The 50,553-nt window shown below is 63.4% G+C and carries 41 protein-coding genes and 2 pseudogenes (1 of these 43 cut by a window edge); 30 read left to right on the top strand and 13 right to left on the bottom strand.

The features are described 5' to 3' along the window. The first annotated feature begins 530 nt into the window (after positions 1 to 530). Positions 531 to 1,361, top strand: a complete 831-nt coding sequence (locus A5699_RS20295; RefSeq protein ID WP_067772918.1) for a cutinase family protein — start codon at positions 531 to 533, stop codon at positions 1,359 to 1,361. Here the strand turns inward: A5699_RS20295 and A5699_RS20290 are convergent, their stop codons facing one another. Then, the gene (locus tag A5699_RS20290) at positions 1,362 to 1,808 is read right to left on the bottom strand and encodes a hypothetical protein (protein ID WP_067772915.1); all 447 of its coding nucleotides are present in this window, start codon (positions 1,806 to 1,808) and stop codon (positions 1,362 to 1,364) included. It abuts the gene before it with no gap. Between the two features lie 118 nt (positions 1,809 to 1,926). On the opposite strand from A5699_RS20290, the gene A5699_RS20285 reads away from it, so the two are divergent. Beyond that, complete coding sequence (locus tag A5699_RS20285) at positions 1,927 to 3,105, top strand: hypothetical protein (RefSeq protein ID WP_369806735.1); 1,179 nt, start codon at positions 1,927 to 1,929, stop codon at positions 3,103 to 3,105. Here A5699_RS20285 and A5699_RS20280 read toward each other — a convergent pair. Next, complete coding sequence (locus A5699_RS20280) at positions 3,089 to 5,041, bottom strand: DEAD/DEAH box helicase (protein ID WP_067772909.1); 1,953 nt, start codon at positions 5,039 to 5,041, stop codon at positions 3,089 to 3,091. The two genes, A5699_RS20285 and A5699_RS20280, sit on opposite strands and share 17 nt — an antisense overlap. A 148-nt stretch (positions 5,042 to 5,189) precedes the next feature. On the opposite strand from A5699_RS20280, the gene A5699_RS20275 reads away from it, so the two are divergent. Next, on the top strand, positions 5,190 to 5,432 hold the full coding sequence (locus A5699_RS20275; RefSeq protein WP_157561364.1) for a hypothetical protein: 243 nt from the start codon (positions 5,190 to 5,192) through the stop codon (positions 5,430 to 5,432). 86 nt (positions 5,433 to 5,518) lie between these two features. After that, positions 5,519 to 7,198, top strand: a complete 1,680-nt coding sequence (locus tag A5699_RS20270; protein WP_157561366.1) for a molybdopterin-dependent oxidoreductase — start codon at positions 5,519 to 5,521, stop codon at positions 7,196 to 7,198. A gap of 37 nt (positions 7,199 to 7,235) precedes the next feature. On the opposite strand, the gene A5699_RS20265 is transcribed toward A5699_RS20270, so the two are convergent. After that, positions 7,236 to 8,243 (bottom strand): hypothetical protein, encoded by a 1,008-nt coding sequence (locus A5699_RS20265; RefSeq protein WP_067772903.1) that lies wholly within the window; start codon positions 8,241 to 8,243, stop codon positions 7,236 to 7,238. A gap of 17 nt (positions 8,244 to 8,260) precedes the next feature. Here A5699_RS20265 and A5699_RS29315 point away from each other — a divergent pair, with 17 nt between their 5' ends. The 12 genes from A5699_RS29315 (at position 8,261) to A5699_RS20215 (ending at position 23,729) form a co-directional block, all read left to right on the top strand. Next, positions 8,261 to 8,458 carry a hypothetical protein gene (locus A5699_RS29315; RefSeq protein ID WP_157561363.1) on the top strand — a complete coding sequence of 66 codons (198 nt, stop codon included), beginning with the start codon at positions 8,261 to 8,263 and terminating at the stop codon, positions 8,456 to 8,458. 332 nt (positions 8,459 to 8,790) lie between these two features. Continuing rightward, positions 8,791 to 9,450: a nucleotide exchange factor GrpE gene (grpE, locus tag A5699_RS20255; protein WP_197508343.1), complete on the top strand. Its 660-nt coding sequence runs from the start codon at positions 8,791 to 8,793 to the stop codon at positions 9,448 to 9,450. Positions 9,451 to 9,466: 16 nt separating this feature from the next. Then, positions 9,467 to 11,077: an Hsp70 family protein gene (locus A5699_RS20250; RefSeq protein ID WP_067772897.1), complete on the top strand. Its 1,611-nt coding sequence runs from the start codon at positions 9,467 to 9,469 to the stop codon at positions 11,075 to 11,077. Next, positions 11,074 to 13,779: a fibronectin type III domain-containing protein gene (locus tag A5699_RS20245; protein ID WP_067772893.1), complete on the top strand. Its 2,706-nt coding sequence runs from the start codon at positions 11,074 to 11,076 to the stop codon at positions 13,777 to 13,779. The genes A5699_RS20250 and A5699_RS20245 overlap by 4 nt, the downstream gene beginning before the upstream one ends. Positions 13,780 to 14,064: 285 nt before the next feature. Next, positions 14,065 to 14,991 (top strand): hypothetical protein, encoded by a 927-nt coding sequence (locus A5699_RS20240; protein WP_197508342.1) that lies wholly within the window; start codon positions 14,065 to 14,067, stop codon positions 14,989 to 14,991. A 1-nt stretch (position 14,992) separates the two neighbouring features. Then, positions 14,993 to 17,401: a hypothetical protein gene (locus A5699_RS20235; RefSeq protein ID WP_067772887.1), complete on the top strand. Its 2,409-nt coding sequence runs from the start codon at positions 14,993 to 14,995 to the stop codon at positions 17,399 to 17,401. A gap of 3 nt (positions 17,402 to 17,404) precedes the next feature. Further along, entirely contained in the window at positions 17,405 to 19,120 is a 1,716-nt protein-coding gene (locus tag A5699_RS20230; protein WP_067772885.1) for a hypothetical protein, read from the top strand. A 9-nt stretch (positions 19,121 to 19,129) separates the two neighbouring features. Next, on the top strand, positions 19,130 to 19,336 hold the full coding sequence (locus A5699_RS29310) for a hypothetical protein (protein WP_157561362.1): 207 nt from the start codon (positions 19,130 to 19,132) through the stop codon (positions 19,334 to 19,336). Positions 19,337 to 19,356: 20 nt separating this feature from the next. Then, positions 19,357 to 20,898 carry an Hsp70 family protein gene (locus A5699_RS20225; protein WP_067772882.1) on the top strand — a complete coding sequence of 514 codons (1,542 nt, stop codon included), beginning with the start codon at positions 19,357 to 19,359 and terminating at the stop codon, positions 20,896 to 20,898. A gap of 15 nt (positions 20,899 to 20,913) precedes the next feature. Next, positions 20,914 to 21,534, top strand: coding sequence for a vWA domain-containing protein (locus A5699_RS20220; protein ID WP_067772879.1), 621 nt, complete (start codon positions 20,914 to 20,916; stop codon positions 21,532 to 21,534). A gap of 376 nt (positions 21,535 to 21,910) precedes the next feature. Next, positions 21,911 to 22,795 carry a hypothetical protein gene (locus tag A5699_RS29305; RefSeq protein WP_157561361.1) on the top strand — a complete coding sequence of 295 codons (885 nt, stop codon included), beginning with the start codon at positions 21,911 to 21,913 and terminating at the stop codon, positions 22,793 to 22,795. 181 nt (positions 22,796 to 22,976) lie between these two features. Beyond that, positions 22,977 to 23,729: a hypothetical protein gene (locus A5699_RS20215; protein ID WP_067772876.1), complete on the top strand. Its 753-nt coding sequence runs from the start codon at positions 22,977 to 22,979 to the stop codon at positions 23,727 to 23,729. A 323-nt stretch (positions 23,730 to 24,052) separates the two neighbouring features. Here A5699_RS20215 and A5699_RS20210 read toward each other — a convergent pair whose 3' ends face one another. Together A5699_RS20210 and A5699_RS29670 are read right to left on the bottom strand one after the other, a co-directional pair. Then, a complete protein-coding gene (locus tag A5699_RS20210; RefSeq protein WP_157561360.1) occupies positions 24,053 to 24,304 on the bottom strand; it encodes a hypothetical protein in 252 nt (83 codons plus the stop codon). Between the two features lie 498 nt (positions 24,305 to 24,802). Continuing rightward, a complete protein-coding gene (locus tag A5699_RS29670; protein WP_231965777.1) occupies positions 24,803 to 25,129 on the bottom strand; it encodes a LuxR C-terminal-related transcriptional regulator in 327 nt (108 codons plus the stop codon). Positions 25,130 to 25,323: 194 nt separating this feature from the next. Here A5699_RS29670 and A5699_RS20200 point away from each other — a divergent pair, with 194 nt between their 5' ends. From A5699_RS20200 to A5699_RS20185, 4 genes are all read left to right on the top strand, one after another. Next, positions 25,324 to 26,814 carry a hypothetical protein gene (locus tag A5699_RS20200; protein ID WP_067772870.1) on the top strand — a complete coding sequence of 497 codons (1,491 nt, stop codon included), beginning with the start codon at positions 25,324 to 25,326 and terminating at the stop codon, positions 26,812 to 26,814. Next, positions 26,811 to 27,743 (top strand): hypothetical protein, encoded by a 933-nt coding sequence (locus tag A5699_RS20195; RefSeq protein WP_067772867.1) that lies wholly within the window; start codon positions 26,811 to 26,813, stop codon positions 27,741 to 27,743. The genes A5699_RS20200 and A5699_RS20195 overlap by 4 nt, the downstream gene beginning before the upstream one ends. A gap of 61 nt (positions 27,744 to 27,804) precedes the next feature. Further along, complete coding sequence (locus tag A5699_RS20190) at positions 27,805 to 28,629, top strand: alpha/beta fold hydrolase (RefSeq protein ID WP_157561358.1); 825 nt, start codon at positions 27,805 to 27,807, stop codon at positions 28,627 to 28,629. 91 nt (positions 28,630 to 28,720) lie between these two features. Then, positions 28,721 to 29,200 (top strand): hypothetical protein, encoded by a 480-nt coding sequence (locus A5699_RS20185; RefSeq protein ID WP_157561357.1) that lies wholly within the window; start codon positions 28,721 to 28,723, stop codon positions 29,198 to 29,200. Between the two features lie 369 nt (positions 29,201 to 29,569). Here the strand turns inward: A5699_RS20185 and A5699_RS20180 are convergent. Beyond that, a pseudogene (locus A5699_RS20180) lies at positions 29,570 to 29,791 on the bottom strand (LuxR C-terminal-related transcriptional regulator); the annotation flags it as partial. A 196-nt stretch (positions 29,792 to 29,987) separates the two neighbouring features. On the opposite strand from A5699_RS20180, the gene A5699_RS20175 reads away from it, so the two are divergent. Further along, a complete protein-coding gene (locus tag A5699_RS20175; protein ID WP_231965776.1) occupies positions 29,988 to 30,794 on the top strand; it encodes a response regulator in 807 nt (268 codons plus the stop codon). On the opposite strand, the gene A5699_RS20170 is transcribed toward A5699_RS20175, so the two are convergent. Further along, the gene (locus A5699_RS20170) at positions 30,745 to 33,120 is read right to left on the bottom strand and encodes a lysylphosphatidylglycerol synthase transmembrane domain-containing protein (RefSeq protein ID WP_067772856.1); all 2,376 of its coding nucleotides are present in this window, start codon (positions 33,118 to 33,120) and stop codon (positions 30,745 to 30,747) included. The two genes, A5699_RS20175 and A5699_RS20170, sit on opposite strands and share 50 nt — an antisense overlap. Positions 33,121 to 33,349: 229 nt before the next feature. On the opposite strand from A5699_RS20170, the gene A5699_RS20165 reads away from it, so the two are divergent. Both A5699_RS20165 and A5699_RS20160 read left to right on the top strand, forming a co-directional pair. After that, positions 33,350 to 35,152 (top strand): bifunctional serine/threonine-protein kinase/transporter substrate-binding domain-containing protein, encoded by a 1,803-nt coding sequence (locus tag A5699_RS20165; RefSeq protein WP_067772939.1) that lies wholly within the window; start codon positions 33,350 to 33,352, stop codon positions 35,150 to 35,152. A gap of 108 nt (positions 35,153 to 35,260) precedes the next feature. After that, on the top strand, positions 35,261 to 36,607 hold the full coding sequence (locus A5699_RS20160) for a cytochrome P450 (protein WP_067772853.1): 1,347 nt from the start codon (positions 35,261 to 35,263) through the stop codon (positions 36,605 to 36,607). 118 nt (positions 36,608 to 36,725) lie between these two features. Here A5699_RS20160 and A5699_RS20155 read toward each other — a convergent pair whose 3' ends face one another. Then, positions 36,726 to 37,895 (bottom strand): FAD-binding domain, encoded by a 1,170-nt coding sequence (locus A5699_RS20155; RefSeq protein ID WP_067772850.1) that lies wholly within the window; start codon positions 37,893 to 37,895, stop codon positions 36,726 to 36,728. 54 nt (positions 37,896 to 37,949) lie between these two features. On the opposite strand from A5699_RS20155, the gene A5699_RS20150 reads away from it, so the two are divergent. Next, positions 37,950 to 38,981: a patatin-like phospholipase family protein gene (locus tag A5699_RS20150; protein WP_067772847.1), complete on the top strand. Its 1,032-nt coding sequence runs from the start codon at positions 37,950 to 37,952 to the stop codon at positions 38,979 to 38,981. A gap of 4 nt (positions 38,982 to 38,985) precedes the next feature. On the opposite strand, the gene A5699_RS20145 is transcribed toward A5699_RS20150, so the two are convergent. Beyond that, on the bottom strand, positions 38,986 to 39,819 hold the full coding sequence (locus A5699_RS20145; RefSeq protein WP_067772844.1) for an NYN domain-containing protein: 834 nt from the start codon (positions 39,817 to 39,819) through the stop codon (positions 38,986 to 38,988). A 102-nt stretch (positions 39,820 to 39,921) separates the two neighbouring features. Between A5699_RS20145 and A5699_RS20140 the strand changes: the two genes are divergently transcribed. Further along, positions 39,922 to 41,169 carry a KasA/KasB family beta-ketoacyl-ACP synthase gene (locus A5699_RS20140; protein WP_067772843.1) on the top strand — a complete coding sequence of 416 codons (1,248 nt, stop codon included), beginning with the start codon at positions 39,922 to 39,924 and terminating at the stop codon, positions 41,167 to 41,169. On the opposite strand, the gene A5699_RS20135 is transcribed toward A5699_RS20140, so the two are convergent. From A5699_RS20135 to A5699_RS20120, 4 genes are all read right to left on the bottom strand, one after another. Beyond that, positions 41,166 to 42,053, bottom strand: coding sequence for a cyclopropane mycolic acid synthase family methyltransferase (locus A5699_RS20135; RefSeq protein ID WP_082957796.1), 888 nt, complete (start codon positions 42,051 to 42,053; stop codon positions 41,166 to 41,168). The genes A5699_RS20140 and A5699_RS20135 overlap by 4 nt on opposite strands. A gap of 22 nt (positions 42,054 to 42,075) precedes the next feature. Further along, positions 42,076 to 42,954, bottom strand: coding sequence for a cyclopropane mycolic acid synthase family methyltransferase (locus A5699_RS20130; protein WP_142253908.1), 879 nt, complete (start codon positions 42,952 to 42,954; stop codon positions 42,076 to 42,078). Between the two features lie 209 nt (positions 42,955 to 43,163). Beyond that, positions 43,164 to 44,153 (bottom strand): ATP-binding cassette domain-containing protein, encoded by a 990-nt coding sequence (locus A5699_RS20125; protein ID WP_067772838.1) that lies wholly within the window; start codon positions 44,151 to 44,153, stop codon positions 43,164 to 43,166. Between the two features lies 1 nt (position 44,154). Continuing rightward, positions 44,155 to 45,204 (bottom strand): ABC transporter permease, encoded by a 1,050-nt coding sequence (locus A5699_RS20120; RefSeq protein ID WP_067772835.1) that lies wholly within the window; start codon positions 45,202 to 45,204, stop codon positions 44,155 to 44,157. Between the two features lie 370 nt (positions 45,205 to 45,574). Between A5699_RS20120 and A5699_RS20115 the strand changes: the two genes are divergently transcribed. From A5699_RS20115 to A5699_RS20095, 5 genes and pseudogenes are all read left to right on the top strand, one after another. Then, positions 45,575 to 45,904 carry a helix-turn-helix domain-containing protein gene (locus tag A5699_RS20115; RefSeq protein ID WP_197508340.1) on the top strand — a complete coding sequence of 110 codons (330 nt, stop codon included), beginning with the start codon at positions 45,575 to 45,577 and terminating at the stop codon, positions 45,902 to 45,904. After that, positions 45,901 to 46,156, top strand: a pseudogene (locus A5699_RS20110) (HipA N-terminal domain-containing protein); the annotation flags it as partial. The gene A5699_RS20115 and the pseudogene A5699_RS20110, both read left to right, overlap by 4 nt. Before the next feature lie 15 nt (positions 46,157 to 46,171). Beyond that, positions 46,172 to 46,642 (top strand): HipA domain-containing protein, encoded by a 471-nt coding sequence (locus tag A5699_RS28700; protein ID WP_369806736.1) that lies wholly within the window; start codon positions 46,172 to 46,174, stop codon positions 46,640 to 46,642. Positions 46,643 to 46,912: 270 nt separating this feature from the next. Further along, positions 46,913 to 48,331: an SDR family oxidoreductase gene (locus A5699_RS20100; RefSeq protein ID WP_067772823.1), complete on the top strand. Its 1,419-nt coding sequence runs from the start codon at positions 46,913 to 46,915 to the stop codon at positions 48,329 to 48,331. A gap of 228 nt (positions 48,332 to 48,559) precedes the next feature. Beyond that, on the top strand, positions 48,560 to 50,553 hold the 5' portion of the coding sequence (locus tag A5699_RS20095) for a DEAD/DEAH box helicase (RefSeq protein WP_067772820.1). It continues 1,015 nt past the right edge of the window; 1,994 of the gene's 3,009 nt are visible here — the first part of the coding sequence; the start codon lies at positions 48,560 to 48,562; the stop codon falls past the right edge of the window.

Genomic DNA, 50,553 nt, shown 5'->3' with positions numbered 1-50,553 from the left:
GACCTGCGCCGTCTCGCGCGTCTGGAACGGGGTGCGAGCTGCCCGCCTAGGAGCGACTTTTCAGCGACAATCGCCACATGGGCACCATGGACACCGGTGGTCACTTGGACGTTGACTACTTGCGTCACTTGAGAGCTCAAATGCCTCATTCGTCACGAAATTTGGGTTGTCCACCTATCAGCGACGGAGTCGCTCGCAGCTGGACAACGGACAGATGATGCTGGTGGGGCCAATGGTATCCGAGTGTCAAAAATGTCGAGCGACACTGCGTTCAGTGAGGCCGATGTTGCCAACGTGGCGATTGTCGCTGAAAAGTCGCTCCTAGGCGGGCAGCTCGCACCCCGTTCCAGACGCGCGAGACGGCGCAGGTCAGCCGATTCACCGCACCGCCCGGCGGCGCCACACATTCTGAGAATTCTCTCTCGTTTGTGAGGGAACTCTATGTCTACGTATTTCAGCGGGCGCCCAATGCGGCACCATGTCAGCATCAATTGGTGGTGAAATTCGGAAGTGCCGGTTTAGTAGCCGTCATGGCGGGGGCGGCTTCCGTGCTGAGCAATGTGACGATGCCGTCCGCCGACGCGGCACCGTGTCCGGATGCCGAGGTGGTCTTCGCCCGCGGCACCATGGAGCAACCTGGGGTGGGCACCACGGGTGAGGCGTTCATCGATTCGTTGCGGGCCAACGTCGCTCCGAAGTCCGTGGCGGTGTACGCGGTCGATTACCCGGCCACCACCGACTTCCCGACGGCCGTCCAGGGCATCGCCGACGCACGCGCGCGCATAATGTCCACGGCCGCGGCCTGTCCCGACACCAAGATGGTGCTGGGCGGGTTCTCCCAAGGCGCGGCGGTGATGGGCTTCGTCACCGCAGCCGTTGTGCCCGACGGGGTTTCACCGGCTGACGTGCCGGCGCCGATGCCGGCGGAGATCGCTGATCACGTGTCCGCGGTGACGTTGTTCGGTAAACCGTCGCCGCGGTTCATGAAGGTACTCAACAACCCGTCGATCGTCGTCGGGCCGTATTACGCAGCCAAGGCCATCGACTTGTGCGTCGACAACGATCTGGTGTGCGACCCGCAAGGCAGAAGCTTCGCCATCCACACGCAGTACACCGAAGAGGGGTTGGTGGATCAGGGGGCGGTGTTCGCGGCGAGCAAGCTGCGTGACGACTGGGCCCAAGAGGCGGCGGAGCCGGCTCCTCCGGCCACGTTGGTGGGTACGGGCCCGTCACAGCATGGACCGTCTCTGCAACCTGCTCAGCACATGGGGCCCGAACCGCAGACGCGGCCCGGCCCGGTGCCGCGTCCGGCATCGCCTGCGCCGACGAGCACTGCGGCGCCGGTCGCCCCGCTGGCTTGATCAGCTCACGTCGACGCCCAGGAGTGTGAGGCCTTCCTTGATCCGCAGATGCGCCTCGTCCATGGTGTCGCCCAGCTTGGTCAACCGGCTGGAACTGTTGGCCGGCGTCAACGCCACGCACTGGTCGGCCATGCTGCGGTAGCCGTCGAAGCCTTCCCGCAACGCCGTGTTGACCTTGACGTCAGGGCCGGGAAGCACCCGGTTCTTGGCCGAGTCGATGTAGTCGCGCATGTCGCTGCAGGCGTTGTGCAGGTCGGTGTAGTTGGTCATGTGATCGGGCGTCACCATCGCGTTGGCGATCGGCCCCAGCTGGGTGCCCAGCCCGGCCACCGCGTCCACCACCGCCTGGCGCCATTCGTCGGTCACCGGAGCCGCGGTGGGCGTACCTGCCACGGCGCACCCGGTGAGCAGGGCGGCGGCAGCCGAGACGACGACGAGGTACCTCATATACAGCGAGCTTATGGGGTGCCGTCGTTCCGGCGCGCGTCACGGCTGCTCGAAGAGTTTGCGCAGTGATCGCCGCAGCCAGGTGTAAGTGCGGTCACACCGGTAACCTGAGTTGCGAGTGACTAGAGCAGATCGGGGGATCGACATGGATCTCGTGCTCGGCCTCGCGATGACCTCGAGGGCCGTTCGGTGGGTGCTCGTCGAAGGTACGACGGGCGAGGGACGTCCCCTCGACCGTGGCGCCATCTCGTTCGACGACGTCGCCACCTACGACCCGGACGGACTGTTGCGCGGGTTGGTCGACGACACCGAACTCGACGGGATGCACCGCATCCACGCGATTGGCGTGACGTGGACCAACGATGCGGCGCCGCTGGCCAGTCACATCATGCAATCACTGGACAGCCGGGGCTACGGCAACGTCTTCGCCGTCTCCGAGATCGAGGCGGCCGGCATGCTGGCCAGCGGTATCGCCGAGATCACCGAACATGACGACATCGCGGTGTGCATCGTTGAACCCGATGCCGCGGTGGTGGCGATCGTGACCCCTGATGACGTGAGCGCCGACCGCATCGACCGGTCGGACACCTTCGTCGCCGACATCGCCGGGCTCCTGTCGCTCACCGGCCGGCCGATCAGCGGAATGTTCATCCTGGGCTCCGATGCACGTGAGCCGATCGTCGCCGAGCTGGCCGAGTCCATTCCGACCGCGGTGATCACCTCTGCCGAATCCGATCTGGCGTTTGCCCGGGGCGCGGGGCTGGCCGCGGCGCTCGCGGTGAACACCCCGGCCATCACCCCGGTCAAGGCGGTGCACGTGACCAAGGTCGGCGCATTGGCCTCGGTCGTCGGGGGTGCATTGGTGACGCTCGTCGTCGCGACGTCGGCGGCCATCGGGTTGCACCTGCACCCCGGCGCCGTGCAGGAGACCGCGCACGCCGCCTCCGTCGGCGAGTCGGCGCCCGAAGCCGTCCCGGCGCCCAAACCCACGCACAAACCGGTGGAGAAGGCCGCCACCAAACCGGCGCCCGAGGCTCCGCCGAAACCACCGGCCGCCCCGCCGTCGGTCGAGGCCGTCGACGCCCCGCAATACGTGCCTCCCGCTCCGGCCCCCGCCGCTCCGGCGCCCGAGCCGGCGCCGGCGTACGTCCCGCCCGCTCCGGAGCCGGTCTACTCTCCGCCGCCGGCCCCGGTGTACAGCCCGCCGCCGTACGTGCCGCCGCCGGTGACCTATCCGAAGCCGCGGCTGCGGGACCGGATCATCGAGCGCATCCCGATCATCAACCGCTTCCACTGAACCGGGCGCTGAGCCCGGCACGCTCCAGCCGCGCCTGCTCGGCCCGGACCACCTCGTCCTGATGCGGGGGTGCCTGGTCGAGATCATGCGCCAGCCGGCGGATCGGCTCGTCGACGGTGCCCTTGGCCAGCAGCCGATAGACCCGCACGGTGGGCAGTTCGCTGAGCCGCTGGGTGCGTCCGATCACCTGGCGCTCGGTGCGGGGCTGCCACTGCGGTTCGGCGATGACGAACACCGCCGGGGCGGTGAGGTGACGCAGGTTCAGCGCGCCGGCGCCGATGTGGGCCAGCAGGGTGGCCGGGCCACGATCGGTCGCGAACGCGTCGAGCACGGCCTGCTGATCGGGTACTGACGCGTCGAGCGGGCCGAAGATGTTGCCTGGCAAGGCTTTACGAATGACATCGAGCACCCCGGGATAATGTGAGAACACCACCACCCGGGCGCCGTTGATGTGGGCCTCGCTGGTGAGTTCCAAGAGCCGGTCGAGTTTCGCGCCCGGAGTCGGTGCACCCGAGGGCCAGGCGGCCTGCCGGATCGCGCTGAAGTTGCCGCTGGCGACGGCTTGGCGGTAGCGGTCGCGGTCGGTGCGGCTCGGGCGCACCCACTCCTCGGTCGCGATGCGCACCGGCAGTTCGTCGACGACGTCGCGGTAGTCGCGCCGCAGGTACACCCGGTCGACCGTGCGGCGGAATGCGACCGACCCGCGCTCGCCTGCGTTGGGCGGGACTTTCCCCGCCACGTCGGGCTGCAGGAAGTCGGCCAGGTGGCGGAAGCCGCCGATGCGCTGGTGCATCGGCACCCCGGACAGAAACAACACCCGGTTGTCGGAGGTCAGCACGTTGCGCACGGCGCGGGCCCGGTCGGATTTCGGGTCACGCAGCAGGTGCGCCTCGTCGACGATCACCAGGCCGGGGCGTTCGGGCAGCTTGATGCGCGCCAGCGTGTCGAAGGAGACGACCGCCACCCCGCCTGTGGACTTCCACTGCTCAAGGCGGTCCTCGCGGGCGCTGCCGCCCCGGATCTCGATCGCCCGCAGCCCGGTGTGCTTGGCTGTCTCTGCAGCCCAATGGATTCCGGTGTCGCGCTGGCAGATCACCAGGGTGTGGCGGGTCTGTCCGACCGCAGCCAGGTGTGCCGCGACCGCCAGTGCCTGCACGGTTTTGCCCAGACCCAGGTCGTCACACATCAGCACGCGCTCGCGCGCCAACGCATAACGGACGCCGAACTCCTGGTACCCACGCAGCGCGGTACGCAGCAGCGACCGGTTCAGCACAGTCTGCTCGACCTGGGCCGCCACCTCCGCGCCGACGAAACCCTGGGCGGCGTCGACATCGGTTGTGCCCGAGGCGAACTCGCTGAGTAGTCGGTCTATCGGGCGCGGGTCGGTGCGGTAGCTCTCCCACGGGTCGCCCGCGTGATGGTAGGCGTCGTCGATCCGGTTGATCAGGCCGGTCACCGCTTCGCGCAGTTGATCGGAGGCGGTGTGGTCGCGCAGCCGCGGCATCAACCGGCGCAATTGTTTGACCGGTGCATCGGCGTGCGCCAGGGTCAGCAGTGAGGTCAGCAGCGTGGTGTCGTGTTCGCGGCGCAGCCGGGGCCGGGTGGTGGTGCGGATGTGGTCGGCCATGGCCTGGGCTGCGGCCTGCAAGGCTTGCGCAGCCTCGATGTCGACGCCGGGCACCTGGATCAACAGGCGGGCCGGCACCGCGTGGACATCGGCGACGGTGCGGTACTCGGAGTTGGCCAGGCCGCCGAGGCGGGCGCCGCGCGCAAGGTACGGGCGTAGGTGGTCCAGCGCAGTGGCCTGCAGAGTCTGGGCCACCACCTCGTCGGTGGTGGTGCGGATCCGGTCGGCGATTTCGGCGCGGAGTTTGCCGACGCCGGCGAGCGCGGCGTCGGCATGGCGGATCAGCTCGGTGGCATCTGCGCTGTCCATGACAAATCATCATGGCACTGTCCGCCGTTGGCGGGACGCAGAGATTCTCCGGCAGCTGTGCAAGCTTTCAGGAACCACACAGCGAATGCCCAGTGCAACGGCCTACCGTGAAATCAGACGTACAGAAATGTACGGAAGGTGGCAGATCATGCGAATCTCTCCTGCCGCCGCGCTGGCCGTGGCCGGCGCCGCGGCGTCGATCATCGTGGCGCCTCTGATGGGCGCCGCACCGGCTGCGGCCGCGAATCAGCAGATCAAGCCGATCCCGCAGACGTGTGTGACGACACGGGTCAGCACTCAGTGCCGGTCACCGGGCAACGTCCAGATCAACGACGCGCCGCCGTTCGTCGATAACTTCCCGATGTATGGGTACTTCCCGTGGATCTTGTGACACGTTCGAGGGAGGCGCTGTTGGATCCGACCCGGCCCGAGGGTGCCCTGCGCGACCATATCGACGAACGACAGTTCGCCGGTGGCATGCTTCCCGTGCCGGCGCGGTTCCCGTCGCTCCGGGTGGGCCGGCACTGGGTCAACGCCATGTGGCTGGTGGCCTTCGCGGCCGTCGCCTTGGTCGTCGTGATCGCGGTGGCCCAAGAGTTGCGCGAGTACGGCTGGATGCAGGATTTCATCGCGCGCTATCCGGGAACGTCGCAGACCTATGCACCCGCGGTGACATCGGGTTTCCCGGCCTGGCTGCGCTGGCAGCACTTGTTCAACATCGTCTTCATGATGTTCATCCTGCGATCGGGGCTGCAGATCCTGGCCGACCATCCGCGGCTGTACGTCAACTCTGGGTGCCGGCCCGGCACGGAGTGGCTGCGGCTGCGTGATGCGGTACCTGCCGATCGCCTGGACAAGACCGACCCGCCACAGGTGTGGACCTCCAAGGACGATTCGGTGGCGCTGCCGAAGTGGTTGGGAATCCCGGGGATACGCCATTCCATCGGCCTGGCCCGCTGGTGGCACTTCAGTTTCGATCTGCTGTGGCTGATCAACGGCGCGGTGTTCTACGTGCTGCTGTTCAGCACCGGGCAGTGGCATCGGATCGTGCCGGTGTCATGGGATGTCTTTCCGAACGCGTTGTCCACCGCGGTGCAGTACGCCTCGCTGGATTTCCCGACCAACCACGGGTTCACCTCGTACAACGGGCTGCAGATGCTGGCCTACTTCATCACGGTGTTCGTCGCGGCACCGCTGGCGTTCGTCACGGGTCTGCTGCAGGCCCCGGCGGTGGCCGCGCGGTTCGGCACCGGCCGAGGACCGTTGAACCGCCAGGTGGCCCGGACCGTGCACTTCACGGTGTGGCTGTGGATGGTGCTCTTCATCGTGGCCCACGTGACCATGGTGCTCACCACCGGTGCGGTGGAGAACCTCAACCACATCACGCTGGGCACCGACACCGAGTCGTATTGGGCGCTGGCCATATTCGGGGGGGCGGCCGTGGTGCTGATCGGATTGTGGCTCGCGGCAACACCTGTGACGCTTCGCTACCCGCGGCTGGTGCAGAACGTCGGGCGGTTCATCGTCGGATGGGCCAAGGCCTGGATGGAACGCGCCCATCCGCGGGCGACCTACCGGGACAAGGACATCAGCCCGTACCTGTGGGCCAATGGCCGGTTGCCTGACTCGGCCGAATATCGCCGGCTGAAGCACGGGGGGTGGACGGATTACCGGCTGCGGATCGGCGGACTGGTGGGCAATCCGGTCGAGCTGTCCTATGACGAGTTGTTGGCGTTGCCCAAACACGAGCAGATCACCCAGCACTACTGCATCCAGGGCTGGTCGGGGGTGGCAAAGTGGGGTGGGGTGCGGATGGCCGACATCCTGAAGATGGTGCGGCCGTTGCCGGAGGCGCGATGGGTGGTGTTCTACTCGTTCGCCGACGGTGCTGAGCCGGGCCACGGACGCTACTACGACTGCCACCGCATCGAGCACATGCGTGAACCACTGGCACTGCTGGCCTACGAGATGAACGGGGCGCCGCTCAGCGAGACCCACGGTGCCCCGGTGCGGCTCCGCAACGAACTGGAACTCGGCTTCAAACAGGTCAAATGGGTCGAGGCCGTCGAATTCGTCGCCGATTTCCGTGAAGTCGGTTGGGGCCGTGGTGGATACAACCAAGACCACGAATATTTCGGGAACCGGATGCCGATCTAGATTGCCGTCGGTTCAACAAATCGGGGCGGTGCGGCATTCATGCCTCACGCCTCAACGACAGCCAATCTTGTACGTCGATCCCAAAAAGATGTGCCTGACACAGTTCCGCGTCACCCTCTTGAGCGATCTCAGGATCGACCCATTCCAGGTATCGTCGGCCCGTGCTGGGGTCGGTCATGGTGATGCAGTAGTCGACACGATGCGGGCCGAATTGGTCGTCGACCCGATATAGCTGAGTGCCTTTGATGCCCGTGTCGATATGAACCGCGTCGAGCAGAGCCAGTATCTCGTCGGGTGGCGCGGCGGCTATGGCCATCAGTTGTTGATCAGGGTCGCTCAGTGCGAGGGCTTCTTCAGCGGTGACGGTGCGGTTGACGAGCCGATGATGAAGTTCGGCGTCGACCCAGACACCATCAAGGAAGTAGGAACCCGAACCATCTGGCCAGATCACGGCCGGACCATCGAGGCTGTGTAGACGGTCCAACGGAATCGTCATCGCTGGCCGAGGTAGGAGAATGAGTCCACCGTCGTCGACGAACGAATACCAGCCCAAACCGTTTTCGAAGGCGATGAGCATCTGGTCCCAGACCCACAGCAATTCCGGGCTCATATCCGCGGCGCGTGCACCGATGCCAGCCGCCACGTCGATGTAGGCAGACAACAGATCCTTGAAGAGATGCCGGTGGTCCCCTCCGCCGGAGGTGGTTGCCAGAGCGTTACATAGCGGTTTGTCGACGACTATGTCGATCTGGTCGGCGAGTACGCGCCGCGCTGATGCTTCCAACCCGTCGCGTTCAGCGAGGTATCTGCCTCGTGTGTGGTCGATGAATTGGCGGTTCAGATTCGTGCCCCTGGGCCGGCGCAAGGCATGTGCGTCGTCCGGCGACTCCGCGACGACAATCCAATCCGGTTCCGGCGCACCCATACCCACGAGGTACCGCCTGACCGCGGAAGTCACGATCTGCTCATTCCACCGGGGGTATGCCGCATCGATTGAGTCGAGGAGCTTCGATGCCCAGCGTGCGGCGGCCGCCGGGGCATCCATCAGTCGGCCAGGAAGTCGTGACTATCCCGAATTGGGTGGTATCGGCGCTTCCGCATCACGCGGTACGTTCCGGGGGACACGGGCAGGGTGCAGTGCTGATCCGCGTGGGCCTGATGTATCAGGCGTGCTGTGTCGTGCAACTCGATGAGCGTCTCGGCGCCGGTGACGATGACGTCGAATTCGTGATCCGATTCGAGCACGTGGTGATGTCCTGACTCCGAGTGCCCGACGATATGACTACGTACCGTTGATCGGTCACCAAACAGCACGCCGGATGTCGGGACCAGAAGCACTTCACCTTGACGGACCAATTCGCTCATCACTAAACACTGTGCTCGGCCTCCCCCGGCGCGGTATCGGTCACGTGGCCGACGTTCGGCTTCGTTTCGTCGAGTCGGTGGGCTCTGCCATCTGAAGGGAGGCAACGGTCGTCCGAACGGTGGACAGACAAGCGACGTTTCACCAATCTAAGGTTTGCTGGGCAGTTGCTCATTCGGTGCAGTTGTCGTGTCCCACCGGTCCGCACGCGAGGAGTCACTGCTCGGCGATGAGTACCAATGATGAGTCCCCCGCCGCTTGGGGGAAGCCGGCAAACGGGACGGCGTTTGGAACCGATATCGCCGAGGACGATCCGGCCCCAGACGCAGTGCCAGGGCCTCTGCTGGACGTCCTCGCTGCACAGGGAGCTGACGTTGGCGAAGCTTCAGCCCGGGCTGCCTCGGAGGAGTTGTCAGCAATGGCAGGCGCCCTTGAGCGGTTTCATGAGCGGGCAGAGCAGTATGAATCCATAATTCGCCGAATGCAGGCCCGCATTGAAGAACTGCAGGCAGACCAGGTTCGCGAGCTCTTGAAGCCGGTGATTCTCAAGCTAGCGTCACTTCACACAGAGGCAGCCGCTGCGGAGGAAAGGGCATCAGCGCGTGCCGACGACTCGGCGCGAAAAGATTTCGACTACTTCGTTTCGGAGATCGAGGAGACCCTGGGCCTACTTGACGTTGAGTCGATCGGGGTTTCGGCCGTAGATGAGTTCGACGCGAGCAGGCATGCCGCCCGCCGACGTGTCGAAACCGACGACCCGTCGCTTGACCTCAGGATCGCGAAGGTTATACGACAAGGCTTCACTTTCGTTGGTGCACAACGTGTATTCGTGCCAGCCATGGTGAACGTGTATCGCTACGTTCCGCCGGCATCGGCCGAAACCGAATAAGAGGAGTGAGCTGCTAGTGTCCGGTGACGTTTTCGGGATTGACTTGGGGACCACCTACTCCGCCGTGGCGGTGATCAATGACCTCGATCAGGCCGAGATCATCAAGAATCAGAATGGTGAAGACACCACTCCGTCTGTGGTGTACTTCGATTCTGGCATCGCTATCGTGGGGTCCGAGGCCAAGTCTTCGCTCATCGCCGATGCCGACAACGGTTGTGCACTCATCAAGCGCCACATGGGTACTGAGTTTCCGCAGGAATTCGCCGGTCAGACCTACAGCCCGGAGTCGATGTCGGGCGTGATCTTAAAAGAGCTCGTCAATGCGGCGAACCTGGAGCGGGCATCGGCGATCACAAAAGCGGTAATTACTGTACCGGCGTACTTCGGGGTCAAGGAGAAGGAGGCCACGAAGCAGGCTGGTGAAATGGCCGGCCTTGAGGTCATCGGCATCTTGGCTGAGCCGATCGCCGCCGCACTTTCGCTGGGTGTTCGCGGTGAAAAGCGGGAAACGATCGTGATTTACGACCTCGGTGGAGGCACGTTTGACACCACGGTCATGGTGGCTGAACCGGGCAATGTTGAGGTCATCGCAGTGGATGGCAACCGTAGCCTTGGCGGCGCCGACTGGGACGAGGCGTTGTCGCATGTCGTGATCGACAAGTTCAGGGATCAGGCGGGGCTTTCCGAAGACCCAAGCGACGATCCCGATTTCAAAGCGGAAATCCTACAAAAGGTAGAAGACAACAAGAAGCTGTTGACGCGGAAGCAGGACGTCTCGGTTCTCTGTCAGTTCGAGGGAGCGAAAGAAAAGGTCTCTGTCACACGTACCGAGTTTGAGTCGGCCACAGCACATCTCATTCAACAGACGGTCGATATTACTTTGCGTGTGATCGAGACAGCCAAGGAGAAATCGCCGGGTCTCGTGATCGACAAGCTGTTGCTGGTTGGCGGGTCGTCGCGGATGCCGATGGTCCATGACGCATTGACGGCAGCTGGCTTCGACCCGATTCCCACCGATTACGACCTCTCCGTGGCGAAAGGTGCTGCGATCTACGGCCAGGCGATCCTGAGTGGTTCGGTTCCGTTCGAAGCTGGTGATACGAGTGCGGCCGCGGGCAACGGAACTGGTCAGCCAGCGACGAATACACAACCTAAGTACTTCCTTGGCGGTGCCGCCACACTGAACATCAAAAATGTCCTGTCGCGCGGAATCGGCGTCGAGTTCGTGCGTGAGGAGGGCGGAAAGCTGGTCGACTACATCGGATTTCTCACGCACGCCAATGATCCGCTACCGGTCGTGGATACGTTGCTCGAGGCCGGCACGGCTTCGGATAACCAAACGGGCGTTCGTCTGCGCCTGTACGAGCAGGGAGGCGAGGTCGAGTCGGAGGACGTCGGCGCCAACAATCTGCTGAAGGAAGCCGAGATCACCGGACTCCCGCCGCTTCCCCGTGGCTCGGCCATTGAGCTTCTGCTGAGTGTGTCCAGCGAAGGATTGGCAACGTTGAGTGCCCGTGAGCCGAAGTCCGGTCAAGAGCTGACCATGGAAGCGAAGATTTCAGCGTTGAAGCCTGAGGAGATCGAAGCCGGTAAGGAGCTCGTCGGTGGGCTCCAGACCCGCTCATGAGTCTTGACGCCAAAGCCTACGACACCGAGGTTCTGAAGCCCCTCGCGAAAGACAAGGTGCATCTGGCCGAGATTCAACGCGCGGTTCGAGAACTGCAGAACGCCGGAGCCAACGCGGTTGCAGGGCTTGATCTTCAGGCATTGCTAGCGATCCCGGCGGACCGGAAAGACCTTGCCTCCCACCTCAGCTCGGTGGAGATGTTGCTCAACAAGCGCCAGACCATGCCAGCGGCGAAGCTGCTTAAGAAGCTGGTGGCGGAACTTAAAGTGGCCGGTCTCGATCTGACCGATACCGGGTTCTGGGATCAGATCCAGTCCGCCAAAACCGAGGCCTTCAGGGTCAAGGTCGACGAGTTCGCTGCTGCGGTAGCACTTGAGTACCAAGCGCTGAAGGTCATTACTCAAAAGCAGCTGGAAGACAAAGCGAAGGCGCAGGGCTTGGCAAGTGCTGTCTCGCCTCAGAATTTGGCTGTCGCGGTAGAGAGCGCCGGTATCGCAGTACGTCCTGACTTTCAGTTGCCCCAGGTGGTGATTCCTCGGGTCATCAGCGAGCTTTCGAAACACATCGAGCACCGCAGCGTCGTCGACGTTCTATTGCTGGGTGAGCTTGCAAAGCCTGAGTCAATTCGAGTGATCGATGCTCTCACTTTCGCCGGTGGATCGGCGATCACTGCAGCGCACATCGATGCGGCCAAGAAGGCGGCTGAGAGCGGTAAAGATTCGGACGCGCTACAGGCGGCACAGAAGGCGCTCGCGCTCATCCGCACCGACTTCCGTGACCCAGCAAGCCTCCATCAACTGGTACTTGCGACATTTGCAGCCACGGCGAAGGAGATGCTGGAACGAGGCGAGTTGTTGGCCAGCGCTCTTACTAAACTGTCTCGGGACACCGGATTGGATCGAGTCGACGCCGCGCGACTATTGACAAAACTATCCGGGTCGGCAAGCGCGCGAGGTCTCAACGATGTCACCAATTTGCTTGCCGAGGGCGCGCTCGCAGATGCTCGACGCACGTTCGATGCAGTTGCCAACGTAGAGCAGTTCGGAGCGGCTGAAGTCCAACGGGTCGAAGAACTCCTGACGACTGCCGAAACCCGGAAGGCGACGCTGGTCAGCGATTACGAAGCGGCCGCGAAGGTGCAAGATTACGTGACCGCCGCCCGCGCGTTGAGTCAAGCGGTAGCCATTGACAAACAAGACTTGCGGTTGCAGAGCCAGCTCGACACTCTCCCGCCTCCGCCGCCGGAAAACCTGGTCGTGAAATCGCTTGAAGACGGAAGCGTTTCGCTTAGATGGAGTGGCGGTGCAGACGCTGATTGCACTTTCATCATCGTCTGCAATACAGATGGCCACCCTCCTGCGAACACCGCCGACGGTGTGGTGCTCGCCCGCGGTGTCACCGCCCAGACCTATACCGATGTAAAGCCATCCATAGCACAACGGATTCACTATTGCGTGTTCGCAGAACGTCGGGGAGCGGCGTCACGGCCTGCGTCAGCCAGTCACATCATCTTGCCGCCGCCATCCGAGGTATCGGCGAGCGCTGCACTGACCGAAATAACTCTCATGTGGCGCTTGGCTGCACAAGCGGTCGGGATTCAGGTCACGCAGATCAATCCGGACGGCACAAGCGCGCCGGTCAATGTGAGTGGCGGGAATCGCATTACGGTCGGCGGTTTAGCGACGGGTAGCCGTTACAGGTTCAGGCTTGAAGCGATTTACGTGCTCGGCGACGGTACCCGGGTGGTCTCGACGCCCGCTGCAGTCGACGCGATGCCGCGCGGTGCCATAACCGCGGTGACAGATCTCAAGATCGGCGAGGTCCGTCTGCCAGACGGGCGGGAAGGGCACCGTGCCACGTGGTCTGAAGTGGGCGGCTTTCCAGTCGAACTGTGGTCGTTTCCGATCGATGAGCAATTGCCGGCCGCAGGTTCCGAGGTAGTTATTGCCGACCTGGACATGGTCGACGGACGGCGTGTCAGCGGCGTAGTTGACTCATCTGCCAACCGTACGGGGCTGAGCTTCGGCAAGCTGCGCGAACTGCGTGTACTTGCAACGATCACGATCGATGGCGGCCGTGGCTTGATGGGCGACTCGGCGGTTGTTGGATCGGCTCCGAGTGTCAAGGAACTGCGGGTAGATCGCTACGGCAATGATCTCGTCGTTTCGTGGGAATGGCCTCACGGCGATTATTCCGCAGCCGTCACGTGGTCACAGGGCGGGGCTTCGCACTCAAATCGATGCACCCGGGCCGCATACAAGAATGACGGTGGATTCCGGATTGTCGATGCTGGCTCTGTCAACCGAGTATCGGTTGCGACGGTGGCGCACGGCAACGGTGCGGAATGGGTAGCCAGCCCCGTGGAGGTCCAACTGGCCGCGCGTCTTCCAATCGTCCGATATGACTTGTATATTCCGCCCTCGCGGTTCGGACGTCGAAGACCCGCGCGTGTCGTCGTGCACTCGGACGGCTATGCAGGCGCACTGTCTTTCCTTGTAGTCGCAAGGACGAGTTCGATCATGCCCTCACGGCCAGACGATGGTGACGTGATCGAACGGCTGGACCTCACCGTGGATGGAACGAATTCAGTCACAGCAGAATTCAGTCTGCCCAAGTTGTCGAGTCCGTTCTGGATCCGACTCTTCCCGGACGGCGCCGCGATCAAGCTTGAAGATCCGCCCACGAATCAGCTGAAAGGCTAGACGCGAATGGCATTCTTCCAACGCAAAGTTCCCTGCCCGTATTGCTACAACGAAATCGCGCCGACCGCTCTGGCAGTGCGCTGCTCAGGCCGTGCAGCGCCAGGAAAGGCACGATGCACCGAGGCGCCGGACAGCGCCCGAATTCAGTTCTTCTCCGACGGCACTCCCGTCCTTCCCGTCATAGTCGGGCCTGACCGGAAGCAGGTCCTCTCACGGTCTGAAGCGACGTGCCCAGACTGTGGGGCAGTGAGCGCCATTCGGGTATGTCCCGATTGTCATTCACGCATGCCCCGTAGCTTCGATGCCGATTCGCCCCTGTTCGGACTGGTGGGAGTGCGCGGGTCCGGAAAGACTGTGATGCTGGCAGTGCTCCAAAAGGAGCTCTATTCAACGATTGCACGACGCTTCGATGCGTCTATCGACTCACCGGGTGGCAAGACCGGCTTGGCTGGAGAGCTCGAAGCATTTCTTCGCGGCATGGAAGACAGCTCCAACGGAATGCTGCCAGCGCAGACGGCAGCACACACGTCCGGAATGACGATTCCGGCGGTCTTCGAATGGCGGTTTGCCAAGAAGTCTCTCGGCGGCAAGCTCACTCGTGACGCATCTACATTGTTTTCGTTCTATGACTCAGCGGGCGAGGACCTTGCGACCGAGGACCGGGCGCTGGGGCAGCACTACCTCGCAGCGACCAGCGGGGTCATTCTTCTTCTCGACCCTTTCGGGTTTCCAGGAAACCGCGAACGCGCGTTGGGCAGCGGCGTCAATCCAGAGAGTCTGACAACCTCACCGGAGACTGTTCTACGCGCATTGACCACCGTGCTGCAGACGGCTGAGAAGACGAAGAAGAACAAGAAGATCAAACAACCGGTAGCGGTGGTAGTTTCAAAGATCGACGCGTTCTTCGACGACATTCCAGACGACCACCCGATGCGCCGGCCGTCGTCGAAATTGCGTTACTTCGATGACACGGAGTCACTGACCATTCACGATCACGTCGCCGCGATGATCGAGCAGTGGGGCGGTGATGGCTTACTGCGCATGCTGGACAGCAACTACGAGAAGTACCGGCTCTTCGGAGCCTCGGCGCTCGGAGCAGAGCCTTCCTACCAAAACCTGAAGGTGAACGCCCGCGGCGTGCTGCCACACCGGGTGGGCGAGCCGCTGCTGTGGCTGATGGCAGACCGCGGATTCCTGCCTAAGGAAGGTTGACGTGTTCGATGTCACCGTCTACACGGACGCGCGTGCTGCGGAAGCACTCGACGGTGTTGCGGGATTCAACTTCATCGCGGCATCGTCGGGAATCACTGCGGCGGAACAGAAATTTGTCGCACAACGAATGTTGCACGTCGTCAAGTCGAGTTGGCATGTCGACAACAGCGATGAGCTCGCTCATCCGCCGAGCTGTATCTACCGGCCGTCCGATGGACGGTTTTTCCTCTCAAGGGGCAGGTCTATCGGCCAGACGGTGACCGCTCCCAGGCCGGGCAACCAGGTGACTCAGACGATCGTGACCTCGGACCCTGACGATTTTGTTCCTTATCGTCCTGCGCAGCTGTTCGCTGCGAGCGAGTGGAACCTGTCGAGAGATACTGAGGGAAAACAGGTTTCGCCGTGGCCTACCCCACTGGAAATCAATCCCGCGTATGAAGCCGATGGGCTCAAGGAAGCGCTGGTGGACGGATCGCCGTTCGGTCCCGAATTTCTGCCCGTGTTCTTGACAATGGTCGAGCAGGCTACCGCTGATTCAGGCAAAAAACTGATCATCGTCCACACTGAGCTGGATGTCGTGATGCGCTATATCGCGCTGGCGTCGCTGTTTCTAGATGCGGGACGTGCGCTCACCATGAGCTTCGTTGCGTTCGCTGAACAACCGCTGGCAGCGGTGGCTGATATCGTCGGCGCGACACCGCATTTCGGTGAAACACCCAGCGTTGATTCGGGTAGTAGCGCCTACAACGTGGTGGACGTACTGGCATGGCGGATGTCACCTGTCGAAGTGAGTTCGTCGGCCGTGCGACAGGCCGAATGGTTCATAGGCGACCCCTTCGATGCGTTGGCGGCGATCGAAGTCGCCCGTCGTTGGGAATCGGCACTAGGCGCCGACGTGGCAACCGACGCTGCCGGAATAGTGAGCTTCACCGAGAGCCCTGTGGCCTCTCCTCGTGACCGGTCAGCCGCTCTTCGAGCTGTATGTGGCCTCGTTGCAGGGAACCTCAGAGACGACTTGGCGATGTACTCGGACGAGCTGCTCGACGCCATCGTGACGAGTCCACCAACTTGCGAGGCAGATGTGCGCCTGGCCGCAGATGCGATCGGCACTTCTCACCAGGCCGGCATGGATGAGGTGGCGGCGGGAATTCTGTTGCCGACGTTGGAGGTGCTGGCCTCGCGTTCAGACCTCATACCTACGTGGGGCAATAGCGCCAGCACATGGCGGACAGGGCTCGGGCCGTTGCAATGGGAGTCGGAGGAGGCTCGAAGCCATGCGCTACGAGCACAGTCCGACATCATAAACTCCAGCGGTACTGCGGATTTGGCCGATGTGTTGATTACTGCGAAGAAAGCAGATCTGTTACCGAATGAGGGACATATCGCGCTGGCGCTCGACCGGCTGTGTGACTACTGGTCTCAGCATCCTGAACTGTCGGCTCGGAAGGATGACTTGCCGTATCAACCGGTACTCGGATCCCGGTTGGGCGCACGGATCGTGGCCGCACTTGAGCGGGATGATCAAGCCGTCGTAGACACATTTCTCGCTGGTTCTTGGGAGTGGCTCTGCGGCCCAGGGTCGGTGTTGTCGCGGTGGCAGGCCGCTGCTGCGGTCCGCTCGATGACTCCGGATCGACGTGCCCACGCAGTCGCCTCCAGCGGTACGCAGTTGCCGGTCGAGAGCTGGAAATTGGTGCTAGATGGGTTGGACATGCCGACAGGCGCCCCGGTTATCGTTGCGTGGTTCCGCTCCCATGCCGATGTTCCTGCCGACCTGAGTTCCTGGATATACCAAGGCCTAACGGCCTCACAGGCACGACACGAAGATGGTGATGCGGCCCGTCGGGTGATCTCCGCAATGCGTGAGGGGCGCATCCGGACGTCGGATGCCAAACTCGAACGGTTACTCACCGACGTTGACCAGATCGCAAAGGTATACCAGGAGGCGGAGCGACGGATCGGCGATGACCGGAACCCCGCGCTGCACGACATTGCGACTCGGGTGAGGTCATATGTCGCGTTCTTTGGTCCGGAGCTCGGAACTCTGTTGGTGAAGTCGGCTGACCGGCGTGGAGTTCAACAGCTGGAGCGTGTGGTCGGCGACTGGGTTGCGCCGTTCATCGACGCGGCGTTGACGCAAATTGCGCGGCGGGAAGGCGATGCAGGAAGTCTCGAATGGGCGCTGAGCCTATACGAGTCCGGCACAGAGCCACAGCGGGAAGCTGCAACCGAGTTCCTGTTGGCGCTCATGGATTCTCGAACAGGTCGTCAGCGTCTTGATGAGTCTCGGGCGAACATCGCGCGCAGTTGGATTCCTGTACTCGATGGGTTGATCGAGGAGTCCAGAAAAGGACGTCTCACTCGGAACATCATGCGGGGCGGCAAACGTCTCTTCACGAAGGATCGGTGAACCATGGATGAAGTAGGCGGTTTTCTTTTAGTTGCCGCAATCGTTGTCAGCGTAGTCGTCTTCGTTTTATGGGTGGTGTTGGCGATTCTAATGAGAATCCTGGCAATCCTCGTAATCTATTGGACCGGTGCGTTCGCCGTCGGGCTACTTGTCGGCATCCTGGGTGGCCTTGCCATTCCCATACGCGTGTTGCGAGGCCATGCCAAGGTCCAACCGTTGATCGCTACCCCGCAGGCGGTGGTCGCGAATAAGGTGATGGCCACGAAAGCCCGCGGGGCAGCGAAAAATTTCGGATGGGATCACGCTTGGCCCGTGTACAACCCTTATCAGGCGAAGAATGATGCCAGAGCGGTCGCTGCTGAAACTCGCCTGATCGTCACGTCGGTCTGGGCAGCAGTATCGCCTAGTCACTGGAACATCGGTAAGGGCGGCGCCAGCTCGGCGCTCCAGAAACGCGGTCTGGTCGCCAAGGCGAAGAAGGCCCTGACCAATTTGCCGGGGGCCGCCTGGCTTACTTTTGCTGCAGTACCGGTTGCCGGCGCGTTCCTCGGGGTTTGGATCTCGATCGTCTTCTGGCTCGCGGCCATGGCGGTGTTCGGTGGTGCGGTCTATGTCGGCCAGCAGGCATGGGTCATTGGTTACCGTTGGCTCGATCGTTTGAGGCGAAAGAAGGATCGCGCCTCGTTACGCTGCACAAAGTGCTATCGCGAGACAACGATGCCGAGTTACGAGTGCCCCAACCGAAATTGTGCGGTCATCCACCGTGATATCTCTCCGGGCCCGCTCGGTCTGATGCACCGCCGCTGCGAATGTGGCACAGGTTTTCCGACGACAGTCAGCGCCGCCGCGAAGAAGCTTCAGGCGGTTTGTCCGTACTGCGGAGAAGGTGTTGCCGAGGGTTCGGCGACACGAAGGACAATTCAGCTACCGACGATCGGAGCGATTGCGGCTGGGAAGACACGGTTCCTTGCCGCTGCCGCAACGGCTTTGAGTCAAGGCCTCGCAGAACAGGGTGGGAGCTTCACGCCATTGAGCGCCCCGGCAGGATCATTCCACCAATTGGCGCACAACCTGATGGCCACTGGACAGTCGACCGCGAAGACCCAACTGGACGACAACCCCGAAGCTCTGCCATACAAACTGGAAACTGGTTCACGACAGCTCGAACTCCACTTCATCGATGCTGCGGGCGAGTCATTCAGGAGCATGGACTCAACGCAGAGTCTCGGCTATATCGATACCGCGGATGTACTGCTGCTGATTCTGGATCCGCTTGGTTTGCCGGGAATTTATGATGAGGCCACGCGTGCGGGCGTGACACAGCGATTGCAGATCGCCACTGCGGATCAGGAGGATGCGTATGCGAGTGCGATCGACCGCCTCCGCGCCGAGAACGTCAAACTCAAGCAACGCCATTTAGGCGTGGTTATCACCAAGCTCGATGTCCTGCAGAATCTGCCAGCGGGAGCAGGGATGACTCCTGGTGATTCCCTCGGTATCCGGCAATGGTTGATCTCGGTGGGGCAGGATGGCTTGGTACGCCGATTAGAAGACGATTTCGAAGAGAACATCAGCTATTTCGGTGTGGACCTCATGCGACCGTCTGCCCTGACAGAACCGACGCATCCGATCCACGTCTGTCAGTGGGTTCTCGATACCGCGAACGCGAAGATAGTGGTCAACCCGGCGTTGGCTGCGATGGCAGTCGAAACAGCGTAAGGAATCGGTATGAAGAACGGACTTCCCGGAATCTACTGGAGCTTTCGATATGCCTGGAGTGTTGCTCACCTCGTAATGGTGGTGATTCTCGGTCTGTCGCTGACGGTCTGGCTGTTGGACGACGGCCGCGGAGCCGAACTGTTCAATGCCGGGTACTACTGGGTGCAGGATGTGAGCAATCAGCTCGCGTCTTTGGTGCCGTTCCCTTGGGGTTGACAGCCAAGGATGCGAACGCAATGACCGTGCATACGATCGGTATCGACCTGGGCACTACGTATTCGTGCGTGTTCAGCAGTTCGGGTGGGCAGGCCATGCTCATTCGAGCCGCAGACGGAGAGGAACTCACACCGTCCGTCGTCTATTTCGGAGACGACGGCTCAGTATTGGTCGGTAGGGAGGCGAAGTCTCACCTGCGGGACGATCCGAACAACGTCGTGGTAGGCATCAAGCGTCAGATGGGTAGGGAGTTCCCGCTCCAGTTCGGCGCTCACACGTTGACGCCCGAGGCGATTTCAGCGCTGATCCTCAAGCGGCTGGTGACGGACACAGCCGAAGTGCTGAACTGCCGTCTGGCCGATCTCAGGGCAGTGATCACTGTTCCGGCCTACTTCGGGGTTGCGGAAAAGGAAGCGACGTACAGCGCGGCAAGGATCGCTGGTGTGGACTGTCTGGAACTGTTGGCGGAGCCGGTTGCGGCGGGGTATGCCTATGGCGTACAGGAGGATACAGTCACCACGTCGTTGGTTTTCGATCTCGGTGGTGGAACTTTCGACGTCGCGGTTATCGGCATTGACCGAGGTAACCCACGGATTTGGGCTGTTGATGGTGAGACCCGATTGGGCGGCCTCGACTGGGACGCTCGTCTAGCCGACATGCTGTGGGAGCAGATCGAACAACAGGTCGGAGATGCTGATGACCTTCGTGACAACGAGGATTTTGTCGGTGAGCTCAACGCAGCTGCTGAGCAAATCAAAAGGCAACTGAGTCAGTCTGTTTCGGCGCCAAAGACAGTTCGCAACGGTCGCCAGAAGTTTTCGTTGTCGGTATCCCGCGACGCCTTTGAAGAAGCGACGCGGGATTTGGTGTTGCAATGCGGTCAGAGTGTTGACCGGGTGGTTGCGGCGGCAACCGCACTCGGTGCACCTGAGGTCGGACGAGTTCTGCTGGTCGGTGGATCGACCCGAATGCCGATGATCCGAGATTATCTGGCGCAGGCATTGAACGTGCCGGTGGAGATCAATGACCCGGACAGAGCCGTCGCCCGGGGAGCCGCGATGCTTGCCGAACAACTCGGCCGCCCGGGTCTGGTCAAACAGCCCTCAGACGTCACGCGGATAACGCCGGTTCTCCCGAGAGCGCTCGGCCTGTACATCCATTCGAGCCTTGAGCCGTGGCGGCCTGAGCCCTATATCCGAGCTGCGCTCGCTGCCAACACCCCGCTCCCTATTGCAAATCATGAGGTGTCTGTGGCCACGATCATGGACAGGCAAGAACGAGCTCGAGTCCGACTGTATGAGCAGGGCGGCGCGGTGGTCTCTGAACGTCCCGAGGACAACCGCTTGGTATTCGATGGAGAAGTTTCAGAGATTCCGCCGGCGCGTGGCGGTGCCGAAATCAAGCTGTTGATCTCGGTGGGCGTGGACGGCCGTATCTCGGTCCTGGCGCGGGGGCCGAAGAACAAACCGTTGCCGTTGGAGTGCTTTATTGAAGGCGTTCTCGATGATGACGAGGTCGAACGACAGACGCGGGCCTTAGCCGGACTCACGCTGTCGGACTAGGAACGGACATTCGAAATGGCTGGCTGGACCAAGAAGACCTTTCAAGCAGACCCGGTTACAGAATTTTTGCCGGGTCCCCACCTGGGTCGGCTGCAGGCGAGTTTTATGGGTGTGGTGATACTGGCCCTCGATGTCAGTGGCTCGATGAGTGGAGATAGATTGGACCAGGCCCGAAAGGGATGTCAGCGGTTCATCGATGAGGCAGTCCAGGACAAATACTCGGTTGGAGTCATTCTCTGGGACCACGGGGTGAGTGCCTTCACCCCTCCGCATCCCTCCCCCAACAATGCTCGCGACATGATCGCGTCGGCAGCTGTGAGTGGCGGCACGAACATTGTGCCTTGCCTACAACAGGCGCATGAAGCGCTGATGGAGCAGCCGGCTGGGGACCGTGTTCTAGCGGTGTTTGGCGACGGTGACCTCGGAAACCGGCAACAGGCGATCGCGACCGCTGAGCTGCTGAAGGCCGACGGTATCAGGATCATCACCTGCGGCCTTGGTGACGAAAGCGCAGCGCAGCTCGATGTGATTTCCACAGAGAATTCTGAGGCGCCCCGTACTGCCACAACGGCAACCATTGCCGAGTCGATTGCGTCGATGGCCGGGGGACTGGTGCGAAAGTCGTACTTGAGTTAGGTCACTGTCGTCCGATCGTCCGATATGCCCCATCTGCTGACGTTGATAGCGTCGACCCCGCCGAAACAAATAGGAATGGAGTTCAGCGTGGGTTACGACAATCGCTGCAAGGACTGCCAGCATGGAAGATGCTCGACCTGCAAAGGCGATGGCAAAGTCTGGGGCATGTCAGGAAATTGCACCAAGTGTCACGGGCAAGGTGGAACTCCCTGCGCGCGGCATCGTTGACTGGTTTACACGTAGTGCTGCAGCGGCAGCTCGGGTCGGTGTGATGCTGCGGCGCATTTATGCTCGATAAGTCGAGTTGCTGCCGACAAATTATATTGAAGGGAATCATGCCGTGCCGTGGTTGGGTGCCGCCTTCATAGTCCTCCTTGTGGTCGTTTTTCTAGCTGGGCTGACTGGCGAATTCGTCCAGGTCCAAATCCTGGGAAATGCCACGCCAATTGCGGAACGCGGCGTAGGGACGAGCTTCGTAACCGGCGGGATCATCTGGCTGGTCATCGGGTTAGCTATTTACCTTGTCCGGAGACGAGTTAAAGCTGCTAAAAACGACGCGAAGGTACTTCCGGCAGCCTCCTTCGATACCTGGAGTGATCCTCCGCCGCGCATTGCAGTTGAGCAATGGGAACAGCGATTGAATGCGTTGGCGCTCGAATCTGCAGCGCAATTGCAGTCCGCTGGCGTGCCGTTGTTCCGGTCGGAGTTCGCCCGAGATGGCCGTGGCACATACCGAGACTCGTTCTGGCTTATCGCAGTTGATGTAGAGCGCGCAAGGCGCGGCTGGTGGGCCTGTGATCCCGCGATCCTCGGGCAGTATGCGCCGCGCCAAAGCCGCGCTAGCGACCCGCCTGCACCGAAACGGGGAGATCTCGCAGGTAATTTCCAGGCGCAAGCACTGTTGTTGACGAAATCGGGGCGTTTATGTGTCGCTCGTTGCGAAGGCTGGTTCAAGTCATCGGGCGGTGTGGACGCGCAATGCATGGACATGCTTTTCCGTGCAGAAGAGCATTCGGAAGTCTCGCTTAAATCCCACGAATGGGGCTTATTCAACCATGGACGCTGGCGGCAGGATCCTAGCTCCGACTATCGGCGTGACGGTTTAGATGTCAAGGTGCAGTCAATTCAATTCGAGGAAAACTATTTTAACGATGGTCCGCGTTACCACGACGGACGTTACACGAGCTCGGCGGTTGCTGATTTTGTCAAGTCGGGTGGAGTCACGATGTGGCCGAAAGGATTTATCAGCTTCGACTACTGAACAGGGTTGGTGGATTCTGAAAAATCGCCCGGGTTTGATGCGAAATCAGCCCCCGGGCCGTTTATTGTCAGTCAAACGGATGATGTTTCCCAGATTTCGCACTTCGGCGTAACGCAGAGTAATGGTCCGGTGATACAACAGGTGTTCATTGGGTTTCCGGCAAAAATTTCTCGGAGGAAATATGTATCGCACCAAGTCTAGGTTCGCCGGCAGGTTCACGGTTGCTGGATTGCTCGCCGTATCGACAGCGGTGGCGCTGCCTCTGGCGCCGGCCACCGCTGACGCCGCGGCGACGGTGAAAGTCCGCACCCAGAAGATGTCTGCACCAAACCTCAACTCGGCGCAAAACGGGTGGTATGACGCCGGCACCAAGCTGACGCTCGTGTGCTCCGCACGCGGGCAGGCCGTGAAGGGATACTTCAGCTTCAACATCCCCAATGGTGGCTGGGATAACCTCTGGTACAAGACGTCTGACGGAAGTTATGTAGCGGACGTCGATATCGAGACTGGCACCCTTGAGTCCGTAGCGGGTGATTGCGGGGCGACCGCTGCGCCTGCGCCCGCTGCGAACGCTGACCGTGTCGGCCGGGCGCTGTCTTGGGCGCGAAACCAGATGGCCACCAACCCTAACGGCACGATTCAATGCTTTGAATTCGTCGAGGCGGCATACGGAACAAAATGGCCGGGCGCCACAGCTATGGAGTTTTACAACACGCTCAAGAATCAGGGAAAGATCGACACTGGCACCAACCCTCCCGCGGGCGCACTGGTGTTCTCCAGCGATCCACGGTTCGATCGCGGGATGGGCCATGTGATGCTCAGCGAAGGCAACGGCAAGTTCATAACCGCCAATTACTATAAGGCGCCCAAGATTCGGGAAGTGCCGTTGACCTACCCCGGGAATACCTACCTTGGGTGGGCCGTCGCGCCGTGACCGTAGCCGACTGCGGTACACACACGCGGACGGTACTGGTTCCCTGTTTATCGGCCCCACCAATCGTGGACCACGCGAGCGCCACGGACTCTGCGCCGCTGTCGAAATGCGCTTAGTGCGGTGTCGGCGGATCACGGTCGTCCGATAAGGCATCGACGCGCATGTCGGCGTTGATGGATCGATCAGTCGGATCACCTCGCGAGAACTTCTTGTGAAAGCAGTACACCGCAGAGGATTTCGGGAGACTCATCACAGATCGCCCCGGGTTTCAGCCACTCCTACAAGCCGGCGTGCACGAAACCCGGGGCGCAACTGTGGGAATTTCAGGCTGCGTACTCGCGAGCTCGAATGTGATCTGGATGTTGGCAGAGAGCGGGGTCTTTCAGGTTCGGAACGATGAACGCCAGCGGCCAAACCCATGCCAGGTAGTAGGCCGGCGTGAAGAAGAGCGCCGCGCCGCCGTTGATGACTTTCAAAGGTACGCCGTGCTTCTTGCGGTAGTAGGCCTTCGCCACCACGATTCCGATCACGATATACACCAAACCGATGATCGCTCCTATTAACAGTCCATCCATTGATTCCTCCTTCATGGCGTGGCGCGATCTGTGCGCTCCGTGTGAGGCTAGGTACTCAATTCGTGGATTGGCTATCCGCCGTGCGGATTACATGACTATGGGAGACATGCGAACGTCAGGGACTTCTCTACAACCAGCACAGCCGGCACCGGAGAAGCTTGTACGCCGAACGTATGAATCTGTGCCACTTATGTTCTCGGGCCTAGCGGGGCGGGGTGCATCGGTGATACATCTGTCGTATCGCCGAACGGTGGAGAGGCATGGGGGTCCCGATGAGCTTGTTGCTCCCACCGTTGCACGGCCGAAGTGGCTGTGCTTGCGGCGGCGTTGGTCTCGGCGACAATGGCAGAAGAAGATGCTGGAGCCGCTGTGAAGGCCGAAATGCGATGGATGGCCCAGTCGCATCTACGCGCTGTTGAACACTGCGACATGTCGGCCAGGAGATTGAAAGCAGCGTTGCGCCGGGGCCGCACCGCCCAGGCGCAACGCCAAAGCCTGTTACAACTCGTCGATGTCGACCAGACCATCTTGGATGGCCCGGATGGCCAGCGCTGCTTTGGTGCTCGCCGGTCGACCGACATCGGTGTACTTCTGCCGGATCCGTTGCAGGTGAGTCCGAACAGTGCTCGCCGTGATGTAGAGCGACTGGCCGGTAGTCGACTTGCTTTCCTCCTTGATCCAGCTCACCAACACTTCGATCTCCCTGGCGCTGAGGGCCGGCCGGCGTACCGGCTGGGCACGCCGCGGCGGCAGGTGCGCATGTTCGGCCCGCATCGTCCGGGTTGCATCATGCAGCTCGGACCGGGAGATCAAGGGCCTGCGCACGTGGGGAACCGGACGTAGTGGTCGGGACTTGCGGATCGGACTCGAAGTGGTGTGAGCGTGTTCCATAGAACCAAGAAGTACCGGCGTAGTCCGGTCGCTCATTGTCCACAGACAATGGGATCTCCGGCACGGTTGTCGCATCCCGACAGGTTTGAGGTGCCGTATGCGCCATGGCGAGGATGTGACGCATTCAGATGAAGACGCCGGATCTGAGTCGATGGTTCCGATCGCAATTCGTCGAGTCGCACACCTGGCGGGATGTGGATCTTGAGCACTGGTGGCAGATGCCGGGCGATGACTCGCGGACTGCCTCCCCGTGGCTGCAGCTGCCGGTCGATCTGGTCACTCGCGCTACGTTCAGCGAATGGCACGAGAAAGTAGCGGTGGCGCGGGTACGTCACTACGACAGGCTCCGCCCGTACGCCACCCGCGGTGTGCTGCTGGTGTTGATCGCTGGTGGCTTGGCGGTTCTCCGGGCTGACTGGTGGTGTTGGCTCATGCTGTCGCCGGCCCTGCTCCAGGTGGGGTTGGAGATGTACCTGTACCGATTCGTCCATGAAACGTTCGATGTACCGCGGCTCGCGGTTTTCAGGTGGATGCGAGATCTGGCGGACAATCATCACCGCACCAAGTTGCTCAATGCCACTGGCATTCTCGGTGCGCTGGCATGTCCACTCAACGTGCTCGCCGTGTCCATGTCCCCGCCGGGCGCAGATCTGGGGTGGGTGAAAGTTGTTGCTTTCGTGGCGGCTATCTTCTACCTGAATTCGGGTTTGAGCAGCGTGTTTCTCGACCCGGCAAATTACACAGAAACCAGCACCATGCCACCGGTGATGCACCGGATACGGCCTTACGCACCTTTACTGTCGGTGAGCGGTGTCGCTGGCCTCGCCGCCGTGGGCATCCATTTTGTCCGGTGGACCCCGGAAACTGAGCCGTTGGCCTACACCGCAGCGCTACTGACCCTGTTGTTGGGCAGCACCATTCGAAACAATGATCGCGCGGTGGCTGCAGGCGCTGTGGTTGGCCGCGAGGCAGTTGTGGCGGCACGCCGCGAACTCGGGCGTGTAGTGCACGATGATCTCAACGGCGCGAAAGTCGCGGTGGAGATGGTGCGTCAGATCCCGGAGGTTCCGTACCGGTCCTCAGTGGAACTGGCCGCGTTGGAAGCGTTTCTCACGCATTTCAGTACTCGCATGGGTATCGATGCTGCGCCCGCGCTGAGTTTGTCCGACCTGGTCGAGAAGATCGCTTCGCCTTATGGCGTGTCGCCAAGCGATATCCGTTGTGACATCAGCTGGGCCGCCGACATCAGACGAGAAAACCACGCGATCGCAGTACGAATGACCACTGCTCTGGTGCACAACGCGGCGCAAGCACTGCAAAATGAGGAGTATCTAGCTGTGCCCAGATCGATTTGGGTCGTCGGGCACACAACGGGTTCTGGACACGGGTTGCGTTACCATCTCGCGGTAGGCGACCGCCTACCACCGGTGACGCCGGAGCGTTGGTGTGCGCCTGGCACAACGTTGGCGGCGCTCAATGAGTGGCTCGATGACACGTTCAACGGTGAGCTGACTCAGGAACTCCTGGTGGACGGCACAAAACGTATTGTGGCGTCGTGGTATGACCGACCACCGATCAGGCGATATCAGGGCCAGATTGCCGGCGAGGCGAAATCATGACGGTTTACATGATCGTCGAAGACGATCCCACCAAAGGCACGGCCTATCGGGCATTCGAACGTCACTACCGCTCAGATGACGTCGAGTTTCGGATCATGCATTCGCCCAAAGTCGCGCTGGAAACATTGGCAGACACGCGAGAGAGATCTGAATTCGACGGTGTAATAGCCGATTTCGGACTAGGCGGCTGTCGACAGGACAACTGGCACAAACGGATCGAGATCGACGGACCCGACGGGACGCCGTACACCGTCAGTACCGGATTGGGAGTCCTCGACTGGGTCCACACCGTTGATCCCGAGTTGCATCTGTGGGCTTTGACAAGTGACAACGCGGCACACGCGCCGTTGTTCATGAGTGCGGCGGCACTGTGGTTGAATGCCAAGCCGCTCAGTCTGACCCGTCTGACGACCCCGGGAAGTGCGCTCGGCGACCGGACGCGCGATGAGTTCCTGGAACCGAACCGGTTCACGCAGCTCAATCCAAGTTGGCGTCGGATGGACAACGCGAGTGCTGCGTTGGCGGCGTTGTTGAACAGAGAACTCACCGCGGTCGAATCATTCGACTGGATTCATGCGTTGTCGAGCCTGAAGGGCCTGCACCGTGGTCTGATACCAGCACTGAACGAGCGTATTCAGTCGATCACGAGAAACTCGAAACTCAAAGCGTTCTCAAACACACTGGCGCCGGCCATGGCAACTTGGCAGATTCATCTTGATGAGATTTATGAGGGTTTTCCCGATATGCGACAGAAGACCCGCTGGCAACAGTTCGACCCGGACCGGCTGCCCGGTGCCTTGAGTGCCTGGGGTGAATTCAATCCGTTCACAGACTTTCTCGCCGACCACACCGAAACTCGCGAATTCTTCGCCGCCGAGGACGTACGTATCGCTTTGATGAAGTGGCGCGGTCGTGGTCAGCGGCCATAAGCACCGGTGCGTCATTGGTTTGAGGCAATGGGATCGTGAAGGTGACCCCGACAATGGGAGCGTGGCGAAGTACCTGACCGACTGGACGCAGATTGACGGTCTGCGGGTCGCATCGATCGGATCGTGTGACACACGTCGGAATGTCCTCGTGCTCATGGGATTACATGCCTGTGTCGACGCCTTCGAACTTGCCCGTGCCGCTATTTTCGCTGATGCGTGGAACGCGCGGGTGACTGTTGCGGATACGCCGGGATGCGGGCACGGGGGCGCCAAGCTCAGCCGCAGGGATCGAGTCGAATTGCGGCATGGGAATTTTACCAGCGTGGCGCGCAGGATGGTCGGCGCCGTCTGCGACTTCGAACCTCGGATCCGCCAACGTCCGATCACCGTGCTCGGATACTCGCTCGGAACGAGCATCGCTGCTGCAGCCGCGGCCGACCCAGGCCTGCTGCAGGTCCAACACATGGTGATGATCGAACCCGTGGCGACGCGGACAAGGAATCCGCTTCGACTGATGCGGGCGGTACGCGCGGAGGACGCCTTCACGTCCGGTTATCTGATGCGCAACGTGAACTCCTGTGGCGCCGGTCTATCCGACATTCCGGCTTCGCGCACTGATCTCGCCCTACTGGGATATGCGTTGAGTCGTGGTGGGTTAGGCCGAGACTTGCTGCGGGCAGACCGGATTCAGAGCTTCACCTTGCAGATCGTTCACGGCCGGGACAGTCTGCTGTGTCCAGCAGCCGATATCGACCGGCTGGCTACCGTATACCGACGGACGGGAATAGAAGTACGTGACATCACGGTTCCGGGCCGGCACGCCTTATGGCATTCGTGGCCTGATGTTGCGGCGATCGCGCGAGAGACGCGAAAGCAGTGGACGTAGCTGTAGTGGCTCGCGCAGCGAATCATTTTGGTGCTCAGTAGAAAAGGATTAAGAAAGGGAAACCGTGACGAGCAGTACGAAGGATATATTCGTGTCGCAGCTGGAGGCTCGGCTAAATGCCACTCTGGGGCCACGTGATCAGCAGTGGGGGTCGTTTCCGACCGCTGATCTGCCACTCGTGACCTGGCTGCGCGACGGCACCGTCTTCATCCACATGGGCGATGACACGAAACTCTCGGTGAGAGTCCCTTTGGTTAGCGGTCTTTCAGTGTCGTCGGGGATCCTCGACTGGATAAGTACCCGAAATTCGGCTCAATACGCGGGTCACTATTGGTTGAGGCCCGGAGCTGACGAGCATAACTGGCAGCTTGTGTGTGAGGTCAAGTTCCCGTGGGATTGGTTTGACCAGCATCTGGCCGACGTCGTCACTCAGGCGTGCCCCGGTCTGGGGACGGTCCTAAATCGTGATGTTGCGCCTGACTTTATTCGCCAGTTCGGTGGACAGCCCTGGTGGGATAGCGCCTGTGCCGCAGAGCATATGGGTGCTCAAATCCTCGCTCTACTCGATTGACTGATCGACCAGTTCATGAAGAGGCCTCGGTCAGTGAACTGGAGAATGCAGAACGTGCTCCCCGGAAGACGAAACTGAATTTTCGGTCCGTCTTCGGGGGAGCGCTTCAATATCTCACTGACGTCAGCCTAGGACTGGTTCTCAATGGCAACCGCTGCGAGGTGAATGTTGCTGTTTCTCAATGGTGTCGGATGCGCCTCGGCTTCGTGCCCGAGCGTCGTCCGGCTGGGCCGTAGGACGCCTAACATCACTTTCGAAGGTCTTTGGCCAGGTTGGTCCTGAATGCCCGTTCGAGGTCGCGCATGGGACTGCTCGCGTTTTCCTCCAAGTGCTGGCTCTGCCACTAGCGTCCGTTCGACGGACACGTGATTAAAGATCGTTGACGTCCACCAACCCGTCTTGAATCGCACGAGCGACTAACGCTGCTTTCGTGGTCGCAGGCCGGCCGACGGCGGCGTACTTGGCGCGTACCCGTTGCAGGTGCGTCCGGACCGTCGTCGGCGCGATATGCAGTTGACGTGCGACGCCGTCTTTGCTGTCGGTGCGGAACCACGCAATCAGCACTTCTTTCTCGCGAGGAGCGAGTTCCGGGTTTGGGCGAACCCCGTCGAACGGAAGAACGTGCATCGTGGAGCCTCCAGCTTAGGCGCGTCAGTCAGCAGTTATCGTCCGATCGGCGGACAGGAGAAACAGGTGGGCAGGACACCTAATTAACGGTGCTCTAAGCTTACTCTCAGCAAAAATTGAATTCGTCGGCAACATGTTGCCTGATATCGGAGAATTAGCTATGGACCGCAGTCTCCGCATCCTCGTGGCTTCGCCACTGGGCCGCATCGTGGCGCCGTCGGTAACTCAGGCCTTGCCTGCGGCAACAGTCGAACTGGCGGAGAACAGCGAGGCTGTCCGTCGTCAGATCATCGGCCGGGTCCGGTTCGATGTGGTGATAGCCGATCTGGTGTGGAACAACCCGGAGTTGGAGTTCACCTTTGATGGGCTCGACGTGATCAACGTCTTGCACGAGGCGAACCGTTTGGCGCCCGTCATCCTCGCCCGCCAAGGGCACAGCATGGAACATGATCTGATCGACGAGGCGCGGTTGCGGCCGGAGGTCGTGTCGGCCTTCCACAAATCCGCGGGTACCGGTGAGCTGCCGACCTTGATCCGGGATGCGGCCGTGGGCAAGCGGCATGCGGTGGCGTCGCCGTCGCCACGAAAACCTCCGCTCTACGAGTTGTTTCGCACCCGGAAGGGGCAGACGGCGGGGAGGATGGCCGGGGCGATAGCGGCCGGCCGGGCGACCGACGGTGCTTCGTTGGCAGCTGCCGCCGGTATCGGGATCAATACCGCCACCAAAGCGGCCACACATTATCTCGGCCCGATCATTATGCAGCGGGGCGAACACGATTCGGCGCTACCGCTTTCGTTGGCGGCGGTCTACCGCTGGTGCGGTCTGCATTCCCGGTACCTCGTGAGTTGGTGCCGCCGCCACGGGCATGCCGATGTCCTGCAAGCGCCGACTGTCGGGGCGTCGCGTACAGCACGATCTAGATCATCTCGTTCTTCGTCAACCACCGCATCACCGGCCACCCGATGAACACCGGCAACCAGCACGTCAGCACTCGGTAGAGCAGCACTGCGGGCACGCCGATCGCGGCCGGCACGCCGAACGCCGCCAGACCACCGATCAGGGCCGCCTCGACCGCGCCGACACCGCCGGGGGTGGGGGCCGCCGAGGCCAGGGTGCCACCGACCATGGTCACCACCGTGACGGTAACGAAAGAGGTGGTGCCGCCGAAGGCTTCGACGCTGGCCCACAGTGCCAGGGCCGCACCGAGAGTCGTGCCCGCGGCGCCCAACACGATCAGTGCCAGCCGCTGCGGTTCGCGGGCGAGTTTGATCAGGTCGGCGGTGACCTCTTCGAGCTTGGGGCGGATCGCCGAGGACAACCAGCGACGCAGTTTTGGCACGGCCAGGTAGGCGCCGACGAGTCCGAGGGCCAGCCCGGCGATCAGGTAGAGGATCGTGGCGCTGGGCACGAAGTGCGACAGGTCGGCCGATGCCCCGGCCACGGTGCTGAACAGGATCAGCAGGATCACGTGCACGATCACCTGCACGGACTGTTGCAGCGCCACCGCGGCGGTGGCGCGCATCGTGGACAGTCCACCCTTCTGCAGGAACCGGGTGCTCAGGGCCAGACCGCCGACGCCGGCGGGCGTGGTGGTGGCGGCAAAGGTGTTGGCTACCTGCATGATCGAGAGGTGGCGGAAGCTGACCAGCCCGTCAGCGCAGGCCCACAGCGCGGCCGCCGCACCCACATACGTCAACGCCGAGACGGACAACCCGAGCAGGGCCCACGACCAGTTCATCGTGCGCAGCTCGGAGAAGAAGGTCGGCACGGTGCTGATGAAGGGATAGGCGACGTAGACCAGGGCCACCAGCAGCACCAGTTGGATCACCTGGGTGCGGGTGAACCGGGTGATGGTCTCGGCCTGGATCTGATCGGCACCGGTCTGGTGTTTCACCTCGTCGCGCGCGGCGGCGATCACGGCCTTCGCGTCGGGGATCGCCTCACGCACCCGGGCCGGCACGGCCGCCTTGGTCAGCCGGCGCGACGCGATGAGCACCGCGTCACGGCCGAACGCCTCGATCGCCGCGCTCACCGCCGATGTCGCGTCGTACAGCGCCGTGGTGGTGACGAGCAATTGGGCGATATCGGACTGCAATTGCGCGTCGGTGGCCCCATATTCGGCGCTGCCGAATCCGCCGAACAACACGGCACCGTCGTCGACCGTGATCTCCTTGGCACGCAGATCCCCGTGGGCGATCTGATGGTCGTGCAGGGTGCGCAACGCGTTCCACACCCGCCCGACGGTGATGTCCGCGGTGCACTGGTCCAACGGGATACCGCGTTTGCGGTTGTGCGCGTACAGCGTCCAGCCGCGGTCGAGCGCGGCCACCGACATCGTCGACGTGCTGGCCAACCCGAGATCGCCGATGGCGATGGCCATCAGGGCCCGGTGCTCGACGGCGCGGCGCATCGAGGTCTGCAGCGGCGCGGTCTCGTTGGAGCGCAGCCGCAGTTTGCGCCACACCTGCCGCACCGCGCCGCCGCTGCGTTGGTTGGGGCCGTAGAGCTCGACGACGGCGTGGGAGTCGGGATCTTGCGACGCGGCGTCGAGCAGGAGCGGGCCGGCCCCGGCCGGGCGGACGACGCTGAACGCGGAGACGACGAAGCCGCGCCGGGCCAACGCCCGCACCGCGCCGTCGAGGGGAACCTCCAGGGCAGGGGTGCCGACGATCCACACCACCAGCGCACCGACGAACCAGCCCGCCGACAAGCCGAGCAGTGAGCGGGCCGGCACGACTGCGCTGACCACCAGGTGGATCGGCACGAACGCCAGCAGCAGCGTCCACCACCAGCGCCGCAGCCGACGGGACAGCCAGGGCCCGGAGACCGTGAGCACCGCGGCGAGCATGCCGATCCAGCGCGGGTCGTCGAGAAATTGCGACAGCTGCGAGTCGAGCCGGTCGGACAGGTCGAAATGCCATTTGGGGGCCGCGATGCCGTTGGCGGTGATCGACAGGGACACGATGGTGATCAGCGCCGCCGCGCCATAGGCGCCCAGCAGTTTCCACTGCCGTCCCAGGATGAGGCTGACCAGGATGACGAACGGCAGCGCCAGGATCGCGATGCCGTAGGCCAGGTACACCAGGTTGGACTGGGTGGGGGTGAGCACCCCGACGATCTCGGAGATCGAGCGTTCCAGCGCCACCCATTCGTAGCGGGTGATCAGCGAGCTGGTGATGACCGTGGCCAAGAAGATCGCGGCGAGGGTCAGGCGCAGGATGTCGTTGGTGCGTCGGGTCGGCGGTTGCAGGAGGCTGCCGGTGACGGTGATATCCCGTCCGTCAACGCGCATGGTCCCCCTTTCTCAGCTGCTATTACCCGGGACCAAGGTAGCCGGATGAGTTGCCGAGATCGGCCATTGGTGGTGATCTGGACCGTTACGAATTCACATCGATCACTCCCGTCACCACGAGCGACAATTTTTGCCAGCGCGATGTGAGCTAGGCCGACAACAGCAACGAACGTGATGTAACTTCGATCGACATGCTGACGCCGAAGAGGCCGCTCCCGAGGAGTTGACGGTGGATGCGACACCTTTCGGGCACTATCAGCTGCAGAAGCTGATCGGCCGCGGCGGCATGGGCGAGGTTTACCAGGCCTACGACGAGGACACCGATCGCATCGTCGCGCTCAAGGTGCTGCCGCCGCATCTGGCTCAGGACGCCACCTTCCAGGAACGCTTCCGGCGAGAATCGCACGCCGCGGCCGGGGTGAGCAATCCGCACGTGGTGCCCATCCACGGCTACGGCGAAATCGACGGCCGGCTCTACCTGGACATGCGGCTCATCGAGGGCCGCAACCTCGGCGCCATGCTCACCAAGACCGGCAAGCCGCTGGACCCGGCGTTCGTGGTCGGGATGATCGAGCAGGTGGCCGAGGCGCTCGACAGCGCACACCGGGCCGGGCTGATCCACCGCGATGTCAAGCCGTCGAACATTCTGATTGCCGACAACGACTTCGTGTACCTGATCGATTTCGGTCTGGCCCGCACCGCCGGGGATTCCGGGATGACGACTGCCGGCAGCACCCTGGGCACGTTGGCCTATATGGCGCCGGAACGGTTCGACGGGGGCAAGGTCGATCCGCGCTCGGACATCTACGCCCTGGCGTGCGTGCTCTACGAATGCCTCACCGGGGGACGGCCGTATCCGGCGGACAGCCTCGAGCAGCAGATCGCCGGGCACATGGTGTCCCCGCCACCGCGGGCCTCGGAGAAGGATCCGCGGCTGGCCGCGTTCGACGAGGTGATCGCCAAGGGCATGGCCAAGAAGGCGTCCAAGCGCTATCAAAGTGCGGGCGATCTGGCGGCCGCGGCGCGGACTGCCCTCGAGGCCCGTGTGCGCACCACCGGCCGGTCGGGTCGCCATTCCGCGCAGCGGGTGCCGACGCGGTCGCGGATGTCCAAGAAGGTGGCCGCGATCGCCGGCGCGACGGTTCTGGTGGCGGCGCTGGGTGCGGTGGGGATCTGGCAGCTGCGTGGCAGCGGTTCGGGTCCCGACGCGCATTTGGCCGATTCGGCCTCGAAAACCGGTCCGGTGCAGGCGCCGACGGGTGCGGTGGCCGACATCGCCACGACCGTGCCCGACGACATCCGCGAATCCGGCCGGCTGGTGATCGGGGTGAATGTGCCCTACGCGCCGAATGAGTTCAAGAATTCCAGTGGCGAGATCGTCGGGTTCGACGTGGATTTGATGAAGGCCGTCACCAAGACCATGGGATTGGTGCCCGAGTTCCGCGAGACCGGGTTCGAGGGCATCCTGCCCTCGGTGGTCGACGGCAACTTCAACGTCGGCATGTCCTCGATCACCGACACCGCCGAGCGTGAGGAACAAGTCGACTTCGTCACCTACCTTCAGGCCGGCACCATGTGGGCGCGCCGTGCCGGCACCACGGCCGACCCGGGATCTCCGTGCGGGCTGCGAATCGGCGTGGCGTACAGCACGATTCAGCAAACCGCGGAGATCCCGGCGAAGTCCGATGCCTGCGTCGCCGCCGGACTGCCGCCGATCGAGGAAGTGGTGCGCACCCACCAGGACGAGGTGACGGCCGCGCTCATCGCCGGTGAGGTGGACGCCATGACGGCCGATTCACCGGTCACCGGGTTCGCGATCAAGCTCAGTGGCGGCGCGCTGGAGCCGGCCGGCGCCATGTTCGACGCCGCGCCCTACGGATGGCCGGTGGCCAAGGGCTCCGGGTTGGCCGAATCGTTGCGGTTGGCGCTGGAACATGTGATGGACACCGGCGAATACCGCACCATCGCCACGATGTGGGGTGTGGAGAAGGGCATGATCAGCCAACCGGTGATCAACGGAGCGTTCGGCTGAGGGCTGCGGCGTCTCGAGCGCGCGCGGCCACCGCCCTGGAGTCGAAAACCGCGGACAATCCTGCGCAGGGTCATCGCACGCGGCGGCCATGGCTCGTAGGGTGGGGTCATGAGCGGTGCCGCATCGCTGCCACCGGGTCCTCGATTGCCCCGGACGGTGCAGGCCGCGTTGATGCTGCGGTACTGGCCGCGGTTCGTCTCGGCCTGCCGGCGTCGTTACGGTGACGTCTTCACCCTGCGCGTCGCGGCGATGGGCACCGTGGTGTACCTGGCCGATCCGGCCGACATCAAGGTGGTGTTCGCCGGCGATCCGACGATTTTCCATGCCGGGGAAGCCAATTCGGTGCTCAGTGCGCTGCTGGGGGACAGCTCGGTGTTGGTGATTGACGAGGATGAGCATCGTGAGCGCCGACGCCAGATGTTGCCGTCGTTTCACCGCGACGCCGTGGCCCGCCAGATCGAGGTGATGCGTGAGATCGCCGCGGCCAACATCGCGGGCTGGCCGGTGGGCGCAACGTTCTCGGTGGCGCCGAAGATGGCCGAGATCACCTTGGAAGTGATTCTGCGAACCGTGATCGGGGCGTCCGACCCGGCTCGGTTGGCCGCATTGCGTACGGTCATGCCGCGGCTGCTCAGTATCGGGGCGTGGGACACGCTGGCGCTGGCCAGCCCGGGTCTGCAGCGACGCCGCCCGTGGCGGGCGCTGCAACGCAACATCGACGAGGCGGACCGGCTGCTGTACGCCGAGATCGCCGATCGTCGGGCCGACCCCGAGGTGGCGACCCGCACCGATGTCCTGGCCATGCTGGTGCGTTCTGCCGACGTCGACGGGCACACCATGACCGATCGTCAACTCCGCGACCAGCTGATGACGCTGCTTGTCGCCGGGCACGAGACCACCGCGACCGCGCTGTCCTGGACGCTGGAGCGGCTGACCCGTCACCCCGCGGTGCTGGACAAGGCCGTGCACGCCGCGCAGACCGGTGATGACGACTACCTGGACGCGGTGGCCAAGGAGACCTTGCGAATCCGGCCGGTGGTGTTCGACGTGGGCCGGATGTTGACGCAGCCGGTCTCGGTGGCCGGTTATCGGTTGCCGGCCGGGGTGATGGTGGCCCCGGGGATCGGCCTGGTGCATGAGCGCGACGACGTCTATCCCGACGCCGACCGGTTCGACCCGGACCGGATGGTCGGTGCGAGTGTGGGGCCCACCACCTGGTTCCCGTTCGGCGGTGGCAACCGGCGTTGCCTGGGCGCGACGTTCGCCATGGTCGAGCTTCGGGAGGTGCTACGCGAAATCCTGTGCCGGGTCGATCTTTTCGCCACGTCAGCCGCCGACGAACATCAACGCGTCAAGCATGTCACGTTGGTGCCGCATCGCGGGGCGCGGATCTGCGTGCGGGCGCGTCGGGAGGTCCCGTCGGCTGCCGAACCGCTGGCAGCCAAGGGTTCGTAGTCACATCAGTCACATCAGCACCGCTGAGTCGGTTGATGTGTCGGTTGGAAATGCAGTATCGCCGGTGATATCAGGTTTCCAGCCCCATGCCCGCCTCCAGAGCCGGGACGGAAGCAAGTCACCCGATCCCGTAGTCAGGCAGCGCCAGGTTGTCGCGCACACTGCCCGCGAACAGCCCGGCGATCGGACGGCCCAGGTTCATCGCACGCAGCGCCACGTCGCGGAACCACAACCCGAACCGCGTTCTGGTGGCGAAGAATCCGAGCATCCGTTCGGCCCCGGCCTGCTTGCCTTCGATGAACGGCCGCAGCAGCGATTCGTAGCGGTCGAAGGCGAGGCGGTGATCCCCGTCGGCGCGCGCGAGTTCCCCGGCCAGGGCATAGGCCTCGGTGATCGCCAGCCCGGTGCCCTCGCCGCCGAGCAGCGAGATGCAGCCCGCGGCGTCGCCGATCAGCAGCACCCGGTCGTGTGACCAGCGTGGCATCCGGATCTGGCTGACCACGTCGAAGTAGAGATCGTCCACGTCGTCCACCGCGGCCAGGATCTCGCGACACTTCCAGCCGGCATCGCCGAACTGCTTGTGCAGCTGCTCCTTTGGTGTCAGCCCGGCGTCGTGGTGATCGCGGAACACGAACAGATACATGGTGCGATCACCGCGCAGCGTGAACTGGCCGATTTGTCGACCCGGGACGCTGTAGGTGAGATAGGCATCCGACGTCCCGCCGCGAGGACCGTCGACCACACAGGCGGCGACCTTGCAGCCCAGATAGTGCTCGAATCGCTGCTCGGGCCCGAAGACCCGACGACGCACGACCGAGTGCAGGCCGTCGGCGCCGATCACGAGGTCGAAGTCATCGGCCGGATGGTTCTCGAACGTCACCCGCACCCCGTCGGGGCGTTGGTCTATGCCGGCGACGCTGTCGTCGAACACCGTCGGGACGACGTCCTCGATGGTGCGGTAAATGGCGGCGGCCAGGTCGCCGCGGGGCAGGCTGGTGAAGTCGTTGCCGATCATGCGGCGGAACACGTCGACGCGCAGTTCGGCGTTGGTGGAGCCGTCCGAGCCCAGCGAGCGCACCGACTGCACGTCATAACCGGCCTCGCGGATCGCCGATTCGATGCCCATCATGCGGGCCACCCGGTAACCGATGCCCCAGAAGTCGATCATGTAGCCGCCGGTGCGGAAAGCCGGCGCTCGTTCGATCAGGGTCGGACGGTGGCCGGTGCGGTGCAGCCAATGAGCGAGTGCCGCCCCGGCAACCCCGGCTCCATTGATGGCGATCCGCATGACAATTCGATGCTACGCCCGCCTGTACACAGCTACGCGTGCCAAGCTGACGCCATGGCTGCACCACGTAACCCGCTCCGTGCCGATCTCGTGCTCTCCGGTGGCGGAGTCAAGGGCATCGGCCTGGTGGGCGCCGTCGTCGCACTCAAGGACGCCGGCTATGCGATCGAGCGGGTGTCGGGCACCTCGGCGGGCTCCCTGGTCGGTGCGGTGGTGGCCGCGGCCGCGCAACGCGACGACATGACCGGTGAGCAACTGCGGGAATTGGTGCTCAACGTGCCGTATCACAAGTTTCCCGACAGCGGGCCGATCGAACGGATTCCCGTCGTCGGCCCGGCGTGGGGACTGCTGCGGGAGACCGGGATCTATCGCGGGGATTTCGCGCACGACTGGATCCGCAGCGAGCTGAAGAACCTGGGCGTCAGCACGTTTGGTGATCTGGCGATCGACGACAAGAACCTGCTGCCCGAGCGGCGCTATCGGCTGGTGGTGACGGTGACCGATGTGACCACGGGCCAATTGGTCCGTCTGCCTTGGGATTACCGACGGGTCTACGGGTTGGATCCCGATGAGCAACTGATCGCCGACGCGGTGCGGGCGTCGATGGCGATACCGTTCCTGTTCCATCCGGTCACCCTGAAAACCGCTGACGGACAACCCTGCACGCTGGTGGACGGCGGTGTGCTGTCGAACTTTCCGATCGACTCCTTCGACCGTCCCGACGGTGCCGAGCCACGCTGGCCGACCTTCGGGGTGACGGTGGTGCCGTATCTTCCGGCGCCGACGGCCGAGCAGCTCATTCCCGGCCTGGGAATGCTGCGGTTTGGCAAGCCGACGTTTTTGGAGAGCCTGCTCACCGCCATGTTGGTCGGTCACGACCAGGCCCATCTGAGCCTGCCGTGGGTGAAGGTGCGTGCGATCGAGGTGGATTCGACCGATGTCGGTGTGCTGGATTTCGACATCACCCGGGCCGAGGCCGAGGCTCTGTACGACAAGGGTTATGCCGCGACGACGCAGTTCCTGTCCACCTGGGATTGGCCGGGCTATCTGGACCGGTTCCGCCGCGCGACCCGGGTGCAGCCCTAGACACTCAGCGCAACTTCACCATCCGCGTCGTCGAACTCTCGTCCAACTCGACCACGTCGGCGCGTGACCGCAGGAAATCGCTGAACGATTTGAAGCCCAAGGATTTCTCGCTGAAGGACGGGTCCATCCGCTTCATCTGGGCCTTGACCACGGAGTTGTGCAGCCACTCCACGTCGTCTTTCTCCAGGCCGATCTGCAGGGCGCGGGTGAGCAACGCGGTGGCCTGGTCCTGGGGATCAGGATCCTCGGCTTTGCGGGGGCGTTTGGGCGCTTTGGCTTCGGGTTCGGGAGCCGAGGTGGGGATGCCGGGCAGTGAGTCGTAGACGACGAACTCGTCGCACGCGGCGGCCAACATCCGGCTCGAGGAGCCGGCGACACCGATGCCGACGACGTAGCGGCCCAGCCGTTTGCAGCGCTGCGCGAGCGGGATGTAATCCGAGTCGCCGGCCACGATCACCACGTGGGTGAGGTCGGGCAGGCGGAACATGTCCTCGACCGCGTCGACCGCCAGCCGGATATCGGCGCCGTTCTTGCCGTATGCGGCGGCTGGGAACAGCTGCACCAGGTCGACCGCGCGTCCGACGAGCTGCAGCCGGTACTCGGCGTTGACCTCGGCCGACCAGTCCGCGTAGGCACGGGTGAGCACCAAGGTGCCGAAAGAAGAAGCGAAGTCAAGGATCGCGCCGATATCCACCGTGGCCTTGGTCAGCTTGTCCGGATCCAGACCCTTGGCCTTGTCCTTCTGAAAGGAGTTGCGGCCGTTGACCTGGTCGTAACGCGAGATGACAATGTTGTCGAAGTCGAGGTAGACCGCGACGCGGGTGGCGGGTTCGGTCATGGTCCCAGTCTGACAAATCTGGCCTGTGTCGGTATGGGCAGTTCTAAAGTGGGAAGTACTTTCTCGCTGTGAGTCCGCGAAGGAGAATCGAGAAACCGGCAGATGCTTGCGCAGGCTTCGGGTCATTTTCCCGATGTCGTCGTCACCGCGATGACATCGACCACTTCCCTTGCGCCTGAAGCCGAGGACACGTGGCGCTTGCTGCTCGAGGGCCGCAGCGGGATTCGTCCGCTGGACAAACCATTCGTCGACGAGTTCGACTTCCCGGTGCGGATCGCCGGGCAGCTCACCGAGACGTTCGACGAGATCCTGAGCCGCATTGAGCGGCGCAAGCTTTCGTACATGGGGCAGATGTCCACGGTGCTGGGCCGTCGGCTCTGGGAGGTCGCCGGGTCACCCGAGATCGACACCCGCCGGCTGATGGTCTCGATCGGTCTGGCGCTGGCCACCACCGAAGAGATGATCCTGCAGTACGATACGTGGAAGGAAAAAGGGCTGCGCGCCGTCGCACCCACCTCGATCCAGAAGTACATGCCCAACGCGCCGGCGGTGGCCGTGGCGTTGGAGCGGCACGCCAAGGCCGGTGTGATGTCGCCGGTGATGGCCGACGCGTCCGGTGCGTCGGCGATCGCGCACGCCTGGCGCCAGATCATCCTGGGGGATGCCGACATTGCGATCTGCGGTGGGGTGGAGACCTGCATCGAGGCGGTGCCGATCGCGGCGTTCACGCAGGCGGGCTTCATGTCGACCGACAACGACGATCCGGCCGCCGCGTGCCGCCCGTTCGACAAGGACCGGCACGGCATGGTCTTCGGTGAGGCCGGGGCCTTGATGCTGATCGAAACCGAGGAGCACGCCAAGGCCCGCGGCGCCCCGATCCTGGCCCGGCTGCTGGGTGCCGGCATCACCTCCGACGGCTACGACGCCATCCGGCCCGATCCGACGGGGGAGCGCGCCGGTGACGCCATCGCCCGGGCGGTGGAGTTGGCCGGTCTCGCCCCGGCCGACATCGACCACGTCAATGCGCATGCCGCCGGAACGTGGTGCGGGGATGTGGCCGAGGCCAGGGCCATTCACCGTGCCCTCGGCTCGTCGACGCCTGCGGTGTACGCGCCGAAGGCGGCGTTGGGTCACTCGCTGGGGTCGGCCGGCGCGGTGGAGGCGGTGCTCACCGTGCAGGCCCTGCGTGACGGGATCATCCCGCCCACGCTCAACCTGAAGAATCCGGACCCGGAGATCGACCTGGATGTGGTCGTCGACAAGCCGCGCCAAGGCGATTACCGGTATGCGATCAGCGATTCGTTCGGGTTCGGCGGGCAGAACGTGGCGTTGGCGTTCGGTGCCTATTAGTCCTCTTTGGTGAAGGTGAACTGGGCGACTTCGGAGATGCCGCGGCGGAAGAAGTCGGCGCAACCGGTGATGTAGCGCATGTAGCGGTCGTACACTTCTTCGGAGGTGGTGGCGATCGCCTCGTCACGGTGGGCAACCAGATTCGCCGCCCAGGTGTCCAGCGTCCGTACATAGTGGGCGTTCATCAACTGCAGCTGTTCGGTGTAAAACCCAGCGGCCGAGGAGAACTCGTACATGTCGTCATCCGAGGGCAGCTGACCGCCGGGGAAGATCTCCTTGCCGATGAACCGGGTGAACTTCATGTCGCTCAAGGTGATCGGGATGTGGTGTTCCCGCCAATAGTTGATCGGATGGGTGAAGATGGTCTCGATCACCATGCTGCCGTCCTCGGGCAGCACCCGGTACGCGGTGTCGAAAAATGCTGCATACCGGGACTTCCCGAACGCCTCGAAGGCCTCGATGCTGACGATACGGTCCACCGGCTGGTCGAATTGTTCCCAGCCCTGCAGGCACACCATGTGTGAGCGGTCGGACTCGACGTGGTCCAACAGGTTCTGGTCGAAGGCGTATTGATTGCGGCTCAGGGTCAGGCCGATGACGTTGACGTCGTAGCGTTCCAGCGCACGTTTCATCAATGCGCCCCAGCCGCAACCGATGTCGAGCAACGTCATGCCCGGTTCCAGGTCCAGCTTGTCGAGGGCCAGGTCGATCTTGGCCATCTGGGCTTCTTCCAGTGACATGTCGTCGCGGTCGTAGAACGCGCAACTGTAGGTGCGTGACGGGTCCTGGAAGAGCCCGAAGAATTCATCGGAGAGATCGTAGTGGGCTTGAACATCCTCGAAGTACGGCCGCATCTGGGCCGTCCCCGCCACACCGTCGGCCATGCGCACTTACCTCCCCGTTGGTTTATGCCTTCTCGCAGGTGAACTGGCACACGTCGGTATAGCCGTCACGGAACAGGTCCGCACATCCGGTCAGGTACTTCAGGTAGCGCTCGTAGACCTCTTCGGAGGTGATCGCGATGGCCTCGTCCTTCTTGGCCTGCAGATTGGCCGCCCAGGTGTCGAGGGTGCGGGCATAGTGCGGACGCAGGCGCTGCTTGCGGGTGACGTGGAAGCCGGCCTCGGTCGCGCGGTCTTCGACCATCTTGATCAGCGGAATGCGGCCCCCGGGATAGATCTCGGTGACGATGAAGCGGAAGAACCGCATCAATGACATCGTCGTCGGCAGGCCCATCTCGGCCACTTCTTCCTTGCTGGTCGAGACGATGGTGTGCAGCAGCATCACGCCGTCCTCGGGCATCAGCTCATAGGTCTTCTTGAAGTAGTCGGCGTACTTCTCGAAGCCGAAGTGCTCGAACGCGCCGATCGACACGATCCGGTCGACCGGTTCGTCGAAATCCTCCCACGGTTGCAGCCGTACTTCTTTGCTGCGGGGGCTGTCGGATTCGGCGAACCGTTGCTCGATGTGGGCGAGTTGGTTGTGCGACAACGTCAACCCGATGACGTTGACGTCGTACTTCTCCACCGCGCGCATGATCGTCGAGCCCCAGCCGCAGCCGATGTCGAGCAATGTCATGCCCGGCTGCAGGCCCAGCTTGCCCAGCGCCAGATCGACTTTCGCCATCTGGGCCTGTTCCAGCGTCATGTCGTCGCGCTCGAAATAGGCACAACTGTAGGTCTGGGTGGGGTCCTGCCACAGCCGGAAGAAGTCGTTGGACAGGTCGTAATGGGAGCGGACTTCGTCTGCCGTCGACCCGTGTCGCTCACCCGGACGCGCACCGATGTACGGTGCTGCGGTTTTGTCTTTGTGCTCAGTAGCTGTCACTAGCCGCCCCGTACGGTCTCGGACTCGGTAGCTGAGGGGCATACCGCTTTTTTGATACGCCGTGACCGGACGTTACTCCTTTAGGGTCACGCCGGGTACCCCTTGGAAAAACTTGATCCCGGTGATCTTGAAATGCCGGGCGCTGCTTGCGGATTCAAACAGTCGGGTCAGTCTTCGGTTTCCTGTCGGCCGACCAGGTGGCGCGTGCCGGTCGGGCCGAGTAGTTCGCGGAACGCCTGGACGGTGTATCCGACGACGACGGCCTCGCTCTTGGCGCGGGTCGTGGCCGAGCGGGGCAGGCTGAACAACGGGCCCATCTCGCCGAAGTAGTCACCGGGGCCGGCGACTTTGATGATTTCCTCACCGCCACTGGATAATTCACGCACGATCTCCAACTCTCCGGCGGTGACGACATAGATCAGATCACCCATCTCGCCCTGGGAGAACAGCACCTCGCCCGGTTCGAGCGTGACGGCTTCGGTGCTCTGATGTTCCACGGCGACGTGCGGGACGAGCTCGACCACCTGATCGGCCAGCGGCAGGATGCGGGTGTCGTGCGTGGCGACGACGACGACGCGCTCGCCGCTGGCCAGCTCGCGGATCAGCCGCAGCACCTCCTCGACCTGGATGAAATCCAGATGGGCCGTCGGCTCGTCGGCCAGGATCAGTGGCGGGTCGAGCGCGATGGCACGGGCCACGGCGACGCGTTGCTGCTGGCCGCCGCTGAGATTGCCTGGGCGGTGGTGCAATCGGTCTTTCAGCCCGACGCGGGTGAGCAGTTCCATGGCGCGTTCGCGGGCGCCGTAGCGGCTCATGCCGGCCGCGCGCAGCGGCACGATGACGTTTTCCAGGGCGGTCAGGCTCGGCACCAGGTTGAACGCCTGGAACACGATGCCGACGGTGTCGCGGCGGTAGTCCGACAGGCCCTTCTTGTTCAGGCCCGTCACGTCGATGTCGCCGAACTCGATGCGGCCCGCGGTCGGTTTCAGGATCCCGCCCAGGCACGACAGCAGGGTGGTCTTGCCGCAACCGCTGGGGCCCAACAGGATTGCCAACGAGCCGGCGGCGACCTCGAGATCCAGGCCGTCGATCGGGCGCACCGCGTAGCCGCCGCTGGAGTACTCCACGACGAGGTCTTTGACGAGAAGGCCGGCCACGTCAGGGTCCTCGGAACGCCAGGGCGGGGTCGATGGTGACGGCGCGGCGCAGTCCGGCCACACTGGCCAGCAGGCCGATCCCGACCGCGAGGATCGGCAACGCGACGAAGGCGGCCGTGGGCACGTCGCAGCGCATCGGGAACGGTGGGCCGAGCACCAGGGATAGGCCGGCGCCCAACAGGGCGGCCAGCAGCGCCACCGTCACCGCCTGCATCGCCAACCCGGCCATGATGGACCGGGTAGCCACTCCGACGGCTTTGAACACCGCGAAGTCGCGGCTGCGTTCCAGCGCGGACAGGTAGATCACCGAACCGACGATCAACGCCGCGACCGCCCACAACAGGCCGGCCATCAGGCTCATCGCCTGCTTGGCGCCGCGCAGGGCGCGCACCATGTCGTCGACGGCGCCGGCCCGGTCCACGATGCGGAAATCCGGTGGCGTCTGCTGCGGGGTGCCGAGGATGCCGACCGACGAGATCAGCTTTTGGCCCGAGAACAGCAGTTGTTGGGCGCCGGGCACGGTCAGATAGATGTTGTCCTGACCGGCCAGGGCCGTGGAGTCATCGACCAGGCCGACGACGTGTAGCTTCGCCGCGCCGACGTCGATGTCGGCCCCGATCGGGCGGCCCATCGTCGTGGACACCGCGACCTCGTCGACGGCATGCGGCGCGCGGCCCTCTTTGAGGTGTGGCGCGCCCGGGCCGTCGTCGGGCACGCCGAACACGTTGACGTTGCGAGGGGTGCCGTCGGCGGGGATCGTCGAGGAGCCGTAGACCAGCGGCACCGCGGTGTCGACCCCGGGCAGGCGGGCGGCGATCTGAACGGCGTTGGGCGGCAACGGCGCTGAACCCAGGAAAGGCCCGGCCGCGCCTTCTTTGATCATGAAGTGGTCGAGGCCCAGCGCGTCGACGCTGCGTTCGGCCTCCACGCGGAAACCGTTGGCCAGCCCCGTCAACACCAACGTCATCGCGAAGACCATCGCGGTGCCGACCACGGCGATCATGAATCGCCGTCGCCGCCACTGCAGATCGCGTAACGCCGCGATCAACACGTCGGTGTCTCCTGCATCGCTTTCGACGTTACCGAGGTGGTTGTGGCGGGTGGTAGTTATTGGGGCATCTTCTCTTTGATCACAGGGGCCACAGTGGTATCGGCTGTGGGACCGATAGGCAGTCTGGAAACCTGATATCGCCGGTGATATCAGGGGTGGTGACTCGGCCTCCTGCAGGGCAACTGCGTCAGTGCGCATCCTGCCAGGACCTGCCAGACCTCCGGGAGCCATCGTCCGGGTGGGCTATGACCATTCGGTGGCCGTCGTGAGGAAGCGCTGAAGTGCGGAAAGACGTCGTACGGCCTCTTTAGCAAAAGATGTCGAACGACAACAATCGGAAATGTCGTCGAACGACTGCAAGGAGCGGGCCATGCAGATCAAGACAATGGGTGACGTTGGTGCTCTCGTTCGTTCTGCTCGCACAGCTCGTGGAATGACTCAGGCTGAGCTGGCCGCGCAACTGCGCATGAGTCGAGATTGGGTCGTCAGGCTGGAGAAGGGGCACCCGCGACTGGAAGCGCAACGCGTGCTCGATGCACTTCGCGTCCTCGGTGTGAGTCTGGAGGCGACCGCGCCCGAGATGCCGTCGAGTGCCCGCAAACGTACTCGGAAGGAAACCCCGGAGAAGTCCCCGCCTGCCGGAACGGTTCCCAGAACGCTTGATCCGTTTGACGCGCTGTTCGGCACAAGGAAAAGATGATGGCGGACAGGACGCTGCGGGTCTACCTGGACGGGATCCCGACCGGTACCGTGACGCAATCTGCCCACGGGGCTCTGCGTTTCACCTACGACGATGAGTATCTCGAACGGCCTGATCCCACACCGTTGTCGCTGTCCTTTCCCATTGTCGAATCGGCATCGGGACAAGGCTATTCGGTCCTACCTTGAGGGCCTGCTTCCGAACAGTGAAGGTGCGCGACAGCGGTGGGGACGCGAGTACAACGTCTCGCCGAACAATCCTTTCGCTCTGCTCGCTCATGTCGGACGCGACGCGGCCGGGGCGGTTCAGCTTCTCCCACCTGACGTCGGTCCAGCGGACGCCCGCGCACGGACCGGTGATATCCAATGGCTCAGTGAGACCGAACTCGCAGATCTCGTCCACCTGCTCGCCACTCATCAAACTGACTGGGACCCAGGAAGATTCGGAGGTCGGTGGAGCCTCGCCGGCGCTCAACCCAAGGTCGCGCTGTTCCGGGACCCGCAATCAGGGCAGTTCGGGATCCCCCGTGACTCGACACCGACGACCGTGATCGTCAAGCCTGCCATCACTGATTACGCACTGCACCACATCAACGAGGCGCTGTGTCAGCGCGCTGCCACCGAAGCCGGGCTGCTCGCCGCCGAAGTCGTGGTGAGGGAGATCGGTGACGTTCAGTGGACGAACTCCGCAGAGACCTTCCCAGTGCGTTCGAACGCGCTGCTGCTGTTTTGCCAGTGAGCCTGCAACCTGAGGCGCAACGCATGGCGGAGCGGATCGTCGAGCATGTCTCGGGGACATGGAAGCCGAACCTGAACCGCTGAGGAGAGCGAGATGGCGGCATGCCTTCGTGAACTTCCGGGTCTATGCCGACGGATCACGAACCGCGTCTACGCGACCCGCACCTTGGATGCGGCGGTGTGGGAAGCTGAGCCGGCCGTCGGCGAGGCCGCACCAGGAGCCCGTTAGCTCGATACGGGGATTTGTGCCCGCTCCCCGTACCCTTCCCTCGTGGACGCGATCGATCCTGACCAGCTCAGCACGTGCCTGCGGGTGCTGTCCGAGGTGCACAAGTTGCCTCCGGAGCACCCTGATGCCATTGCTGTGCGCCAGGCCACCGCGAAGATGTTCAAGGAATTGAAGAAAGTTCGCCGGGCCGCCGCACGCGAGCGCGTCGCGGCCGCCGATCGCGCCGTCATCGCCGCCACCGCCACGGGGGCGCCGGGACGGATCGACGACGAAACCCAAGGTCTGCCGCTGGTGTCCACCGCGGTCGGGGCCACCGCGGGCACACTGCTGCGCTCGCGGGCCTGCTACATCTGCAAGAACCATCACACCGTCGTCGACGCCTTCTACCACCAGCTGTGTCCCGACTGCGCCGCGATCAACCGGGCCAAACGCGACGCCCGCACCGACCTGACCGGGCGTCGGGCACTGCTCACCGGCGGACGCGCCAAGATCGGCATGTACATCGCGCTGCGGCTGCTGCGCGACGGCGCGCACACCACGATCACCACGCGATTTCCCAACGATGCGGTACGTCGCTTCGCCGCGATGGAGGACAGCGCCGACTGGTTGCACCGGCTGCGAGTGGTCGGGATCGACCTGCGGGACCCGGCCCAGGTGGTGGCCCTGGCCGACGAGGTGGCCGCGCAGGGACCGCTGGACATCCTGATCAACAATGCGGCGCAGACGGTGCGTCGGGCGCCGGGCTCGTATGCCGCGTTGGTCGAGGCCGAGCGCACCCCGCCGCCGGCCCTGGTCGACGTCGTCACCTTCGACCACGTCAGCGACGCGCACCCACATGCCCTGGTCGGCAGCCTCGGCGAGCACCCGTCGGCACATGCACTCACCGAACTGGCCCTGACCGCCCGCAGCGCCTCCCCGGAGCGGATCTCCGCCGGCACCGCCATCGACGCGGGTGGGCTGCTGCCCGATACCGCGCCGGTGAACAGTTGGACCCAACGCGTGCACGAGGTCGACGCGATGGAACTGCTCGAAGTGCAGCTGTGCAACCAGACCGCGCCGTTCATTCTGGTGAGCCGGCTGCGTCCCGCGCTGGCTGCGTCACCGGCCCGGCGCAAGTACGTGGTGAACGTGTCGGCGATGGAAGGTCAGTTCAGCCGCGGCTACAAGGGCCCGGGGCACCCACACACCAACATGGCCAAGGCCGCGCTGAACATGCTGACCCGCACCAGTTCCGGGGAGATGCTGGAGCAGGACGGGATCTTGATGACGGCGGTCGATACCGGCTGGATCACCGACGAGCGTCCACATCCGACGAAGCTGCGGCTGGCCGAGGAAGGTTTCCACGCGCCGCTGGATCTGGTGGATGGTGCTGCGCGCGCGTATGACCCGATCGTGCGTGGGGAGCGGGGCGAGGATCTCTACGGGTGTTTCTTGAAGGACTATTCGAAGAGCAATTGGTAGGAATCGGATCGGCCAGACAAAGCCACGCCTCCGGATTGGGAAGCCGCAACAGGTAGGGCAGCCGGGAATCTTCATCCGGATTGAGGGCTATGAGCATCTCCGCCACACCGCGATTGCGCCGGTTGAGCGGCTGTGGCCAACGATGTGCCCGCGGAACCCGGCGGGGCGTGGCTGCTCGCGGCGTGCGTGTTGGCTAGCCTGACGTCACCTCCCGAAAGCGAATTCTCAATGTTGGTTGTGCACGGATTCTGGTCGGCCGGCGGCTTGTGCGTGTGGGCCGAGGATTCGGACCGTCCGGTCAAGAGCGCAAGTCAGGCGTTGCGTGCCGCCCGTCCGCATCCCTTCGCCGCGCCGGCGGAGGTGATCGGCTCGATCCACGCCGGCAAGCCCGGCAGTACGGTCTTGCTGTTGCCGTCGCTGCGGACGTCCCCGCTGGACTCCCCGGAGCTGTTGCGGCTCACCCCCCGCCCGCCGTCGCGCAGCGCACCCGCTCTGCTGCCGTGGACGGTTCCGACGATCTGGCTTCCGGCGGTATCAGCGTTGGCGCTCCTGGATGAGCCGGCCGTCGACGTACGCTACGGCGAGTCGGTCGCCTACTTCGCCGATATCGCCGACTTCGCGCGAAAACTGGTGGCGCGTGGCCGGATTCTTCCGGCGCTCGGCATCGACGGACACCAGCCGGTCGGGTTCTGGCGGCCCGTCGTGCAGGGCGCGGATGTGATGGAATTGAACGCGATCATTGCGGCCATGCCGCCGGTGTGCCGGGCGGAGTCGGATGCGCAGGCGGGTTTGGCCACGTCGGCGTTGGCGGCGTTCGTCGACGAATTGGCCCGTGCCGCGATCGCGCCCGCTGACGAGTTGCTCCCTCCACGGCGTGGCCGGCACCCGAAACGTCTTCCGGTAGAAGAAGAATGGATTAACGCGCTGACGGCGCCGGACGGCAGGTTCGATGCCGAGTCGGATGCACTCGACCGCTTGGCGGACGCATTGGCGCCGTGGGATGAGATCGGAATCGAGGAACCTGGTCCGGCTCGCGCCACCTTCCGGCTGGCCGAGGTGGACTCCGACGATGACCCGGCCGGCTGGCGACTGGAGTTCCTGCTGCAATCGATCGCCGACCCCAGCCTGCTGGTGCCGGCCGAGCAGACCTGGGATGACGACGGCAGCCTGCGGCGTTGGCTCGACCGCCCCGAGGAACTTCTGCTCACCGAGTTGGGGCGGGCGGTCCGGATATACCCCGAACTGACCTCCGGTCTGCGCACCGCGCGTCCCTCCGGTGTCGATCTGGATGCCGAAGGCGCCTACCACTTCCTGTCGACCGCGGCGCCGCTGCTCGACGACGCCGGCTTCGGGGTGCTGCTGCCGTCGTGGTGGGACCGCCGCCGCAAGCTCGGTCTGGTGGTTTCGGCGTCCACCCCGGTCGACGGTGTGGTCGCGACGGCCGGCCGATTCGGCCGGGAACAGCTCATCAGTTTCCGGTGGGAACTCGCGGTGGGGGACGAGACGCTCACCGAGGACGAGATCGCCGCGCTCGCCCAGACCAAGGCGCCGCTGATCAGGTTGCGCGGCCAGTGGGTGGCTGTCGACCCGGAGCAGTTACGCCGCGGGCTGGACTTCCTCAAGCGCACCCCGACCGGGCAGGCGAGTCCCGCCGAACTCCTGGCGCTGGCGGCCCGCCACCCCGACGACACCGACACCCCGCTGGAGATCACGTCGGTACGGGCCGACGGCTGGCTGGGTGATCTGCTCAACGGCGCTGCCGCGCAATCGCTTCGGCCGCTGCAACCGGCACCGGACTTCGTGGCGACGCTGCGCCCATACCAGCAGCGGGGCCTGTCGTGGCTGGCTTTCCTGTCCGCCCTCGGCCTGGGTGCCTGCCTGGCCGACGACATGGGCCTGGGCAAGACCGTGCAGCTGCTCGCCCTGGAGTCCGCGCAGCGTCACGACGAACCCACCACCGCGCCGACCCTCCTGCTGTGTCCGATGTCGTTGGTTGGCAACTGGGAGCGTGAGGCCGCGAAATTCACACCGGCACTTCGGGTTTACCAGCACCACGGGGGTGACCGACGGCACGGCGAGGCGCTGGAAGAACAGTTGGCGCAGGCCGACCTGGTCGTCACCACCTACGCCACGGCCACCCGGGATATCGACGAACTCGCGCAGTATCGGTGGAACCGGGTGGTCCTCGACGAGGCGCAGGCCGTCAAGAACAGCCTGTCCCG

This window comes from Mycobacterium sp. E802, from assembly GCF_001666875.1.
Classification (GTDB): domain Bacteria; phylum Actinomycetota; class Actinomycetes; order Mycobacteriales; family Mycobacteriaceae; genus Mycobacterium.
Note: the sequence above shows the minus strand (reverse complement) of the source record. Positions and strands in the feature narration are given on the sequence as shown.

Bases quoted from the DNA above. Each gene is read 5' to 3' on its own strand.
- A5699_RS20295 (WP_067772918.1), top strand. From the start codon at position 531: ATGGCGGGGGCGGCTTCCGTGCTGAGCAATGTGACGATGCCGTCCGCC.
- A5699_RS20290 (WP_067772915.1), bottom strand. From the start codon at position 1,808: ATGAGGTACCTCGTCGTCGTCTCGGCTGCCGCCGCCCTGCTCACCGGG.
- A5699_RS20280 (WP_067772909.1), bottom strand. From the start codon at position 5,041: ATGGACAGCGCAGATGCCACCGAGCTGATCCGCCATGCCGACGCCGCG.
- A5699_RS20275 (WP_157561364.1), top strand. From the start codon at position 5,190: ATGCGAATCTCTCCTGCCGCCGCGCTGGCCGTGGCCGGCGCCGCGGCG.
- A5699_RS20270 (WP_157561366.1), top strand. From the start codon at position 5,519: ATGCTTCCCGTGCCGGCGCGGTTCCCGTCGCTCCGGGTGGGCCGGCAC.
- A5699_RS20265 (WP_067772903.1), bottom strand. From the start codon at position 8,243: ATGGATGCCCCGGCGGCCGCCGCACGCTGGGCATCGAAGCTCCTCGAC.
- grpE (WP_197508343.1), top strand. From the start codon at position 8,791: ATGAGTACCAATGATGAGTCCCCCGCCGCTTGGGGGAAGCCGGCAAAC.
- A5699_RS20245 (WP_067772893.1), top strand. From the start codon at position 11,074: ATGAGTCTTGACGCCAAAGCCTACGACACCGAGGTTCTGAAGCCCCTC.
- A5699_RS20240 (WP_197508342.1), top strand. From the start codon at position 14,065: ATGCCCCGTAGCTTCGATGCCGATTCGCCCCTGTTCGGACTGGTGGGA.
- A5699_RS20230 (WP_067772885.1), top strand. From the start codon at position 17,405: ATGGATGAAGTAGGCGGTTTTCTTTTAGTTGCCGCAATCGTTGTCAGC.
- A5699_RS29310 (WP_157561362.1), top strand. From the start codon at position 19,130: ATGAAGAACGGACTTCCCGGAATCTACTGGAGCTTTCGATATGCCTGG.
- A5699_RS20225 (WP_067772882.1), top strand. From the start codon at position 19,357: ATGACCGTGCATACGATCGGTATCGACCTGGGCACTACGTATTCGTGC.
- A5699_RS20220 (WP_067772879.1), top strand. From the start codon at position 20,914: ATGGCTGGCTGGACCAAGAAGACCTTTCAAGCAGACCCGGTTACAGAA.
- A5699_RS20215 (WP_067772876.1), top strand. From the start codon at position 22,977: ATGTATCGCACCAAGTCTAGGTTCGCCGGCAGGTTCACGGTTGCTGGA.
- A5699_RS20210 (WP_157561360.1), bottom strand. From the start codon at position 24,304: ATGGATGGACTGTTAATAGGAGCGATCATCGGTTTGGTGTATATCGTG.
- A5699_RS20200 (WP_067772870.1), top strand. From the start codon at position 25,324: ATGAAGACGCCGGATCTGAGTCGATGGTTCCGATCGCAATTCGTCGAG.
- A5699_RS20195 (WP_067772867.1), top strand. From the start codon at position 26,811: ATGACGGTTTACATGATCGTCGAAGACGATCCCACCAAAGGCACGGCC.
- A5699_RS20175 (WP_231965776.1), top strand. From the start codon at position 29,988: ATGGACCGCAGTCTCCGCATCCTCGTGGCTTCGCCACTGGGCCGCATC.
- A5699_RS20170 (WP_067772856.1), bottom strand. From the start codon at position 33,120: ATGCGCGTTGACGGACGGGATATCACCGTCACCGGCAGCCTCCTGCAA.
- A5699_RS20160 (WP_067772853.1), top strand. From the start codon at position 35,261: ATGAGCGGTGCCGCATCGCTGCCACCGGGTCCTCGATTGCCCCGGACG.
- A5699_RS20155 (WP_067772850.1), bottom strand. From the start codon at position 37,895: ATGCGGATCGCCATCAATGGAGCCGGGGTTGCCGGGGCGGCACTCGCT.
- A5699_RS20150 (WP_067772847.1), top strand. From the start codon at position 37,950: ATGGCTGCACCACGTAACCCGCTCCGTGCCGATCTCGTGCTCTCCGGT.
- A5699_RS20145 (WP_067772844.1), bottom strand. From the start codon at position 39,819: ATGACCGAACCCGCCACCCGCGTCGCGGTCTACCTCGACTTCGACAAC.
- A5699_RS20140 (WP_067772843.1), top strand. From the start codon at position 39,922: ATGCTTGCGCAGGCTTCGGGTCATTTTCCCGATGTCGTCGTCACCGCG.
- A5699_RS20135 (WP_082957796.1), bottom strand. From the start codon at position 42,053: ATGGCCGACGGTGTGGCGGGGACGGCCCAGATGCGGCCGTACTTCGAG.
- A5699_RS20115 (WP_197508340.1), top strand. From the start codon at position 45,575: ATGCAGATCAAGACAATGGGTGACGTTGGTGCTCTCGTTCGTTCTGCT.